We start from the raw sequence: 57671 nt of genomic DNA, 5'->3' as shown, positions 1-57671 counted from the left end.
GCGATAACCTCCATCCCGTCCTTCACGAACCTCTAGAATGTTCTCCTGAGCGAGTTTCGCCAATATTCGGCGAATCAATGTTGCTTCTGAGCATAATTGATCGGCGATATTGTTACTTGGATAGCGGTTAGAACTATTAGACATGAACACAAGGGCCTGCAATGCCAAGCCGAATGCCTTGCTATTGGAGGGACAGGTATGTTTGGCCTTTTTCATCGTACAGGGCTCCCTTCTTCGTTGCGTCCTGTGTGAATTATAGCAAACCGCCAACTACCATTCAACACGCCATCGAGGTTTGCAGACAGCAGCTTGCTACTTTAAACAGAAGGTACACGCCCAAGAAATAAAATAAGGGAAGCTTCCAAAACAATCAAATCCTCTACTCCTGACACAGTAGGCTAGCAATATAACTATTTTGTTCAAATAAACTTCAAAACATCATATAATAACCACTTAACAAACCATCAGAACTGGTATATTATACAATTGTAGCAAAATTTTATTATATTTCGAGAGGAGATTTTAAACTTGAAAAAGACGCTTTCTATGGTTGTCGTCATGAATCTATTTCTCAGTTTTGCCTTCGGTTTTCAAGCGTTTGCAGACGATGACATGGCCGAATCGGGAGTTCACCCCGATGCCCATGTCGCAGAACAGGTAATGCAGCCAAGTGAGGAAATGATATCCACACTTACCAAGGATGCTTCTGAGTTGGATTCGTCCAAACTGAAGAATCACCGGGTAAAAGTACCTGTAAACTTGGAATCGGCTACCGCGTCTTCAGAATTACAAAAGGGACTCATTTCGGCTCCGCAATCGGTTATCGCTACAGCCACAGCAGAGACTAATACATACACGGGCTACATCCAACAAGAAGGTACGTCCAGCTTTTTATACCCTATTTATGTACAACCGGGAAGCATACTGCAAGTACAAATGGATAATCCGGCATCGGCGCAGCTAGATTACGATCTATATCTCTACGAATTTGACATGTCCACTGGTGATTTGAACCCAACTCCAATTGATTATTCAATTTATGGCACGTATCTGAATAACTACGGAAATGGATCAAGAACCTTGTCTGAAAATGTCGGCACGAAAAATAGTACAGCCAGTTCCAAAGCCTACTTAATTGAAGCCTACGGCGCAGTTGGAGGCAGCATCAATGAACCATTCACTCTAACCGTCTCAACTAGCTCAACCTATGATTCGTACGAGACGGATGAAAATGCACTTCATGCTTATCCTTTCACGGTAGCAACTGGTGGCTCTACTCTTTCAAGCCGCTCCATTAATTCGGAGGTCGATCAGGATTGGTATAAGATCACGGTTCCCGAAAGCAGAAATTACGATGCCATGCATATCGATCTGGATCAAGCCTCTGTAGGTAATGGCTATAAGGCGGAATTGTATGGTGCATTAAGCAACAATCGTATGGCACTAATGCCCTCCACCAACGGCAATGTGTCTCTAGGCACAGGCACATATTATTTGCGGGTGTATACAACAAGTAACTATTCGGATAACAACTATTCATTACACCTTCAACCCGTGTTAAGAGCCGATAAAGTTGTGATCACAGGTTATAATTCCAATGGTGGTCCGAATGACTACCCCACATATGCCTATGGACGCTACTACCGGATAACGGGAACCAGTTTTACGGTAACTGGCGTTGCCGCGACTTCAGATAACTATGCGGTAGCTAATGTGGAAGTAGAAGTCCTTTGGGAGAATGATTATTGGACCGAAGGCAGTAACAACAGATATCGGAGTGCAAAGGTTATGACAAACAGCAGCGGCCAATTCACTGCTACGTTATCCCTGCCTCCTTCAACAGGGAGCATAAGTCAATACTTGCCGGGAGCTATAAGCTTCACTCACTACTATGATATTTGTGGTGTGCTGGCGAAGGTAACGAGTCGTCCGAGTGCAAATGATACAGATATTGTGTATCACTTTGCCTACAGTATTTACGGAGGTTAAACAGATCAAGAAAAAGCAATGGGCGATTCGTCAACATGCCTGTTGCTTTTTTTGTCCAATCATATTAAAAATATGGAATATTATTCCGATACTATGATGAGAAGAGAATATTTGGAATATATCAAAACGAACAGGAGAGTGTTCATGATGAAAATTCAAAGCTCGCCCCAGCTTGACTTCAATGCCAAGATCAACTCGAGACAGCAGGCGGATAAGCCATCTTTGGTCACAGGCACGATACCCGAACTGTCGCATAACAACGACACAGTGGAGATTAGTCCGGCTTCCAGGCAGTTGGCAGCATCCGATATTGTAAATCATTCCGCTACATATTTTGGAACCGTTCAAATCAATGATTCCTTAAATCGCCTACTCACAGATCAACCCTCGGAGGTGAAGGAGGCTGTCTATGGCATCATTCAAGCTAACCTCATTACTAACATAACCGAGGAAGAGGACAGATCAGCATTGCTGGAATTGGGTCTCACACAAGCAAAGTATATCGCGGATAATTATATGAAAGGGGATAAAGCGACGGAATTCATGGATACGATTCGTCAAATCGCCGCCATCTCCACAACCAGAACGGTAGATCCTGAGACGAAAGAAATCCATTATGAGACTCCTCCTCAGAGACCTGTTGGCGCTCCAGATGATTATATCGATCTAACCTATATGATGAAGAAATTTGAACCCAAAACGCTGGATAAGCTCCAGGATGCAATTGTGAACGGAAAAGACTGGAACAGCATTCTTCAAAGCTTCGCCAAAAATGTATCGACTAATCAGGACTGGTTGAAGGAATACAAAGAGGACGTAGCCAAATCTACGGGGAATATCGCTGGGGAGAACAGATTCGAAAAAGCCTCTACTTCCAGCTTGTCTGAGTTTGCCCAAGATATCAAGAACATGATCGCTCATGCTGGATTAGTAAATAGCGATTTTCTGACAGACAATATAGAAGCATTTATACGAACCTTGGCAATCCCGAAATCCAATGGATAATGGAGAAGATTCACCAACATGAGTGACAAGCATGCCACTGAGAATCAAGATAAGAATGTTATACATACCTACAATTGATTCTCAGTGATGCCATGCTCTAGACCACTTTTCTCCTAATTGAATTTAATGTCAGCCACTTGACCACTTTTAACAAAACCTATGTTTTGATAAACCTTATTCGCATCAGGGTTCTTCAAATCAGCATATAGCATCGGATCTAAACCCTCTGATATGAGGATAGAACATAATTCTGCTACAACTGCACTTGCATATCCTTTCTTACGAAAGGCAGATGGTGTATATACTGCATTAATTCTCGCATGTCTTGGAGAGCGATGTGCAATATTAGCCATGGACACAGGGTAACCATCTACCAGCCATAGATACAGATTACCTGTTTCTATAGCCGACTCTGCTGCTGAGAGTTGACTAGATGGTTCAACTTTAACTCCATAAGCCCCTTCTGAGAAACCAGCTAAAAATTCCGCCACGGTCTCCAAATGCTGTCTTGTAGCTAGGTGCAGTGTCCCTTCTACATGAACTGGTTTCCTTACCTCTGAACAAACGTAGGATTCCATCATCATATAAGGAACACATTGAACCTCGTTAGCCTCTGAGAATACCTCAGAAAAGTGTCCAACAGTCGCCTGATCTCCTGATATCCCCGGAAGCTCATTTCCCTTGAGAAATTCTAAAAGTTCTTGCAAGAGCTTGTTCTTTGGTTCAGCTGCAAGTTCTTTGGAAATCCACAACCAAGCGTTGTGCCCTTCGGTCTGGGCAAAGATCATTGTTTCATTAGATGCTTTTAGACAGGTTGAACGCTCTGACTCGCATATACGATGAATAAGATTGTACTGGACTTCATCGGCCATAAACATATTCTGATGCAGCACTTGATCGTTTACACCAAACTTCTGCAACATACCCATTCCTCCTCTATTCATGTAGAAGACACAAAAGCCCCATCCGTAGCCAAGAAGCGTACCGTAACGGTCGTTCCAACACCTTTTATACTTTCATAATTAATTTCCCCGTCATATTTTTCTACAATATTAAAACAGATCATTAATCCTAGTCCGGTGCCATTACTTTTTAATGAATAAAACGGCGTCCCGAGCGACTTCACCTCATCCTCTGACATTCCGCTCCCTTCATCCATAATTTTGATCTCAATATAATGTTGATTCCTCTTGGCAATCACAGTGACGGGTTTCCCCATATTCGATGCTTCCAATGCGTTTTTAATTAAATTCATCATCAACTGCTTAAACTCAATGGGATTAATAAAAATGAAGCAATCCTCTTCTGCCTCGATATGCATCTGATTATCAGATAACATCGCATAGGAACGAACCAGACCTGTTACACTCTGAAGAGCATCGTTCACATTCAATTTTTCTGGCTTCTGATCTTTATTAGGCTTGGAAAGGGTTAGAAACTGAGAGGTAATCTGTTCAACGGTATTTAACTCATCAATCATCAATTTGAACTTGTTTTTGACTGGATCATCAAATGCAGGATCTTCTCTGTATAACTGCAAAAATCCTCGAACAACGGTGACTGGATTTCTAATCTCATGCGCAACAGCAGCCGTCAAATGGGCTATCATCTTCAGTCGTTCCGATTGTTGTAATTGTTCATGATAGAGCTGTTGCTTTTTCATACGACTAAAGGACAGATGGAAAATGAGAAATAATAATATCTGACTCGCTATAATATTAATGAGGTTCCCTAGGATGTCATGATGTAAATACGAATATATATTACCTTGATCGATCAGGATGATGTAGCCAAACGTGATCAAAATTAAAAATCCATTCAGAATGATGGAGAAATAAAACAATTTTAAATCAAAAAACAAAATGGCAAGTGAGGGAATCAGACAAATGAGAATGTACGTAGTCCAGGTCTCTGGATATAAGAAGAACAGGGTATAGAAATAAGCAAAACCAAACAGGATGATGATCTTTCTGAAAACATAGGTTTCATGCTTCGGGTAGATCAACAAACAAACCGCTAGAATGGCCACACACAAAAAATGGATAACATACCCCACTGTAATTCCGCTTAATTCTGTCGTCGATAGGATTAATCCAGATAACATAAGAGCAATGAGAGTTAACATGGAAATATAATATGTTTTTCGGTTCACCTGACTGTACAATTCTTTCATCCACTCACCACTTTAAATTAATGTCGACACCTCGGTATGTATGTAGCTCTTTTCATTCCTATATTTAAAGGCATCCCACTGGATGCCCTTATCTATAATAGCATTGTATCTCATTTAACTAGCTATACAATATGAAAATTTGAAATAAATGATTCCCAACAACATAAACCCAACATTAGTCAAACTAATGCAAGGCCTAGAATGCCAAGTAGCCGTACGGATCACTGTCCGTACGGCTAATCTTGGCTAAAAATATGCTTTTAGCTTATGAACTATTTCCAGAGCTCTTCAGCAATTTCTTTGATAAAAGCAAGCTTCTGCCATTGCTGCTCTTCTGTCAGATGATTGCCTTCTTCCGTGGAAGCGAATCCGCATTGCGGGCTCAGGCAAATCCGGTCCAGATCCACATATTGCTTCGCTTCCTCGATACGCTTCAGAATATCTTCCTTGTTTTCAAGCTCACCAAATTTGGAAGAGAACAGCCCAAGCACGACCTGTTGGTTGTCTTTCAGGAAACGAAGTGGCTTGAAATCGCCTGCCCGCTCGGTATCAAACTCCAGATAGTAGCCGGAGTAGTTATCAATGTTCAGGAGCGTTTGCGCAATCGGCTCATAACCTCCACCGACACCAGCATATGTTGATACGTAATTCCCACGGCATACATGTGTCGTTACGACGAGGTCCTCCGGCAAACCGGCTACAACTTCCTCGTTCAACTTCGCAAGTTCGTTCGCATAGTCGGCTACATTTACGCCAATCTGCTCCATGAATGCCATGAACTGCTGATCGCACAATGCGCCCCACGTGCAATCGTCAATTTGAACGCTTCGGCAGCCCGCTTCATACAAGGCCAAGATCGCCTCTTTGTACGATTTGGCAATATCCGAAAGAAGCTCTTCCCGGTTCGGATAAATGGCTAGCGTACTTTCTTTATTTTCTGCCCGGTCCAATTCAAACAGGAACTGTGCAGCAGCAGGAATGGATTGACGCGCAACGACGTCATCGCCAGCAACACCTTTTAAGAATGCATAATGCGAAACGAACGGATGGCTGCTGAAACTTACTTTGCCCGTCAGACGTGCTGTTTCGGGTCTGGATTTGGCACCGTTAAACTCATAGCCTTGATCAATGATGGTCCGGTCAACACCGTCAAGTCCCCAGAAGAAGTCCAGATGCCACCAAGAGCGACGGAATTCCCCGTCCGTTACAGCTTGAAGGCCAACTTCTTTTTGTTTTTGCACGAGCTTCACAATTTCAGCGTTTTCTACTTCCTCTAGTTGCCCAGAAGTAATTTCACCGTTTTGGTATTTCGCTCTCGCCTCTTTCAACGCGCTTGGGCGCAAGAAACTGCCTACAATATCATATCGAAATGGAGTGACGGTCCGCTGTTTAGGTTCTGTTTGAATGCTCATCGTTTAATCTCCCCGTAAATTAATTATAAGATTAAATATAACATATCCGATCGGATTTACTATTCTATGAAAGAGCTATAGCAGGTTATAGTTATAAGCTATAGCTGAGTCCAACTTTCCTTTACCCGTGAGGTATATCCCCTCCAAAAGATAAATTTATTTACCTTATTGACTTAAACCATGGTTTAAGTCGTATGCTATTCCTGTCGACAGAGTTAACACCTATTTGGAGGTCTCCAACATGAAGTACTTTTCCATTAGCGAAGCTTCAGCTCAATTGAATATTCCAGATTCAACGTTACGTTTTTATGAGAAAAAAGGACTTCTACCCATGATGGAGCGTGACGATGCTGGCAGGAGATTATTTTCAGAAGTTCAAATGGCCTTATTGGAAACCCTTGTTTGTTTAAAAAACACGCATATGCCCATTAGTCAGATTAAGCAATATATGGACTGGATCATAGAAGGGAACTGTACACTCGAGGCAAGACTTGAAATGATGCAAAATCACAAGCAGGCAGTGCTGGATGAAATTTCGTTGATGCAGGAATCCCTAAAGGGAATTGATTTTAAAATTACACGTTACACCCGTCAAATACAGGAAAGAAACGAAGAAAAAGATACCTAAGAGGAGAGATACTATAATGAAACTTTCGGGAAATACAGTACTCATCACCGGTGGAAGCTCTGGGATCGGATTAGCATTTGCAGAACGTTTCTTAAGAGCTGGAAATACTGTCATTGTTACGGGACGACGTGAAGCAGTACTTCAACATGCAAAAGAAACACACCCGGACCTTATTACGTATGTGAATGATCTGAATATTGAATCAGAGCGTGTAGCGTTGTTAGATTGGGTAACCGTAAACTATCCAGAAGTGAATGTGTTAGTAAACAATGCCGGTATCCAACAACGGTTTAATATGCTGACAGCGGATGCGAAGAACGATTGGAGTTATTTTGCCAAAGAAATTACAACGAATATTGAGGCTCCTTTTCATCTGTCCATGCTGTTCGCTCCTTACCTTGCAACCAAAGAAGAAGCCACAATTATTAACGTTACCTCTGGATTAGCCTTCACACCGTTTGCCATTGCTCCGATATATTCAGCAACCAAAGCCGCACTTCACTCCTTTACAATCAGCCTGAGACACCAGCTTTCGGATACGTCTGTAGAGGTCATTGAAGTTGCTCCTCCGGCAGTAAGTACAGATCTGGGTGGAGCGGGCCTGCACACACATGGAGAACCATTGGATGCCTTTGCAGATGGAATCTTCAAAGGTCTGGAAGAAGGCCACCAGGAAATTGGATATGGTACTTCTGTCGCTCGCTTACGTATGTCCCGAGATGAAGTCGACGAGTACGCCGAACAGATGTATAACGCAACGAAAAGTCTAATTGAATAACTCGCCTACGAGCCATGTGTGACTCACCCGTTTCGCTGTATATTAACAAAGAGGCCACTCCAACTACGGAACGGCCTCTTTGAATATATTCTTTATATAAAACTCATGTATCCCTTTCTTATGCCGGGGGGGAACATCAAATCAATCTGATACTAACCTTGAATACATATGGAGATCGTTAAACGTTCCCTCAACTCGTTCATATTCTCTAAATGTTCCTTCTAATGTGAAACGGAGCTTTTGTAAGAGCTTTATCGAATTCACATTTTCGGGATCAACCTTTGCTTCGACTCGGTTCAGTTTTAAAGATGAGAATGCATGATCTACCAAAGTAGAGACCGCCTCTGAAGCATATCCTCTTCCCCACGATGATTTAGCAATATCATATCCAATTTCTGCTTTTAAATTGTCAAAATCCAAAGAATTATAACCGCATGAACCTATAATTTCGTTGGACTCTTTTTTAATTATGGAGAAACGAATAGCCTTACGATCTTGAGAGAGATCATCCAGAAGTTTGATCATTTCTTTCGCTTGCTCTAAGTCAGTAAAACAACTAACATTCATAAATTTAGTAACCTCGGGATCAGACCAAACGGTGAACAAGCTCGAAGAATCCGACACCTTCATTTTTCTCAATTGTAAACGTTCTGTGTGTAACTCTGTAATCAATACTTTTACCTCCATTAGGATTTAATAGTTAGGTTTAAGATATTGATATCTGCGCATAGTTCAGTCCCTTCATTTCCAGGCTATTTACATTATACCAGGAATTTTGACCGAATCAGAATCCACTCTAATGATCTCAAGTCAGCGTAAGAATGATCTGTTCTCCGGAACGGGTAATCTTGTAGATACCTTCCTTCATGTCAATGCCATAGTGCTTTTTCAGCAGCCACTTTGCGTTACGATCCGTCTCCACGACGACCAGATAATCGTAACCGCTCAGGAGATTGTCCATATTATCCTCATAGAACAACACGATCCCATCCACATGCGGGGCATACAAGAAATACTTCCCGACATACTGCATGTAATAATTCGTGACCTGCTGGTCCTTATCCGAGGCATAGAACAGATATCTGTTGTTGTCCTCCTGACCACCTTTATACCAGCGATCGCCGGTAACCGCATGGATTTTATAAGGGAGCGTTGTATCGTACGTTTTGGCAATCGAGACAATCCCGTTGTATTCCGATAAAAGAATGGTCGCTGCAATCGCCATACAGCCGATGATTCCTTTTTGATAGTGCCCCTTTGTCTCGACCGTCTTGAAGGCTTGATAATCAGGCACTTCACCAATCCGATAGTGGAATGAACGCTCCAGGTCAATTGCAGCGCACAGCACCAATCCACCGGCGAACAGTACCACAATACTCGAGGCATAACGCTCAAAACCAGCCAGCACGATCGCCTCATCCATCGGCATGGAGAAGAGATATAACGCCAGAATACCTGCATAATACAGCAACAATACAACATCCAGTGCAATCAGTGCTTTCCACAAATTCCACTTCTTCTTGAGCACCACATAGGCAAATACCGAAGCCGCAATCGCTACAAGTTGGAAAATGACAATACCGATGACCGGCCGTGTCGTAATATCCGTACTCGATTTTAAGAACAGCCACAGAATCTCATGCATCTGCTCCGCCGTTTTGCCGGATTGAATCCCGGAAGTGGCCACATCGAATTTGTTATCGACGCCCTGAAACACCGTTGCCATTCGCCAGCTCCAGCCGAAGTATGGAATCAGTGAACCGCAGATGGTGCCAATAACAGCCAGCGCAGTTTTCCAACTGAACTTTTGTTTGTGTTTTAGCCATGTATACACCAGGAAGATCAGACCGATGGCTGCGAAAATAATGCCTGTGCTTTTGATGACTGTCAGCACACCTGCAAGCGGGAGCATGATAATGCATGCTCGTTTGATATCATGACGATATTGGTATACGACCGCCAGGATAGCGAGCGCATAGATGGGAAGCAAGAAATCCACGAGCAGGTTGGTAATCCGAATCGTAAGGTTGAAGAAAGACAGTGTAGATAACCCGAGTCCGAGAAACGCATACAGCAGAAAACGTTTCTTCTCGGAGACGATACCAAACATGGCGTAAAAACAGGAAAAGATCAGCAAACCTTGTGCCAGGAGCATCACAGACTGGGAATGTCCCATGAAGCGACAGACGTAATAAATAAATGACGAAGTCCCTAGCGGATAATTTTTAAAATCAATTAGGTTCGAATCCGGTGTCGGAAAAGCATTTGTGCTAAGCATCTGCTTCAAAACAATCGCCCAGTGGGAAAAATTATCGTAGTGCGTCAATTGATTTTGGAAGAGTACCAGTAAGAAAATGAATGTCCCTGCCAGGAATGAAAACTGGAATAAGGAAAAAGAAATGCGAAAGGATGCCCCTCGGCGCATTCCGAGAAACACCATTCCTCCATACAATAGTAATCCGACGAGTAGAAGGACAAGGCTGCCAATGTATAGCTGCCCTGCCAAACCGCTAAGAAAGACAATACATGCTATGGAGGAAAACACAAATACAGGGATGAACTCCCAACGTATAGATAGTGCCTTTCGAACAAACTGCATGTAACCAATAAAGGAGAATATCAATAAAACTCCCATCACAAGTTGAAGCATATACAGCATCTCTATCTCTCCTAACCCTCTCTGGTGAAACGCTCGGCATGTGGATGGGTCAAATCACTCAGCAATTGATCAATCAAACCGCGCTCCACGATATCATCAATATTCTCCACCGAGAGAAGCACTTCGCGACGATTGGCTGTTGTTTTCCCTGTATGCTGCAAAATGACTTCAATGTTACTCTTCGTATAAAAAGTAACACTCGCTCCTGCCGCAATATCACCATGAAGACCCGTGGCGGAAAAGAAACGATAATTGAAGCTGCGCAGCGTACATCCAGCATGATTGGTGAAATGAACTGGAAGCTGAAGGGAAAGCCTCGGCATTTTTCGTTGATCCGATCTAGGTTGAACAATACGTTTTTTTACATTGCGAAGCATATCGTCGTAAGCCGTATCCCACAGATTCATCTGCTCTGGCAACGAGTGTTTACGGTCATAGATGATTTGCATGTATTGACGGTTATCCGTCTCATCAATCGGCTGAACCGTAGCGGAATAACGCCAGCCTTCTCCATCCTGTTTCACATAAACGATGACCGCCTTAAGATTGGCCTCATACCGCTCGGATTTTACGACCAGAGAGATCGTCTTCTGTTCAGGTAGATAAATGGGATAAGGGACATAAAAGGCAATACCTTGTTCAGATACATCTACTGTCTTGGCCTCATAGCGCACATTCGTGTCCTGATCGTGGATCATGACATCCTCCTGCGCCCGAATCCGCTCTGTCTCCCGATATGCACGACGGCCGATCATGAAGAACAGGGCATAACACAGCGCAATCATATTATGAATGAGCCAGAAAATAATGATACTACTGAAGAACAGTGCGATGCCATATTTACCGTTAACATACCGAATCACAGCCGCAATCGAAAGCAAAAGCAGGAAGATATGCGGAAGTGCATATAACAGAGCAGACATCCATTTCCGACCGATCGCTCTGCTTTTATTCGTAACCTTGAATTTTTTCTCGCGGATGCCCAGCGTTTCAAGGAGAACCGGCCATATCAGATAAGGCATAAATATCGTATCAATAACCTGACTCCAGCGCTGATTCCGAATATTACTCGACAGATAACGCATCGATACACTGTAGAAGAAATAGGAAGGAAGCCAGAATATTAAGATTTGCCAGAAGGTTGTGTTTACAATCTTGAAATCGAATAGTGCAAATAAAATAGGTGCCAAAATGAAAATCAAACGGTTAAAGAAGGACCACCAGTATAAGAAACTGCTTAAATAGGTTACCCTCGTCCAGAAAGGAAGCTTCTCGGATATAGGAGCACGCGTATTCTGCAGGCTCTGAATAATACCCCTTGCCCAGCGGATTCGCTGCTTAATCATGCTCGGGACTGTTGTTGTCGTCTGCCCGGCAGCTTGAACCTCTTGAGTCGCATAGGTAATATAGCCTTCCTGCTGTAAGCGGATGCTTGTCTCAAAGTCCTCGGTGATCGTGTTCAGCGGGAAACCGCCGATCTCTTCCATACCTTTCCGGGAAATGATCGTATTACTTCCGGTATAAGCTACCGCATTGGAGGCATTACGCAGGATATTCACTTCTCTGGAGAAGAAATCCTGTTCATTCGGAATTCCTTGCTCTGCATACAAGTTAAACTGGAACAGATCCGGATTATAGAAGCTCTGAGGGGTCTGTACCAGCCCCAGCTTGAACTTTTTATCTATTTCATCCTCACGGCGAAGCCGCCATCTCCCGTTCTCTTCTATAAACGTGGAGAGCAGGAAATATGGGACGGTTTTCATCAAAAAGGTGTGTTGCGGGATCATATCTGCATCGAAGGTTGCAATGAGTGGAGAAGAGGTTTTGCTCAGGGCATTATTCAGGTTACCTGATTTGGCATGCTTGTTGCCGGGAAAACCCAGATATCCTACGCCAAACTGCTTCGCAAGCTCCTCCACCTCAGGTCGTGCTCCATCATCACACAGATAGATGTGAACCTTCTGCTTGTCAGGGTAATCCATGAACGTACAAGCATTGACGGTTTTATACAAAAGATCAACCGGCTCGTTATGGGTGGCAATGAACACATCCACATGAGGATAAAAATCGGGAGGAACGATGGGGAAGTCGAGCTGCGTGCGTTCCTTTTGCATCTTTTGAAAAAACAATTCAAAGGTGGTCAGTACGGTTACCGTCTCAGCCACAATTAAGAGCATGCCGAAGATGACGTTCAGAACGCCTTCTCCCCATGGCAGTGTAAAGAACATCCGCCATAGCAAATAAATCGACATCAGGATCATGGTGATGACAAAGAAAATATGTTGTCTTTTTTCGTTTTGCACTACAGCTGCTTCCTCCTTGCTGCAAATACCCATCTTCGCTGCAATTGAAAACTGAGCAGGAACAGCAAGGCATCACAGACAAATTTCGCGATTTTCTCATCCACGAAGAAAACCGTATGGAACAAATATACCCCCGTACTGGAAAGCACAATCACGAATCCGCACAACGTCAAATAGCGCCATAGACTGCCCTGACTATCCTCTTTACGGAATACAAAGTGCCTATTCAGTACATAGTTGACGACAATAGAAATAATTCTCGCAATCACGGTGGCGAGCAGAATTCTTAGATAATCCTGCTGACCCAATATAGGCCGCAAAAAGTCGATCAAAAACCATGCAATTCCCAAATCAACGACAGAACTCGCAACGGAAGAGGAAATAAACCGCAGGAAGTTGGAGAACAGCACACCCATCACCCGAGCGCTGTCCTGAATCGCTTTAAAATGTGTCCCTGCATTTCCATTCTCATAGATGACTTGAATCGGCATGGTATGAATCGGGATACCGGACTGAATACACGAGATGAGCATCTGCAGCTCATATTCAAACCGGATACCGCGAACATCTTGCATGAAAGCAAGTAGTCCGGGGCCAAAAGCTCGAAGTCCGGTCTGGGTATCTGATAGCTTTTTACCGTAAAGCATAGCAAAAATAAAGGACGTCATCCGATTACCCAGCAAAGATTTCGGCGGTATGCCTCCCTCGCTGAAGTTCCTTACCCCGAGAACCAATGCATCAGGATGCTGCCTGGCTTCTTTCGCAAGTCTGTATACATCCTCAGCTGCGTGCTGCCCATCTGAATCCGCAGTGACGACGAACGAAGATGCATCGAACTGCTGTCCGATATACTTAAATCCGGTTTTAAGTGCAGCACCCTTTCCCAGATTTTCCGCATGCCGAAGCAAGACACACCCGTTCTCACTCAGCTCTTCGAAAATCGATTGATACGCCTCACCAGATCCGTCGTCTACAATGACAATATGGGTCAAGCCATATTCTCGCAATTGCCGTACATAGGCTAGAAGTCTCTCATCTGGCTCAAGCGATGGAATAAGGATGATCGTTTTGCCGTCTTCACTTTTATCTATAATCATCCTAGTTAAGCCTCAATTCGACATATTTTCACAAATTCTTTTTGAATACTGTGAGTATAACATCGAAAGAGTATACAGTAAACGAACAACTTGTATATATTTTGGTAAAAAAGTTGTATTCGCATTTGTGCTAGTGTATAGGTGAAAAATACTAGGAATAGGTCTGTGGTATACACAAAGAAAAACTCGCCACGATTATGGCGAGTGAATGTTCAGATATCATGTAACAATGCTATTCTATTCGAATTGCTTCAATATATAGCTCGATACTTATTTCATTTCCGACGACAATTCCATCCTTTTCCAGAGGCGAGTTGAAGCTCAAGCCAAATTCATTACGATCGATACTGGCAGTCGAATGAAATCCCACACGTTCCCGGCCTCGAGGGTCTTTATTAATCCCTTCAAAAACGGTATGAAAAGTGATAGGTTTTGTTACGCCATGCAGCGTTAGATTGCCTGCAAGTTCATATTGCCGTTCGCCAGTAAGAACGCATTTGGTGCTTTGAAACGTAATCGCTGGATACTTGGCAGTATGAAAGAATTCATCACTCTTCAGGTGTTCATCTCGTTGCCGCTGGCGAGTTGTGATACTATTTGCTTCGATGGAAGCCTGAATACCCAGGGTTGTTACATCGTTGGGGTCAAAACTTAAAACCGCTTCGAACTGCTCGAATACACCTTTGATTTTATTAATCATTAAATGCGTCACCGAAAACTCAACAGAGCTGTGATCCGGATCCACTTCCCATTTGACATTGCTCATAAATATATTCCACCTCTATAATCATATGATGAGAAAGGTCACCCTATCTCCAAAGCACTGCGCTATTCGCATGCTCTTAATATACAAAAAGGCTACTGACAACGTGATGTCAGTAGCCTTTTTGCGTTCTAGCTTTTCTCATAAATATAGACGAATGGCCTCTTATGCTGATCACTGATTTGAATTAGAATTACCGTAGAAGTCTGGAAAAAGGCTGTGATTCCAATGTTAATCAAAAGAGATAAATGGTTGCAGTATCGCATTCTCCGCAATGCGTCCTCTCTCGCCGGACGTTTACCAGAAACACAGTTACTTAAAAAGGACACTTTAACGAAGATGTTGCTTCAATATCAAAGCATCGTACTGAAACCTCGTAACGGAAGTTATGGAAGAGATATCATTTTTATCAAACGGAACGGTGTAAAAACCTATCGTATTCAAAATGAAAATAATGTGGTCATCATGAGAGACACCGACAAGGTACTCCAATGGCTCCACAAAAGAAACAAAAGTCATAGATACATTGTCCAAAAACGTCTGTATCTTGCCCAAATTGGGCACAAGCCGTTCGACATTCGAATCATTGTTCAGCGCAAAAAAGGCTCTTCAGTTAATTGGAACGTTACCGGCTCCTACGCTAAAGTTGCGGAGCAGGGATATCTAGTCACGAATGTGACTAGCCGCACCATTCCAGTGTTGGAGGCATTCAAATTATCTCGAATTGAAGATCCGAGGAGCCTGCTTATCAAAGCGGAACACATTGCACTATCTTCTGCCAAACGACTGGGAGAGCATTACCCTACGCTTAGACAAGTCGGGTTCGATATAGGTATCGACAGGAAACATCGAATCTGGATCATCGAAGGTAATTATAAACCGGACCTACGGCCTTTCCGGCTTTTGAAAGATTCCTCAATGCATCGCAAAATATTATGGTACAAGAAACATTAAAGCAAAAAAGAGACGACCAGCCTTTTTCTACGGCCAGTCGTCTCTTTAGGTTAAATTTTGATGCTTATGATGATCATGATCGCTTCAGTTATTACTTGAGGCGTCTCGTGGCACTTGTAACACGTGTCACTTGGAATTTATTTACTCCTACCTGTATAATGGCAAACTGGTTGTAAGAGGTACCGGAAGAAGTATACGGCTCGGCTTCAATATTTCCACTTGGCGTTCTAACCGTTGCGGTGATTCTAGTTACCAAGCAGACTCCACGGCTGGAAGCTCTCCAAGTCTCGTCACGCAAAACACTATAATTGTCGTCACTACAAAAGATGGATGCATATTCAACTTTTCCAGACGCATTAAACGAAGTAGAGTTATAGATCTGAACAGGGTCATAACCACCTCTTGGTCCTCCAGGTCTTCTATTTCCCATTATCAAAACCTCCTTATTATTGATAGTTTTATTAAATGCATTTCAAATGTTTTGGTAAGGTATAAATGTGGACAAGGAACAAAAAGTGCGTTTGTCCGGTGGCCTGAGGGGCCTTATAAGGTTGTCATCAAAACAAAAAGAACCACCTGTGTTGTTACACAGGTGGTTCGAGAATGATAGATTCTTTTTAAATTATGAAGCTTTTGCTGCAACAGCTTTTTGAATTAAAGCTTTTGCATCGTTAGTAGAAAGACCTTGTTTAGGTTGAAGCAGATTTTTCTCTGCTCCACTAAGAATACCTTTGTCAATCAGTTTTGCCATAGATTTCACCGCATAGGTAGAAACGGTTTTGCCATCTTCAAAACCTGCAATGATCTTAGCCGCATTTTTATCAGAAGCTTGATCTTTTACCAATTTAGCAAGAATGGTAGCTGCTTCTTCACGAGTGATATCACGATCAGGATTGAAGTTACCACCGTAGCCTTGAATGAATCCAGCGTGAGTTGCTTCAGCGATTGCATCTGCATATGAAGCGTTAGCAGCTACATCCTTGAATGCAGGTGCTGCAGCTACTTCGTTCAGTTTCATCAGGTCTACTAAAGTACTAACAAATTCAGCACGGGAAATAAATTCTGTTGTTGCAGGTGTTTCTGTTTCTTCTTTAGATGCAGCTAGATTCGTGATACGTCCTTCCGTTTTAGCCACAATGTCAGCGCCTTTATACGTATCTACAATGTACTGGTAGAATACATCCAGATCGATAGGACCAGCCAAGGATGATTTAGCATCTACCAGCACTTTATAGTTATCTCCACCTGCAGCCATAAAGTTGTTAACTACAGCCGTATATGTTTTTGCAGGATCAATAGGTGTGCCATCTTCAAGAGTGAGACCAGTAACACGTTCCGCCACTGGTTTATTGAAATCTGCAGTATATTTCAGACCAGAGATCTGTAGAGTTTTGGTGTTTGGTGTACCATCAGCGTTGGTACCCCATTGTTGCTGCAACAAAGTTTTAATTTGTTCGCCAGTCAACTCCAGTTTCACTAGAGTATTACCAAAAGGTTGGATTTTAGCAAGATCAGCAAAGGTCACATCGCCTTTTGGCAGATCCGCACGAATACCACCTGGATTCATAAATGCAAAGTCAGCAGCACTTGCCTTATCCCCAAAATCTGCTTCACGCATTGAATCTGCAATGAGGTTGCCCAGAGCGGCTTCGTTATTATAAGCATCTGTACGAGTAACAGAACCATCCGTTGTACCTACTGGCTTAGTAAGCTCAGGATGCTTGTCTAATGATTTTTTAATAATAGCTAAAGATTCAGGGTCTTCTTTTACACCCTCTTGGAAAGTCGATGTAACTGTAGCTGATTTCTCAGTTACATCCCCAGTTGCAGGGTCAATCATCAATTTAATATCTTCAAATGCCGTACCATAAGAATACGCTTGAACGATCAATTTCCCATTCACTTCTCCATTAGCCAAGGCATGATTGTCACCTGCAACGATAACGTCAACAGGGGAATCTGCTGGCAAAGCTTTTGCTAAATCAGCCGCTTCTCCAGTGGTTACGCCTTCTTTGGTTGTTGCTGGATCATGCGCCAAAACGATGATCGTTTCTACACCTTTATCTTGCAATTCTTTTGCATATTTATTAACGGCTTCAACTTCTTCTTCTGCGCTTAAGAAACGCACACCAGCTGTCCCAGATGGGGATACTTTGGCAGGTGTGGATTTCGTCACTAATCCGATGAATCCGATTTTGACTCCGCCTACTTCTTTAATAACATACGGCTTAATCAATGTTTTGCCAGTGGCAGTTTCAATGACGTTTGCATTGACGTAATCAAATTTTGCACCAGCATGAGTTACTTTTCCTTCTTTTGGATCAAGGCCACCAAAGATTTGTGCCTTCAAAGCAGCGACACCTTGGTCGAATTCATGATTGCCTAGAGAAGCTACATCAAAGCCCATCATATTCATCCATTCCATGGTAGGCTCGTCACGATCGAGAGATGAGACTGGAGCAGATGCACCCACAGAGTCTCCATTATGGAAGAGTAGGGAATGCTCATATTTTGCTTGAGCTTCTTTTAAGTAGGTTGCTAGAATTGGAGCCGTTCCTGCCTTTTTATCACTAACGATCGATGTGGTATCTAACTGACCGTGGAAGTCATTGATACCAATCAAGTGTACTTCTACATCTTTGCCTGCGGCAGAGACAGAACCTGCTGCGCCCAATAGTTGGGTGAGTAGTAGTGCAGCAGTTGCCACACGAATTGTGCTTTGGCCCAGAACTTTTTTCCAATACATGAATTAACAAAACCCCTCTCCAATTATAGATCCTGAAATATTTTACCATAGTTCAATTCATAAAAGTCGTAGAATATATCAAATGGATGTAAAAAATTTAAAGATTGATAGAGAAAGGAACGTAGTTTTATCTGTTACTACTTCGTAAGAAGCGGATTAAACAAAATTTCAGACCTAAGATTCGCCCAAACTCAACGATTACAGGTGTGCTATAATATGCTCTAACTGATGAATTAAGAGAATAGGTGTGTGAACCGATGGAAATAAAGCCGGGACATCTACCCAAAGAAAAAAAACCGCTATACCTCACCGTATACGATGAACTATTCAAAAAGATCATGAGTGGTGTGTTCCCCTCCAATAGTCAATTGCCTGCTGAACCTGAACTTGCCAAAATGTTCGACGTAAGCAGAATGACGTTGAGACAAGCATTAGCTCTATTGCAAGATGACGGACTGGTGACGAGTATTCATGGTAAAGGGAACTTTGTTACCCGAACTCGAATGGTGCAGAGGAATGTTGGGCTGGAGAAAATCGGAAATCCTATTTATAAGTGCCATACAGAGGACATTGATCATGTCGACATCCAGTTCAGACTGGACCTTGAGAGTGACTACACGAAAGAGGTTCTGAAAAGAAAAGCCACAGCTGTAGTAGCCATTGAACGTTGGTATATGAGTAAAGGACAAGCGGTGGCTTACGGATTTACCTTTATGGCCATTGAGGCCGTAACAGAATTGAACCTGGATCTCCAGAATGAAGAACAATTGCTGGACATGCTTGAGAACAAGGTATATGAGCTGGCTAACTCTGCAACGGTAGAGGTCAGACATTCCACCGTGATGAATGCCTCATCTCAAAAATATAAACTGGATGCCGGCGAGGGGTGCGATTTGCTGCTGGAAAGTCTATATGTAAATGAACAGTACCCTATTGTATACAATAAATATTATATTCCTAAAGAATTTAGCCAGATTGTAATTAATGCTTCGAAACCATAGGACTTATTATCATTGCAGGGCAGTGACTTCTCCATATAGGAGAGGTCACTGCCCTTTTGCATACAAGATCGACTACCAGGAAAGAATGCGGGAATTTATTCCATAAAAAATTAGTTGATAGAGAATGCGATGTGTGGTACTTTATTCTCATACCAATTAGACAACTTTTTATACAACTATACCAATTCATAAAGAAGAGGAGATTTGAAATGAGCACATCCCCTAAAGAAACGCCGCATATTCAACCTGGAGGAGTAGAAATCGCAGAGACGATTCTATTGCCAGGCGATCCCTTAAGAGCAAAGTTTATTGCAGAGAACTATTTGGAAAATGTCGTCCAGTTCAATAATGTTCGCGGTATGCTGGGCTATACGGGAACTTTCAAGGATAGAAAAATATCAGTGATGGGTACTGGAATGGGAACACCAAGCATGAGTCTGTACTCATGGGAGCTGATTCATGTATTCGGTGTGAAGAATCTCATTCGTATTGGTTCCGCAGGGGCGATTCAAGATCATTTGAACCTGTATGACATTGTTTTCGCGATGGGTTCTGCAACCGATTCCAATTATGGACACCAGTACAACCTTCCGGGTCACTATTCGATTACGGCATCATTCGAACTGTTGGAAAAAGCCAAGAAAATAGCCGATGCGCAGGGGCAGAAGGTTCATGTAGGCAATGTGCTCTCCAGTGACATCTTCTATAATGCGGACCCAACGGCGCTGAAGAGATGGAGTGAGATGGGAATTCTATGCGCCGAGATGGAATCTGCTGGCCTGTATATGAACGCAGCACATGCGGGCGTTAACGCCCTGTGTATTTTGACGATCAGCGATCATATTTTCAGACATGAATCCACGACCTCGGAAGAGAGACAGACCGCTTTTACTAAAATGATGGAAATTGCACTGGAACTTGCTTGATCATCTGATTCCGGAAAGGAATGTGGCGAATGGCTACAATAACTGAACATACACCGCAAAATACCCCGCCCTTTCAAGCGAAAAGGGCAGTCCCTGTCATTCTGCTCTTTTTCGTCTTTGCCTTAATCATCGATAACTCATTCAAGTTGGTTTCAGTAGCAATAGGCGATGATCTGGGAATCTCTGCAACTATGGTTAGCTTGCAAGCTTCATTAGCGGGACTTGTGATTGGGATTGGCGCCGTCATCTATGCCTCTTTGGCCGACTCCATCAGTATCAGAAAGCTGTTGGTTGCAGGGATTATATTAATCTGCATAGGTTCGATTATTGGGTATATTTTTCAAGACTCTTATCTAATCATTGTTATTGCTCGTATGATCCAGACTGCAGGTCTGGCCGCAGCTGAAACTTTATATGTTATTTATGTAATGAAACACCTGCCCAAAGATGAACAGAAGAAGTTCCTGGGTCTCAGCACAAGCAGCTATTCACTTTCTCTTGTTATCGGTTCCATTACCGGGGGGTACGTGTCCACCTATTTAAGTTGGTCAACATTATTCTTAATTCCGCTGCTGTCCTTAATCCTAATTCCCTTCATTCTTAAATATTTGCCGAAGGAACGATCTCGGAAGAGCCATGTTGATCTCATCGGTTTGATTCTCATATCGGCCATTACTACGTCTGTGTTGATGTATTTAACGGATTTCAACTGGATCTTTATTATGAGTTTCGTAGCCACTGCAGCACTTTTTCTTGGCTATATCAGTAAAAGTAAGAAGGCGTTCATTGGGATTTCCTTTTTTCAAAATAAACGGTTTGCATCCGTACTTGCCATAGCCTTTGTGATTTATTCCGTTCAACTGGGCTACATCTTTATTTTCCCATTCCTGCTTCAAAAGCTGTATGATCTTCAGCTCGACACGATCTCACTGCTGCTGATACCAGGCTATGTAACGGCGATAATAGTCGGTTCGCTGTCTGGAAAAATAGCAAAAGTATTGACCAATAAGCAAGCCGTTTCCATTGCTATGGGCATAATCGTATTCAGCTTGGCTTTACCCGGCCTTATTGGAGGCTCGATTCCTGTATATGTTCTCTCCATGCTGCTGTTCTCGGGGTCATTCGCATTCATGTACGCGCCTTTGCTTGAATCCTGTGTACGCTCCATCCCTGCAGAAAAGTCAGGAACAGCAATTGGATTCTACAACTTGGTGTTAAATGTATCCGCTTCCATAGGCATCACCTATACCGCATCTCTTATGGATGTAGTATCTTTTGGAACGGTATTATGGATCCTTTCAATCATTACCTTGTTCGCACTAGTGATGTACGGATTGCTTGTGGGCCGACTCACTGAGTCGAAGTAATTAAAGGTATCCATAGATTAAAACGCTCAAAATCACCATAAACACTCTCAGCCTTCCTGAAACAAAGTAAATTTTATTGCCGCATAGATACAGGATTGGTACAATATAATGAAATATTAGGGCACTGCTTCGCTAGCATTGCTAGAGACAACCCCGCTACTTGTAGCCGGGTTGTTTTTTGTTTTTTTATTAAAATGACAAGGTGGAGATTCCAATGATGATCATGAAGGAAACAAGAGTGATCCTAACCAAAGAAGACCTCATTCACAAGTTCAAAAGCTGCGGACTCATGGAGGGACAAACCATCATGGTTCATACTTCGTTAAGCAAGCTCGGTTTTGTTGTAGGCGGAGCAGAGACGTTCATTCGATCCCTTCTTGAAATCATTGGAGCAAAAGGAACTCTGATCATGCCATCCCAAACGTGGAAAAATCTCGACCCTTCTACAGGTGTGCATTGGGAGGAGCCCGTAGAGTGGTGGCCTACCATTAGAGAACACTGGCCCGCTTATGATAAGGAGGTTACCCCCGCAATCGGTATGGGTGTCGTAGCCGAGATGTTTCGCAAGTGGCCGGGAGCCCATAGGTCACACCACCCTGCGCGTTCCATAGCGGCGGTGGGCAATCATGCGTCATATATAACGGAAAATCATGATTTAAGCAACATTTTTGGAGATGGCTCCCCGTTGGATAAGCTGTACCAGTTAAACGGCCATGTGCTTTTGGTTGGCGTGGGCTACGAAAAAAACACGTCGCTGCATTTGGCAGAAACAAAGGCAAATTTTCCTGGCAAGAAGTACTCCGAGGAAAGTAGCGCCATGATGATTAACGGCAAGCGCGAATGGGTCACTTACAATACCCAAGCCGTAAACGACGAAGATTTTATTGAATTAGGGCAGCACTACGATACCGAAAAAAACGTGAAGATTCATAAAGTTGGAGACGCTGATGTCCGGTTCTTGGAACAACGACCGTTGATCGACTGGGCAACAGCATGGATGGAGCGCACTAGGGTGTGACGATTGCATTTATTACTAACTATTCCCCCTTATCTACTTCTATATTTGGAACAGCATCAAGGTTGTATGCTGACATAGAAAATAGTGGATACTAATGTTTTGGCAAAAAGTGATCTAATTCTGGGCTAAGCTGGATGGAATACAAAAACTTTTGTTCTGTTACCCTTGCAAAAACATGAATTGGTGAATGTGATGTATAGGCTGTCAATCGGCTTCATAGGAGTAGTTTAGTCAGGTTCGTGCTATAATAGTGTTCACATAAATAACATTCATCATTCTGCCGAGATGGCGATGATTAAGGAGATTGAATTTTGACGAACAACCATGATATTGGAGCAGTTAACGAACTACCGGAAAACCTTGAAGAGCTCAAACGGGCAAGCAAAGGGACAGCAAACTGGAGAGAAAGACTAAATGCGGTGAATGAATTGGGGAACTGGGATACAGCCCCTACCATTAAATTGCTGCAAAATGTTTTGACAAATGACCAAGTGTTCCAAGTGCGCGAAGCCGCATATCTCAAGCTCAAGCAATTGGATGAAGATGTACAAATGCCTGCTAAAAATAAGGGCGAGCTGTTTAAGGGCCTTAACAAAATTTTACTACGGATTAAAAAAAGCCTTCCTGAAGGTCACACATTTGAGCAATTTAAGGAAAAACTGCAAAAGACACGTCTGGATATCTATGATACTTACGAGGGCGACAAAGATGCTGAGTTCGATTCCTGGCTCCATGAAATTTGGGAGACACTAGGTAGAAAATAGCCGCCGAAGCCGATTAGAGTTCAGTGGAACAATGAAAAAAACCGTGTTTTGGCTAACAAGCCAAACATGGTTTTTCTTCGATTTATTTCTTTTCTCGGGGGTCATCAAATAATATGTTCCTTTATGACTGGCACAGTGAAAAATAATAAGCTGAAAAATGAGTATTGGGAACGAGTGGTTGCTTAGAATTTTTCGTCCTACTTATGATACGGTTCATTCCGATTGATCTTCACTGCGCGATAAATCTGCTCCACCAGCACCAGCCGCATGAGCTGATGCGGCAGGGTCATGCGCCCGAAGCTCAAGCGCTGCTTCGCGCGGCGCAGCACCTCATCGGAGAGCCCATGGCTTCCTCCGATGACAAACACGACATGGCTCGTCCCATACGTGCCGAGCTTGTCGATCTCTGTTGCCAGCTCCTCGGAACTCCAGAGCTGGCCGTCCAATGCGAGCGCAACCACATGCGCCTCGCTCTTCACATGCGCGAGGATGCGTTCACCCTCGCGTTCCTTCACCGCCCGCACCTCAGCTTCGCTCAGGGTGTCGGGCGCCTTTTCGTCTGCGAGCTCGATCATCTGAAACTTGATGTACGGGGCGAGCCGCTTGGCATATTCCTGAATGCCCAGCGTCAAATATTTTTCCTTCAGTTTGCCTACGCCAATAATCTGAATCAACATGAAGATTCATTCCTCCTAATCGTCCTGCGAGATAATCTATAAGTAAGATGCTTCAACACATCGTTTGTTCCAATATTTAAAGCTAACGAACTCCACACACCTTATCCAGCCCCATTATGGCTACCGTAGTATCTAAATAAATGAGACACCCTATTTCAGGCAAAACACGCCAAAAACACAAAAAGAGCGCTCCGACACGCTCTCTTTGCTTCTTGCCTGTGATGTTCATACCGGATGGCAGGCGAGCGAGTGCATCCATGACAGACGCACCAACTGCGGATGCCTACACAGTACGCTAGACGACTAGATACTCGGCCTTTTGTTCGCACTCGGCGCACTTCGCAGGCGGGTCCCAATCGGCAAATTCCGTCTCCTTCAGATCAACGATATCTGGAGCGTCCTCATACTCATCAACAAACATGTCGATGGCGATGTCCACGTGTTCTTTGCATACAACGTACATCCGTTCAAGCATCCTTTCTGTATCCAGCTATGCTCCCGATTCACAACCGCTTATCCATACAGGATAGCCACTTCTCTGTTCTATCACACCTGCAGCGGAAAAGAAACCCCTAGCCCCCATTTATCGTGTCCAACTTCCACCAATCCTCTCATTTCAGCACAAATAAAACCAAAAAAGCGTCACTTCTCGACACCCCGTTGGCATCCCAAAGTAACACTTCTCCAAATTCCTAATCTATCCCACTCATTCGTTACTATTCAGATTACCGCACATATGAAAGCCATCGTCCTATTGTATTCGAATCCATATTCAATGGATATTGTATCTTACTCCAGCCCCGACTGCGCCTTCGTCAGCAGCTTGCCACCTTGAAACGCAATAACCGCATTGGCACCAGAACCGCCGGTACCCTTATAATTGTAGACCACCATATTTTCTGCTTCGCTCAATGCCTCGCCTTCACCACCAAGGATATCGATAACTTCCTCTACCGCCATGCCAACCTCTAGCTTTTCATACTGGGCAAACGTAATCAGCACCCCATCTCCCTTTCCAGCCGATCCGTTGTTTCCCGAGCCAACAGGTGCTTTACCTCCAGGCTCATTCACCGCAATCACGGTGGTGCTCAGCTCCTCCAGCTTTTTCTCCAGATCCGCGATCTTCTTGTTCTGTTGACTATTCTTCTCGCTCTGGTCCGCAAGCTTCTTCTCCAGACTTGTAATCTGCTCCTGTAAACCACTAACATCAGCAGTCCCTGACGGGGACACCTCAGAAGTACATGCGGACAAAACAAACAGTGCAGATACCAGACTTGTTCCCCCCACCATGGTTTTCGTCAACCGTTTCATTGAATTAACCCCTTCCACTCCAGATTGAGAATACAGATCGACAAACAGATGTTACTCGCACAGCCGCCCATCACCAACACATTCCCAACAGTTTACCATAACTGGAACCCTTTATAACAGAGACTTTGGCTCTGGTCCTAACCTATCATTGGGAAACGACAAAATCCCCACTGTAACCTCATGAATGTGGTTTATATGTAAATCAAGATTAGTGCAATAAAAAAGAGCGGATCAACAAGTTGATCGACTCTCCTTTATTACCCTATTTCTGTGTGCCATGTACATGAAAGCAATTCTCTTACTCCGGTTTATCCGTCAGCTTCACCGACACCTTCTCGGCGTTGCCATCCCGGTAAAAGGTGATTTCAATCGTATCGCCGATCTTCTTCTTATCGTACAGATATTTCCGCAGATCAAGCGTAGAGGTAATTTTTTGCCCATCAAATTCCGTAATGACATCATTCAGCTTCATGCCCGCTTCGGACGCCGGACCGGACGCTTCCAGTACAACCACACCGCTGTCCACGTGGGATGGCAGCTTGAGGTCTTTACGCTGCTCGTCATCCAGCGGAGCATATGGATTGCTCAGATCGACAGTATATACGCCCAGATATGGACGAGATACTTTGCCGTTCAGCAGCAAGGAATCCACCGTTTTCATCACTTCGTTCATCGGAATCGCAAAGCCGAGGCCTTCAACGCCTGTATCCGAGATCTTCATCGTGTTGATGCCGACCAGTTTGCCGTTCAGATCGGCCAGTGCCCCGCCACTGTTGCCTTCGTTAATCGCCGCATCCGTCTGGATCACGTTTTGTTCCCAGTCATACACACCGTCCTGATTAATGGATACCGGCAGAATCCGATCTGTGTAACTGACAATACCGGATGTCAGCGTACCGCCCAGACCGAGCGGATTCCCGATCGCCAGCACCGTTTGACCGCGCTGAAGTTTGCTGGAATCACCAAGCTCTGCGGCTGGACCGATGCCCTTATCATCTTGCACAGACAATACCGCAATGTCACTCACCCGGTCTTTGCCCACCAGCTTCGCTTTATGCGTTTCCCCGTCCACCGTAACAATCTCCAGATCACTCGCACCTTCCACGACGTGATGGTTGGTCATGATGTAGGCTTTGCCATCTTCCTTTTTGAAAATGACCCCTGATCCCAGCGCAGAATCTTCCATCGACAGGCTGCTGCCCGTTTTATGGTTCACGATGCTCACCACGGAAGGGCGAACCTTCGCAGCTGCCTGGATAATCCGGTCGTACGGATCAGCCGCCTGCGCTGTCTGTGTACCGCCTCCGCCGTTCCCTGCAGCGTTCGCTAGAGGTAATGATGCAGGCTGCATAATAAAGCTGAACAGCGTAACGGTCACGATGGAGCTGATTACCGAACTGATCACGGCTACCTTGACCGTGGAGCTAAAACCCGAGCGTGACTTGCGTGGATTCTGCCAGCGGTCCCGTCCCCTGCCCCTGCCTCCAGGGCGAATGATCTGAAGTTTACCTTTCTGTTCAGGTTCGGCGCGTCTTGATACTTTGGTTGAATAAAAATCGTCTCCAAACAATCCCATCGTGATCCTCTCCCCTTCGTTGTCACGCATCAAGACCCTGACTGCCGCCCGATCGTTGTCGCATGGCCAACGACTGTGTCCTTACGTTACCCCACTCCGGCCACAGCCGAGCTTCCGATCGCTGTTACTCACAAATTTTATTGATTACCCTCTAAATAAGGTGAAAATTTGTTCATAAAGGCGAACGCTTCGCTTCTCCAGCTTCGTTCTGTGTCCTCCGTTACGCGTGTACCGTAAATACCAACTCATTCTTCCATGCGTTCCTGCATAAAAACTCGTTTTGCATATCGCTGCCACTCCCATTAACTCGGAATGAAGCGTCTATGTACAACAGAACGGACATCCCATTCTGCTTGTGACTCTATCAGAAATGCTCTCGCATTCTACGACATGCCTTTTTGCGCGCAAAACAGCTTCTACTATAAAAGCTCCTTATATACTAAACACGCCAAATCTTAAAAAGTTGCATATTTACGAAGATTAACGGAAATTTCCGCTATAACGCGCTTAACAATAAAGGTCCCTAGTATCTATCACCACAAAATCCAGTTGGCTAAGCGCAATTTTGCCTATTCCCGTGAACTTTTTCATCTTCTTAAGCAAAATGCAGCCCCTGGTTCAGCATACACGTCCCTTACGTGTAATTATAGCGGCAAAAAGAGGAATGTTTTCCATCAAGCCTGACTACAATAATAGTAAAAGACAATTCGAAGCTTCATAGAAGGAGGATTCACATTATGGATCGCACGCGTACACTCACAGCCATGGATGAAGTTCATATGGCGGCCAAGCTGGCCGATCTCAAAGAAGAGCATTACCGCAATACCCTTGCCCTAAGCACCATTATTGAACTACTCGTCGACAAAGGCATTCTGACCCGCGAGGAAGTGGAGCGCAAAGCTACCGAACTCGACAGCTTTATGGCTCACCCACCCTATCCCATGGCGTAGGCCGATCATAATACGTATCACAGAGTTTGAACTCATGATCCCGATAAAAGCAACCACGGCTCTCCATCGCATCACGCACGGTCATTTTCGCCAAGTCCATCATATTATGATCCCGGCTCAAATGTGCCAGATACGTGCGCTTGATGCGTCCGTTCATCAGTTCACTAAGCGCAGCTCCCGCCGCTTCGTTCGACAAATGCCCAATGTCGCTCAGAATGCGGCGCTTGGTGTTCCATGGATACCGCCCCATGCGCAGCAATTCGACATCATGATTCGCCTCCAGCACAAGTACATCCGAATCCGAGATCGCATCGCGAACCTTGTCGCTCATATATCCGAGATCCGTCGCGACGGACAGCTTCTCACTACCATCATCGAACGTGTACCCTACCGGTTCCGCCGCATCATGGGAGATGCCGAAAGATTCCACGCGCAGGGAGCCAAAATCATGCTTTTCTCCCGTCTCAAATACCCTTCGGTTTTCCTCTGGAATCGCCCCAACGGACTTCTCCAGTGCCGCCCACGTATTCGTATTTGCATAGATTGGTAAATTATATTTCCGAGACATCGCGCCTAGTCCTTTAATGTGATCGGAATGTTCATGTGTAACCAGAATCCCGTCCAGCTCCGTTCCCGAAATCTCCCGTTCCAGAAACAATGCCTCCAGCCGCTTCGCACTGAGACCTGCATCAATCATGAGGGATGTGCCCCCATGCTGTATAACCGTGGCATTCCCTGTCGAACCGCTGGATAACACGGTAAAATAAATCCCCATAACGCATTACTCCCCTGGTTTGTCTGTCTTGGGACTGAATACATCCCCACTGATGCCCTGCACGTACAACACTTCGCCACTTTCCAGCACGAACCGCCATGCCGGCATCGCCACCTGCATATCTGAATTGAACAACTGGCCGTAATAGCCCAACTGAATATCTTTAACAATCGCATCATTTGGCAAAAAGTTCTCGATCAGCGTACCCAGCGCCTTCGACGCCGGAAGCACCTGCTGATCGCTTTCCTCCGCTGTCGTAATCCGCACCGGAGTCTGACGGTAACCCGTAATTTTCTGATCGCTGTAGAATAGCTCCAGACTAACATTGAAGAGCGGCCATTTGCCATCCACCAACGGATGAAGCACAAATGCCCCATCCTCCGCCATCAGCTGATCCCATCGATACGTACCAATCTGGGGAATCTCGTCCTGTAGTGCATCCTCCAGCTCGCTTTGCGAGAAGATCAGCTTGCTGTCCACTTTATTTTCCAGTTCAACCTCAATGCCTGTCTTGTTATCTTCAATGAACTCATACGACAGCTTCGGCAGCTTCGGCGTCTCATTCGGAATAGGAGCCAGCACTTGAATGCCCTTCTCCTCCATTGCCTGTTGTGTATTATCCGCCAGCGAGGTGAAGTCCAGATTGGCTCCGGCCGTCTCCCGCGCATCCATCCAGATCTGGTATCCCAGCACCAGATTGAGCAGCAGGAAGGCATAGATCAATACATTTTTCGCCCGTCCCCAATCCAAAACATCCACCTCCTTCATTAGACTTCTTGAATTACTTTCTAAAGTTGTCCAACCTGCCACCGCTACTTTAGTCTTTTATAAACTTTGAACATAAAGCTTCACGCTAACGAAGAGGGCAGAAAAAACCTGAAGAAACGTAGTGCTCGCCTTTATCCGATCGGAAGGTTGTTCTGACCGCGGAGTGGATAGTGCAGCCCACCTTATGTTTAATGACTATAACCCATCAAGAAACGGTGGTTTCCTCCCCGTTTCCAAATCGAATTACCCACACCGGTATCAGCTTCAGTCCATCCTCAATGCTGGATGGACGGTACGCCGGATACACGTCTACGACCTTACGGTTGGTACCCGCCACCTTCTGGATGAGCGCCTTCAGCTTGTCCCCACCGGGCAGGGTGACCGATTTCTTCGTCTCCGCGCCTTCGTTCAGATATTCGAGCGAACGTTCATAGCTGGATACCGTCTCCTGCTGCATCTCCATGCTGATCGTGCCGAACCTGAACTGCATCGAGTCCATAATCGGGAAGCTGCTGTAATATTGCTGGAACTGAAGCTTCGTCTTCGTATCGGTTGTATCCAGCATCATGCGGGAACGACCTTTCCAGCCGCCATGCTGATTCACAAAATCAACCGCAGACAGCGCATCCTTCGCTGCATCAATCTGTCCCGCAGGCGGTGCCGCCGGATCGGTGTAGCTAATCCAGCGCTGCTCTTGCTTCACTTGCAGACTGCGTTTGCTGTCTGTATAGATCTCCGATCCATCCTTTTCCCGAATGTTTCGAGTCATGCTTGGATCAAAGAATAGGCTGCGCTGCATTTGTTCGACAGTGAACTGGCCTGTAGGCACGTCAGCCTCAATCGTTTCCAGTGCTTCAGCCGGGATATAATATCCACCGTCCATCAGCGTATAAGGTGTCCAGCTGCTGCCGAAGTCGACGTGCTGCTGCACGTCTTGTACTGTCAGATCCGCCTGCGTCGCCTCGTAGACCACATCGCCTTTGGCGCTGAAGAACAGTGCGTGTGCCTTTGTTTCATTTTTGGCCGTATAGATCGAGATCCGGTTAATCGTTTCCCCCTGGAAGAGGGAGTCTGTCCCGAGTCGCATCACGCGCTGTAACAACGCTACAGGGATGCCTTCCTTGAACGACAGCTCAAAGCCAGGATTCTCCTTACGAATCTGATTCCAGTTGACCGACTGCACACTCCGACGCTGGAAATCATCAAACGTACGTCCCTGCAACCGTGAATAGATCAACTGATAGAACGTATTGCCTGGATAAAACACCGTATGTTTGTCCTCTCCCAGATGAATAACCATCTGATCAGGGAAAATTAAATCTTCAATATTACGCTCCTGGCCCATATTCTCGGTTTTCACATAGTTCGTCTCTGACGTCACAATCGAATCGCCCCCACCGGGCAAACGATAGATCAAGAAGTAACTTTGTACCAAACTGGCAACGACGAGGGAAGCAAGCACCAGAGATTTAATCCGCTCTTTCAAGGTGCTCACCTCCTTCCTCACGCATGGGCAGTGTGAACGTTACCGTCGTCCCCACGTCCACCTCGGACTCCAGTGAGATATTGCCATCATGGGCCTTCACAATTTCCCGGGCAATGGACAATCCGAGCCCCGTACCGCCCATACTGCGGGAGCGAGCCTTGTCTACCCGATAAAACCGTTCAAAAATACGATCCAGATCCCGCTGTGGAATCCCCATCCCCGTATCGGTCACTGATATGGCGAGAGTATGATCATCATTGCGTCTGGCTGCGATTGTAATCGTGCCACCTTCAAGCGTGTATTTCAGCGCATTGGACACAACATTATCAAGCACCTGATCAATTTGGTCGCGATCCAGCGGAACCGCTGGAATCCCGTTCTCTACAGAAAGCACAGATTGAATATCCTTCTGATGCATCTGGAACGAAAAACGATCCGACACTTCTTCCAACATCTCCATGATGTCGGTTGGCTGTTTGCGCAGCATCGCTTCCTTGGAATCGAGCCTGGACAGATGCAGCAAATCCGTAACTAATCGAATCATACGCTCCGTCTCATTCTGGATTACCCCAACGAATCGTCCAGCGAGCTGCGGATCTTCCAGAGCTCCATCATCCAGCGCTTCTGCGTAGCTTTTAATGGTAGTCAGCGGTGTACGCAGCTCATGAGAGACATTCGCCACGAATTCACGCCGTGAAGCTTCCAGTTCTTCCTGCTCCGTAACGTCCTGAAGCACAGCGATCGTGCCGGTAATGCCTAGCTCACGACGATGAACCGGTGTAAACGTCATACGGATGACAACCGGATCTTCTTGTCCCGCAGGCGCAATCTGGAGCAGCGTCGAACCTGTAAAACCACTGGCTAACGCTTCAGCATCTTCCGGATCAATGCCCAGCAATACGGCAAAGTGCCTTCCTTCAATGTCCGCCGGACGCATGCCCAGAATGCTGCTGGCACGGCGGTTCACCAGAATGACTTTGCCATATTCATCCGTTGCGACCACGCCATCGCTCATATTAGTGAGAATGGACGTCAGCTTCTCCTTCTCCTCTTCATTCTGGGAGAGTGCATCCCGGAGCCTGCTGGTCATATAGTTGAACGCCCGACTGAGCTGTCCAATCTCATCCGTTCCGAATACAGGGGTCTGCTGGTCGAAGTTGCCTTCGGCAACCGCCGTCGCCCTTCGGGTGACTTCCTTAATCGGCTGCGTAATCGTATGTGACAGAATGACACCGAGCACTGCGGTTAATACCAAGGCAATCAAAATGCCGGAGATAAAAATCTTGTTAATGCCCTCCATTGTGGCATATAACTCGTTCATGGAGGCGGCGATGTAGACCGCGCCGATAATCTTGCCGCCGGACAGTACCGGCTTGGCAACGACCTTTTTGCGAACATTATCCTCGTCCACGATATATTCCTCATTGTCCCGAATGCCTTGCAGCGCACGGCTGACAACGGTCTGGGTGTTTTTGCGTCCAACATAGTCTGAATGGGAACTTAGCGAGGTGGTCAGCACTTTGCCGCTGGCATCCAGCACCTGAATCTCCGCGCCGTTAATGTTGAACAGGTTGTTTACCAACACACGCAGGTTTTCCGTTTTATCCTCGCCAGCCTCGGCTTCTCCACCAGCCATCGTCTCTCCCACAAGCACAGACAGCATCTCAGCCCGTGCCTGCAAATCCTCAGTGAAGTTGCTGGTCAGCGAGTTCTTCATCGCACTCACAAAATAAACGCCGATCAATTGCATCGCAATTAGAATCAGCAGTACATAGATAATAATCAGTTTCGCCTGAATCGTTCGAAAGAACGAAAATCGCGAGAAACGCCCCATTATATCCCCACGCTTTTGGGACTGCGCACGAGATAACCCAGCCCGCGGCGAGTCAGAATCGTTTCCGGTTTGCTCGGGTTCTCCTCAATCTTCTCACGCAGACGACGAATCGTAACATCAACGGTACGTACATCCCCGAAATATTCATATCCCCATACAGCTTGCAGCAGATGTTCACGTGTCATTACCTTGCCGGAATGCTTCGCCATATAATAGAGAAGTTCGTACTCACGGTGGGTCAGATCCAGTGGTTCGCCGCCTTTGTAAGCTGTATACATGTCCATATCAAACGCCAAATCAAATAAACGCATGACCTGTTTCTCTTCGTCTTCCGGCGCTTCTGCCGTAATGGCAGGCTTCTGCCGTCTGCGCATCTGTGCTTTCACCCGGGCGAGCAGCTCGCGCGTACTGAAAGGCTTCGTCACGTAATCATCCGCGCCCAGTTCCAGACCGAGCACCTTATCGATCTCGCCATCCTTTGCGGTCAGCATAATGATCGGCATCTCCAGATGGGCACGCACCTCGCGGCACACATCCATACCATCCTTACCTGGCAGCATCAGGTCCAGCAGCATCAGATCCGGCTTCTCGGATAACGCCAATTCAACCGCACGAATGCCATCAAAAGCGCAGATGACCTCGTACCCCTCTTTTTCCAAATTAAACTTCAGAATGTCCGCAATGGGCTGTTCATCGTCCACCACCAAAATCTTCCCCTGCATCGGCTGTCTTCACCCCTATATCCTGCTTGATCCGCCTGAGCGGTCTATCTCTCTTAATCATCTTATATGAATTGTGTTCCTACGTTTTCATTGAATATAGTCTATATCAAATGACTTGTTGCCTATAGTCTATAGTTTAACATACCTGAAGCACCGTCACATCCCGATCAGCGCCAATGTGCAGCCCAAACTGAAAAATTTTTACAGCAGCAAAAAACAAGGCCAGCATCTTGTGCCAACCTTGCCCTGGATTGCGATATAACTAGTTCAAGTATGTCAACGGATTTTCCACCGTTCCGTTCTTGATAATCTCGAAATGCAGATGCGTCCCGGTCGAACGGCCCGTATTGCCCATGACGCCGATGCTCTCACCTTTTTCGACGACTTGACCAACCTTAACACCAATGCTGTTCAAGTGCCCATAAAGTGTTTCGTATCCATTACGATGGTTAATAATAATAACATTGCCATAACCACTCTTCTGTCCTGCAAAAGTAATCACGCCCTCATCAGACGCTTTCACGTCCCGGTTACCGACAAGATCGACACCTTTGTGCTGGCGACCCCAGCGTTGTCCAAAGCTGCTGCTCATCGTAGCGTTCGATACCGGCCAAGCAAATTCGCCTGTACCTTCACCGACCACTTTGGTTCCACTAAGGACCACTTCAGTAACCGCTGCTTTGATGACTTCCTGGCCAAGCCATTCCTCCTGAACGACTTCACCATTTTCCTTCGTTATCCTATATTGCATGCTTTTCAGACCGCTTTGACCTGGACGCACCACTTTGGTTGTGCCTGCTTTGAGCTCAGCACTTTTGCGTACTTCCACCTGCGGTTTAATCTCAATCTGTTCAACCACCTGCTCTACCGATTTAACAGTAACGGCTGGTTTTGGCACCGTCAGTGTAAGCTCGTCCCCAATTTGCAGCGACGTTTCTTTGATGCCCGGGTTATGTTTGCGAATTTCGCTTTGCGTAATTTCGTATTTGGCGGCAATGGAAGAGATCGTATCTCCTTCACGCACGACATAAGTTACAGGCGCGTCTTTACCAACGGTTAAAGCTTCAACCGCCTCGGATACATCCCATATTTTGTTTGGGTCAGCCTTCACCACATCTGTCGCTACATCTTCCTTGATGCCCACCGACTTCAGCGTAGTACTCGGCCCCTCGGCTTTCTTCGATGAGTTTGCCGATACCGACTTCGTCTTGAGCGAACTGCGCACAGCCGATGCCGATATGTACTTGTTCTGCACTTGTTCCAGAATCGCATCTGCTGTTGCCTGATCCTTCACAATGCCGATTACTTCACCGTCTACCTTGAGCTCTACACCCTTGGCATAGGCGGTAAGCATGTCGCCGAGCTTGCCCAGCGTTTCATCGCTGTTCACTACGGGTTTGTATGCTTTAATGGTTTCGGTCGTGATGCCGTCTGTGTTCAGCACCATTTCCGCATCTGGATATTTATTTTGGAATTCCTCGGTTTTGTCTGCAAATAATTTCTGTAATTGCGTCTCATCCGTGATGGTGCCAATCTCATTTCCTTTAACCATCACTTTATAATATGGGACGGTGTTTGCAGCAACGTATTGTTTGCCTGCGAATCCGATCGATGCAGCGATAAATAAACCACATGCTGCTGTAATGATCCATTTGCGCGAGGCCAGAACGCGCTTTTTATTACTACTGAAGTTGGACATGCTCATGTTGTTTTTGTCTTCGGCCGTCCGGTGTTCCCCGGATTGTTCGTGTTCCCGGTTCTTGCCCGGTTGGCGTATGCCTCTGAAACCTTTCATGATTCTCTCCTTTTCAGCACTTCTCAGTTCGCATTTCTGTCAAGACATCACCCACTGTGTCTGTCCCATGCTTGTCGATATTTGTATTCGGGTGTCCGCAAATCAGGACTTTAGCTGCGCTCGTAAAAGTGTCAAAATTTTAACCTTTTATCACACCCGTATACTTTAACACAGGTTTTACACTCATTTCAACTGTACACGTCATAGCGCAAAGCCGCGCCACGCTTGGTTTTCCTGTATTATCCATAAGATGGCAGATCAATATTCTTCACCATATCGCCTCTACTTCAGGTATACTATGTACTTTTGATCATTTTTTAAGACTAGGTTCTAAGACCCACCGAAATGTGTTTTCTTTTTCATAAAAATACAAATAGAATATCCCTCGCCAGATCATCTCTGGTGAGGGATTTCGTTGACTCTTGCTATAGAGTGCCTCATATTGGCTGGATTGTATGCTAACCAATTTCTGCTTTTATTTCATTTCTAGAATGGCCTAATGAATTAAATTTCTCTGATTTACCGCTCAGGATTCGATCTTTCGATTCCTTTATGAATATTCAGCAAAGGGTCGCAGATTTACGGATTTCCCTATATGAACTTAGTTTATTCCGCCTGAAGGACTTCCATTAGATTATCGTATTCTTCGCTCGTCAGATACTTGGAGATCACCTGCTCAATATCGCGCAGCTCCTGCTCAGTCAGGCCGCCTTCCATAGCGCCTGAGATTTGCTGCATCTCTTTCTGGGGCAGCTTGTTCATCAGCAGACTGAAAATTTTTTCTTTTTCCTCCAACGGCAGCTTGTCCTTCTTGCCTGTGATGTCATCCGGAGATACTACAATCTCATCATTCCCTGAAGAAGACGTGCCATTGGAATTCGTACCTGATCCGTTGCCCGATGCTGTACTGTTGCCAGGCGTTGTCCCAGATTCGGTACCCGCATTTGTGCCAGCATCTGCGTCTGTTCCCGCAGCTGAGCTGCCCCCTGGGCTTGATCCCGTAGCAGAAGAGTCCGTTCCTGAGCCTGCTCCTTGACCATCGTCTGTTCCCATACCCTGTTCAGAGCTGTTGCCTGTGTTCGCGCCTGTTTCTCCACTTTCTGTTCCATTGCCCATGACAGATATCGCATCTTCTGGAACGTGTTCCTCTTCCGCTCCTGCCGGCTGATCTGTCGTGCCCGTTCCCGGCTTCTTCTCTTCACCGGACTTACCACCTAATGCACCCTGAAACATAGCCGTTAACCCCATGGGCTGGCCTTCCCACTGAATATTAAAACTCGCCAGCAGCGATTTTACATATGACTGAACGATTAATCCGGTTGTCAGCAGGGTCAGTGAACTGACCAGCATCACGGTAAGCAATATTTTAATGAACCATTGAAGCAACTTCATTCCCGTTCTCTCCCTCCGTTATTCCGACCCCATATCACATTCGATGTTTCAGGATCTATGAGTCTACTGTTAACCAGTATTGACGAAAATCCGGGGATTATATCAGGAAGACGTGCGAAAAACCCCAGCCATCGCTATTTAAGCGATAACTGGGGCTCTATGATGCCTATATAGGCATATCATTTGGATGAACGTTTACTTCGTATTGCAGAGTTAATATAGCTGCTTATTCGTAGATAGGAAGAACCTGATTCGTTTGCTCACGGTTACGGCCTACAGAGAATATGGCAATTGGAATGCCTGTCAGTTCGGAAACACGTTTCACATAGTTCTGTGTGTTCACAGGCAGGTCTTCCAGCTTCTTCGCTGCTGTGATATCTTCGCTCCAGCCCGGAAGCTCTTCGTATACCGCTTCACATTCTGCCAGCATTTTCAGGCTTGCCGGATAGTGAGTGATAACCTCGCCACGGAATTTGTATCCTGTGCAGATTTTTACCGTTTCCAGACCTGTCATTACATCCAGGGAGTTCAGGGATAGACCCGTGATTCCGCTAACACGACGAGCGTGGCGAACAACAACACTGTCGAACCAGCCGACACGACGCGGACGTCCAGTTACAGTACCGTACTCATGTCCGGTCTCACGAATTTGGTCACCAATTGCATCATGCAATTCTGTCGGGAAAGGACCATCTCCTACACGTGTTGTATAGGCTTTAGCCACACCGATAACCTGCTGAATACGAGCTGGGCCAACGCCAGAACCGATACATACGCCGCCTGCAGACGGATTGGATGAAGTAACAAATGGATAAGTACCTTGGTCAAGATCCAACATAACGCCTTGTGCGCCTTCGAACAATACTTTTTTGTCCTCGTCGATGTATTCATTGAGTACAACTGATGTATCACGCACATAAGGACGCAGAATTTCTGCATATCCCAGGTAATCTTTCAGAATTTCTTCTACATCTACAGACTCGCCGCCATAGACTTGCTCGATTACACGGTTTTTTTCTTTTACCAAATGACGCAGTTTCAGTTCGAACTCTTCCGCATCAAGCAGATCAACCATACGAATACCGATACGAGCTGATTTGTCCATGTAACATGGGCCAATTCCCTTACCTGTTGTACCAATTTTGTTCGGGCCTTTGCTCTCTTCTTCCAATGCATCCAATACCATGTGATATGGCAGGATGATGTGTGCGCGTTCGCTGATGGACAGGTTTTTGGTCGTAAAGTCATTGTCATGAATATAGTTAATTTCTTCGATGAGTGCCTTCGGGTTGATAACCATACCGTTACCAATTACACATGCTTTGTCTGTGTAGAAGATACCCGATGGAATCATCGTCAATTTATATTTTTTGTTATCGATCAGAATCGTGTGTCCTGCATTGTTACCGCCTTGGTAACGAGCAACCACGTCTGCGGATTCCGCCAAATAATCCGTAATCTTGCCTTTACCTTCGTCTCCCCATTGCGTTCCCACTACAACTACCGTTGACATAGTACATACCTCCGTGGGTGCCTTGCGCACCTTTGTATTGGTCTGTCCGTCCTCTATCTCGGCAGGAATTTGAAGTGAAATTACCAGCGGAGAAGCGTGCTAACGGACAGTGAAAATCTCCCTCGATTTACATCCAAGGGAAGGTTTTCGCTGCTTTAACGCAGCAGTACTAGTGTACCAGTCCCTTTTTTCAAAGTCAAATCAAATGGCGAACAATTAGATATAGTCAAACTCTAATGTTCGGAATTGACTCCATATTGCGACGCAAAAAACCGGCGTAGCCAGTCAAATCTTGCTTGACGGCTAACCCCGGTTATACGCTACGCGTCTAAATCCAACGCTATATGTCGTATTCACAACGTATTTATGATTTCATATGATCTAATGGTTGATGTCGGGGACAGACGATTTCACTTCCCAATCGAAGCAGTCTGTGCCTGTCCCCTACATGGCAAAGGCATCATTATGTGCCCGCTCGTAGTTAACGAATTTATTAAAGTTTTTCAAGAAGACCAGTTCCACCGTGCCTACCGGACCATTACGCTGTTTGGCGATAATAATCTCGATAATATTTTTCTTCTCGGTCTCCTGGTTATAGTAGTCATCCCGGTAAAGGAACGCAACGATGTCGGCATCTTGCTCGATCGAGCCCGATTCCCGCAAGTCACTCATCATCGGACGTTTATCCTGACGTTGCTCTACACCCCGGCTCAGCTGAGACAAGGCAATAACCGGAACTTCCAGTTCCCGGCCAATCTGTTTCAGTGTACGCGAAATCTCGGATACCTCTTGTTGACGGTTCTCGCCGGCTTTACCACGTCCACTAATCAGTTGAAGGTAGTCGATCAGAATCATGCCAAGGCCTTTCTCTTTCTTGAGACGACGGCATTTAGCACGAATGTCAGCTACGGTGATCCCTGGCGTATCATCAATGTAAATATTAGCTTCGTTCAAGGCTGCAATGCCCATCGTCAGCTTCTGCCAATCTTCATCACCTTTAAAGTCTCCCATACGCATGACACTCGCATCCAGATTGGCCTCTGCACAGATCATACGCTGTACAAGCTGTGCGGCTGACATCTCCAGACTGAATATTGCAACCGTCTCCTGCGCACGAATGGCTACATTCTGAGCGATATTCAGGGCGAAGGCGGTCTTACCTACAGATGGACGTGCCGCTACAATAATCAAGTCACTCCGCTGGAATCCGGCGGTCATCTTGTCCAGATCGATGAACCCGGACGGAATGCCCGTTGTGGTGCCCTTGTTCTGATGCAACGTCTCCACACGGTCGAATACTTCCATCAGAACATCCTGAATGGCTATAAACCCACTACTGGAACGTCGGTTGGAAATCTCCAGAATGCGCCGCTCTGCTTCTCCAAGCATAGCCGCGACATCCTCACCGCCCGTGTATCCTTCACTCACAATTTGCGTAGCTGTACGAATCAGGCGACGCAGCATGGATTTCTCTTCGATAATCTGAGCGTAATAATCTACGTTCGCGGCAGTCGGAACACCATGAGCCAGCTTCGCCAGATAACTGACGCCGCCGATGTCCTCAAGCTCGCCTTTATCCTTCAGCAGCGAAGTCAGTGTCACGAGGTCAATCGGTTGATTTCCCTCGCCAAGCTGGATCATCGCTTCAAAAATTAATTGATGGGGTTTATCATAGAAATCCTCGGTTTGCACCCGTTCCATCGCTGTAATCAGGGCTTCGCCCTGCAACAGGATTGCACCCAGCACTGCCTGTTCGGCTTCCAGGTTCTGTGGGGGAATCCGGTCGAATAACATTTCGCCGCCCATCTTACTCCTCCGTTACCTGTACCTTCAAGGTAGCCTTCACTTCAGGGTGAACCTTGACGGTGACTTGCGTTACGCCGAGTGTGCGAATAGGCTCGTCCAGTTCAATTTTGCGTTTGTCGACTTTCAGACCTTTCGCTGCCAGAGCTTCTGCGATTTGTTTGCTCGTGATTGCACCGAACAGACGGCCGCCTTCGCCGGATTTTGCTTTCAGTTCAGTCACTTCAGCTTCCAGCTTTTTAGCCAGAGCTTCCGCTTCTGCTTTCTCTTCCTGCTTTCGTCTGTCTTCCGCTGCCTTCTGGTTGTCCAGTGTTTTCATGTTTCCGTCTGTTGCTGGACGTGCGATTCCCCGTGGCAGGAGAAAGTTCTGTGCGTATCCCTCGGACACTTCCTTCACTTGTCCTTTTTTGCCTTGACCCTTCATATCTTTTATAAAAATGACTTTCATTCGAACAAACCCTCTTCCTTTTCGATTTCAGCCAGTACGTTCGTCAGCCGTTTTTCCGCCTCTCCAAGCGTTCCTTCAAGCTGCACGGCAGCATTCGTCAAATGTCCGCCACCGCCCAGTCGTTCCATGACCACCTGAACATTCATGCGCCCCAGCGATCTCGCGCTGATGCCAATCAGTCCATCCGGGCGTTCACTAATGACAAATGAAGCGACCACGTCGGTCATATTAAGCAATGTGTCCGCCACTTGGGCGATCATCATCTGTGGAATCTTGTTGCCAGGGTCTGTGACCGCCAGCGCAATGTTCCCGTATACCATTTTAGCATGCTTTATGATTTCTGCCTTAGCAATATATTCTGACAAATCTTCTTTCATCAGCCGCTGGATCATAATGGTGTCTGCACCACTACGACGCAGGAAGCCTGCCGCTTCAAACGTTCTCGATCCCGTATGGAGTGCAAAATGCTTCGTATCCACCGTAATCCCGGCTAATAACGCCGTCGCTTCCAGTGGAGTGAATTGTACCTTGTCATGAATATATTGGAGAAGCTCAGTCACCAATTCTGCTGCCGAAGAAGCATATGGTTCCAGATAGATCAGAACTGCATCGTTAATGAATTCTTCACCCCGACGGTGGTGATCCACAACCACGACACGCGTAGCGGATTGAACCAGCTTCGGCTCCATTGTCATGGATGCCTTATGTGTATCGACAACAACGAGCAGCGTATGCTCCGTCATCATCTGGGTTGCCTGTTCCGGCGACACAAAGGCTTTGGACAGCTTTTCATCCTTATTCACCTGTTCCATCATGCGTTCAATGGAAGGGTTGGGGCCATCCAGTACAATTCGTGCCTCCACATTGTACAGACTCGCCGCTTTCCATACCCCAATAGACGCGCCAATCGCATCCATATCAGGCATTTTGTGACCCATGATAATCACCCGGTCGCTCTCCTGCATCAAGTCACGCAATGCATGTGCGATAACCCGAGCTCTTACCCGTGTACGTTTCTCCACCGCGTTGGACTTCCCACCGTAAAAGGACAACCGCTGTCCAGATTTTACGGCAGCCTGATCGCCACCACGGCCAAGTGCCATATCCAAACTGGACTGAGCCAGTTCTCCCATCTCACTGATGGTATCCGAACCAAATGCCAGTCCAACACTTAGTGTCATCGGCACCTTTAGATCAGCCGTCATCTCCCTGACTTCATCCAGAATGACAAACCGGCTCTGCTCCAGTTCCTGCAAAGACTTATAGTTCAACATCATGAGATAACGATCAGAAGAGAGGCGGCGCAGGTATACCTCATACCGTTTCGCCCAAGACGTAATCTCGCTTGTTACACGGGCAATCAGCGCAGTCCGCTGCTGGTCGTCCATGCCCTGGGCTGCTTCGTCCAGGTTATCGAGAACCAGAATGCCCAGTGCCATGCGTTCATTCTCATATTTATCACGAAGAATGGCTAGCTCTGTAATCTCGTAAACATATACATACCGCTCCTGCGGGTTATGGATAACTCCATAAAATCGATCATCCAGTTGGAATTCGTCGTGAAGCTCCTTAGACGGCTCCTTGGTCCCATCCTTTTTTTCCTTCGGTTGAGGAAGTTTGGGAAATAAATTTTGCAGCGGATTACCTACCATCGTCTTCTCTTGGAACATGTCCGCGACGAAGCGATTATGCCACTCTACGGTACGATCTTCGCTGTACAGCACAATACCGAATGGGAGCATGCTGACCGCTTCCCCCTCCATTCGTTTGATCCGAATGGAAAGGCCATTAATGTAGTCGTTAAGCTCACGACGGAACGCGAGCTCCGCCTTAATCATGACGATTCCCAGCGCCGAAGCCAGTATCAGACTAATCAAACCAAGCGTCCAGTTGTAGATGGTCACGAACATAACAAGCAGAAGCAGCAGTATGAACGCCCATACGGTATAGTAGCCGTGCCAGCGTTTCTTCAGAAATTTAGGCATGACTCATCACCCTATCGTTTTGGTTTCGATATTGCCTCGCGAAGCGGGAACGCCAGATCGATAATCCCGATAATCCGCAGCGGTCCAATGAAGAAGACTGCTGCCGCCAGCAAATACGGTACAACCGGATTCCATTTCTTTGCATGTGAGAGAAAGAAGAAGAATCCGATGGCTTGAATCATGAAGCCCAAATTGATTAGAGGCGACAAGTTCATGGCGATCATGGTCCAGTACGTTCCGTCACTCTGCCTGGATATCACTTCGAACAACAATGCCAGGAAGTAATACCAGATCAGGGCACGCGGCATACGCCATTCTCGCGCAGGTGGAAATTTCGGAACAACCACGCCCATTACGTTTAGAATCGGACGTGCAATGAGATGTGTAATTAGAGCCATGACCAGAGACGTGACCACCAAGGCGAATGGAATCATAAGCTGCGTCTGTCTTGCGACATCCTGAGTCATTTCAGGTGTCCATACAAACCCATTTACCATCTGACTGGATGTATTCGTCAGGGGTTCAATCGTCAATCTGACCACATCATCAATATAACTCGACAAATCAAATTGGAAGATTACACTTCCAATCAACAGGAGCAACAGATACTCGGCCAGCATGGCTCCACTTCCTGCCATTAGGGCGAACAGGGCCGACTTCTTTTTCTTGTAAGCATTGCCCATAACAATGGCGGGCAGGGTGAACAAAAGCAGTAATAACAAATAAATCGGACTAAATATGACCAAAATAATCGCCACTGGGACGAGATGCCATATAAATGATTTTACCGGTAATGAAGCAAACAAAATAACTCCAGGTATCATCATGAAAAATATGGCCAAAACCGATAAAGGAGTTAACAGCGAAAGTAGCAGGAGCAGATAAACTACGCTCCAGACAGCTGATTTAAAGCTAAATTTCAACAAATTCACCTCTTACGCATGTGATCTTCTAGCGCGGAAATATCCTGGTACCAATCTTCCAACTGGTGACCTTCCTGTTTATGCTTTTTCAATTTCTCAACAAGCAGTGCATCCAGATCCTTGAAAGGAATACCGAGCCTGCGGCCCAATATGTAACTACTCATCATCAAACTGGCGAGACTGTCCCCGATTCGGGTTGTACTGCCTTCCCATAACGCTTTGAATAATCGGGATACCTGATCAAGCACTTCGGTTTTAAGCCATTCAATCACTTTAGCGCGTTTGGCTACATCCAGTTCTTTAGGCATATTGGCGAAAGTCACTCTCCCCCGAAAAAGCTTTATTCTCCATTATAGCATAAAAAGGGGGGCCGCAAAATTACCCCAAAAAGCGGAGAAGTCCTCCGAAACTTATCTCAGGTACTTTGCGGGGACCCCGTAAAACGAATTCGTATTTATCTTGTAGAAAATTCATTTAAGTTCGCTCTTCTTCAGCTCTTCTTAAGTTTAACATGATACCGGACGACTGTGATTATCCACGTTGTTGCAACAATATCGAAATTTGTTTCGACTTACTTCACTTTCATGGATTCCTTGGCTACAATACCCTCGCAATACTCAATAATCTGACTCCGTCTTACGATCCCAATGAAGCGCTCCATATCATCGACAACCGGCACAAAGTTCTGCACTTTCGCCAGATTAATCAAATCCTCCATGTTGGCTTCAATGGATACCGGTTTGATATCCAGCCGAAGTGGAACGTCCTTAAGCAGGAATTTTGAAGCGTTTTCAAATGTAATCTTTCCCTCAGCGTTCTTCATATACCACAGCAGATCACCTTCGGTAACCGTACCGATATATTTGCCTTCCTTATTCAAAATGGGCACTGCCGTGAACCGATGATATTCCATCCGTTCCAACGTTTGCCGCAGAGTAGAATCCGACGTTACGCACGTAACTTCTTGTTTGGGCAGCAAAAAAAATGCGATGTTCATACCCTTAAGTATCCTCCTTGTGAAATTTCATCAGTCAGCTTATTACATTCAACTTACATAGTACGCATTAGAACGCAAGATGTTCCAAAAGGACAAGATTTCTTCTACAAAGTAAAAAAAACAGCAGCCCGCCAATAAACGCACTGCTGATCGTTGTCTAAAACATAACGTCTGTATGGAATTGGTTACTCGATCTTCTGCCGGTCAGGAATCATCACTTCACCGGCTGGGGTCGACTCATCCATCCAGTTGTTAATCAGCTCTTTGGCATATTGGACGTCTTTCTCATCTGCCTTGCCATAATAAATTCCGTTTTTCCGCATTCCTTCGCCCAAAATAGTGAAGCTTGAGATTTGCGGTTTTTCCTGAGTCAGTACCTGCTTGGCCAGATCAATAATGAAGGAAGGCTGCATATCCGTCTGGAAGCTGTCTCCCATAATCTGGATCAATTCTGGAATTTTGCTGATAGCGTTCAGATTAAGCATCTCATTCGCCATGGCATTCAGGAAAATCTGCTGCCGCTTGGTGCGATTAAAATCGCTATCCTCACGGTATCTTACATAGTAAAGTGCTTCCTGCCCGTCATAGATCGGCTTACCGCCTTCTATTGTGAACTGCACATGTTCCGGATTCTTGTTCACTATGTCCTCATCAATCGGCAGCTTCACGCCACCAAGCGCATCAACGACTTTTTTGATCCCGTCAAAGTTAATCGTTGCATAATAACCTACATCCGCATCGAGAAATTTCTCCACCGTATTGATAGACATATTCTCCCCACCGAAGGCGTAGGCATGCGCGAGCTTGTCATAATCATCCTCACCATCCTTGTTGGCATCACGTCCAACAATCTGCACATAGGTGTCACGAGGAATGGATACCAGGAGTACGCGGGATTCTTTCGGACGAACAACGGCATAGATAACCGTGTCTGAGCGCCCACGTGTTTTCTCATAGGCACGTTTGTCTGAGCCTAGCAGCAATACCGAGAACGGTTCTTTGCGATATACTGTTGGGTCAGGCGTATTGTTGCCCTCCTGAGGGACATAGGAACGAGACAATTGGTCTTCAACTGAACCAGCGAGAAACAGATCGAAGGCCGCTACAGCAAGCTGCTGACGAAACAAATAGCCCCCGATTAACAAAACAACGAGCGATACGAGCGTTATATATAGACCTTTTCTTCTTTTCTTCTTCTTATCTTTAGTTCTGCTTGTCATCCATCGATTCCTTCTTCACTGTCAAAATGAAATTCGATACTACTACTATATAAGTTGAATTTAACTTGTCCTGACCCCGCAACGGTACAGTGTTAATGATCCATTCAACTTATATACTTACCATTAAACGTGCGGAATGGCTTGTGACACGGTGTTCTCTGAAGTTTTCTCTATCTCAAAAGAAAACGCCGCTCACGCTCGTTCTATTGTAATCATTGCTGGATGATGAAAAGTTACAATACGGTTAAATTGAAAAGAACAGTGCTCCTTTTTTACTGGCAAAAGGTGCACTGTTCTCTTCATGTGGAATGTCCATCCATTCAGTTTGTTGATGCTGTCTCTACCCGATTCCTCTTCTCTTTATGACGCTGTCGCCCTGTAATAAACGCAGCGACCAGCGTGAGTACACTGAAAATAACCGCAGACCAGAACAGTCCACTATAACCCTCGCCGATTGTCTGATGCAGAGCCTGTAGCAACACATCTCGAATGCCCGGATCAGGAATTTGGGATAGTCCTTCGGTTAAGCTGGAGATATCGCTTCCTGAAGCTGCACCGCCGCCAGACGCATATTGTTGAAGCGCTTCGGGCGGCACCTGAATGCCCTGATCTGCGAGACCCTGCTGAATATTGGAACCCAGATTGGAGAAGGAGCGCGCCAGAAAACCGGCAAAAATGGTTGGCGCGATCGCCATTGCCATCTGGCGGAACAAGGAACTGGTCGCTACAGCAATGCCCTTGTTGTTCTCACCCGCTTGCTCAGTAACGAGCACGTTCACTGGAGCTCCCAGCATCATACCGAAGCCGATCCCCACAAGTACACTCGCAATCACGAATTGCCAGATATGCTCTACCCACAGCGGGAAGAGCAGGAAGCCGATAGCCGACAGCAATCCGGCTACAGATAACGTCCAGATTGGCCCTTTGCGGTCAACCAGATAACCGCCACCACCCGCACCAATGCCTGAAGCCAGGGCAAGCGGTGTAAACCAGTAGCCGGAGGCTGTGTTGGATACCCCGAGGTACTGCTCAACAAAGCCTGGAATGAAGATCACGGATGCCAGAATCGCTCCTGAGAAAAAGGCAATCAGCAGCGTCCAACGAAAGGACGCAATGCCCAGAAGCTGTGTAGATACAACAGGTTCACGTTGTGATCCCTCCAGCCTTTTTTCAAGAAAGTAGAAGAGGACCAGAATGACCACACCTGCCAGGAAGAAGCCATAGAAGGTCGGTGAGCCAAGACTTTGCAGCATATTTACGCCGTCCAGATTGCTGAAGCTGTACATTAGACTGAGCACACCCAGCGTTAAGACCGCGATACCACTCCAGTCCACCGCCTTACGGCTCAGCTCCTGTTCTTCATGAATATAACGGATGCCTGCAATAAACAGCAAAATGGCGATCGGTACATTGATTAAGAACAACCAATGCCAATTCCCCGTAATGTCGAGGATAAAAGCACCGATATTCGGCCCTAGAATCGCCGCAACCCCGTTCATACCTCCCAGAAGACCCAAGGCTGTGCCCTGACGCTCCGCTGGGAACTTGCTTAATACATAAGAGCTCGCAATGATAAAGATCCCGCCACCACCCAACGCCTGGACGACACGAGCAATCAGGAAAAACGTAAACGATGTGCTTAGTGCAACGAGTAAAGACCCAATTCCGAACAAAGCCACTTCAATCAGAAACAGCTTCTTGCGTCCATAACGGTCGGAGAGCTTACCCGCAATCGGCACACTCACCGCAAGTCCGAGCGTATAAAGCGTGATTGTCCATGCTCCCCACGTCGGCGACACGCCAAATGACGCATTTAAAGTCGTCAGGGACGACGTAATAATCCCGTTATCCAGCGCAGCCATAAACACCCCGATAGCAAATAGGATAAGCGGCCATTTCATTTGTTTTTGCATTACATGTTTCCTCCCCGATCAGATTGCAATCCAGTAGCGTAAGGCTGTAATGAAACATATATATTAAACCGAACCGAACAATAATGACTCACTGGTCATTTTAAAACAGAATGATTACATATGTCAATTTGTTTATATGCTTGGATACCTCATTCAATTCCCTGCTCCACCAAATAAAACCGTCCCTCAGGTTCGATGGAACCCGTGGGACGGTTTTATTGTTGAACTTAACTACTATTGCTGCATCAAGTGGCGATTCAGGAATTTCTCAATTGCACGATACAAATCCAATTGATTTTCAACATTGCCGAAGCCATGTCCCTCATTGGCTTTTAACATATATGGCACATCTACTCCACGTTTGCGCAGAGCCTCCACGATCTGATCAGACTCAGCCTGTTTCACACGCGGATCATTTGCGCCCTGGACCACGAACAATGGGGCTTTCATCTGGTCGATATGGAACAGTGGTGAGACAGCTTTCAGCAGCTCCTTGTCTTTCTCCGGATCACCCATACGTTCATAGAACATGTTGCGCTCCGACTCCCAGTAAGGTGGCAGTGAATCCAGCAGCGTGAACAGATTGGATGGTCCAACATAGCTAATTCCTGCTGCATAGACTTCTGGTGTGAATGCCAGTCCTGCCAGAGCTGCATATCCACCATAAGATCCACCGTAGATAGCTACACGCTTCGCATCAACCGTTCCCTCTTCAACCAGCCAATTTACGCCGTCTGTGAGATCGTCCTGCATCGCTTTACCCCACTCTTTGTTGCCCGCATCCAGGAATTCCTTACCGTATCCAGTAGAGCCACGGAAATTCACCTGTAGTACGGCATAACCACGGCTTGCGAGAAATTGAATTTCGGGATTGAAGCCCCATGAGTCTCGGGCCCATGGTCCACCATGCGGAACAACAACCAGTGGCAATTGGGAAGCCTCGGCTCCTTGCGGGAGCGTCAGATAACCATGAAGGGTTAAACCATCACGTGACTTGTACGTAATGGGTTTTACATCCGACATTTTACTCTCATCAATCCAAGGTGCGGCGTCAGCTAATTTATCCAGCTTACCTGTCTTGGAATCGTAGAAGTAATACGTACCCATGGATTTATCGCTATACGCAACGAACAGAACCTGACCTTCTTCACTTATGTTTGAAATGCTTACTTCTTTACCCGGAACTTTCGCCTGGATATCCTGCATCAACTTTTTGAAATCATTGTCGAAGTATTCATAGTTAACCTTGTCCGTCTCATAGACAGCTGCAAGGATTGTGCCTTTTTCTTTAGAAGGAACGAAACTGGATACATCCACATCCTTGTTTTCATAGATGGTTTTTGTTACTTTTTTGCTGCTTGGGCTATATTCGACAATCGCTGTTTTATCCCGCTCTAAATTGGATACAGCATAGATGTTTTTGTTATCATACGTGAACATCACCGGCGCAAAACTTTCTCCGAGCTTGGTGGTCATCAAATTCTCAAATGGTTTATCTTCTGATTCACGATACATTAACGAAGAGACATTACCATCACTCGATATGGCCACACGAATTTTACCCTCATGGTCCGTAAGCCATCCAGTAATATTGCCCGGGTTCTCTGCAGCAAGCACAGCCTCACCAGTCTTGATGTTAATCCGGTACACGTCAAAGATTCGCGGATCACGTTTGTTCATACCTACTAGAATTTCATCCGGAATATTCTCCAGAGAGTCTACCAGGATCGCTCTTGTATTCGGATATGGCGTCAGATCCTTGCTGTTCTTACCATCAATATCCGTTACATAAATATGATAGTTCTCATCCCCTGCTTCATCCTTTACATACAACAGCTTATCCTTTGTCGCCCATACAAATCCCGCTATACTGCGTTCAGTCTCACTCGTGATACGTACCGACTTGTCCTGACCATTCTGTTTCACTACGATATTCATTCGGTTGTTCCAAGGCTCCATGTAAGCCAGATGTTTACCATCCGGAGACATCTGGAATCCTGCTTGAGCCGGCTGTTTGAAGAAGTCTTCCAGAGGTGTTATACCTTCTGACTGCACATCAAGTCCAAGAGCGAGGTACAGCGCATCAGCAAACTCACCATGGGTCACTGAATTTTTGGCGTTAAACGCACTGCCTTCAATAATAAAATGCTGCTTCAGACGAATCGCATCCTCCGTATGTACCTTTGGAATCTGCGCCATATCACTGTATACAACCTGAATGCCATTATCCTTTAGTTCAAATGCCCGAGTAAACAACGATGCCATCTGTGCTCTTGTGAGAGGTGCATCTGGTGCATATCCTTTGGCTTGCCCTTGAATAAGACCACTTTGCTTCAGTGCGTAAATGGCAGGAGCAGCTTCATCCTTAGTCAATACATCTGCAAAACCTGTAAGAGACGCTGGAGCATCCAGTTTAAGTACACGCTGCAGGATGATTGCGGCCTGAGCACGAGTAATTGGCGTTTGTGACTCTTTCATTCCATCTGTTGTGCCATCTATGTATCCCATTTGCTGTAGTGTCTGTGTTGCTTTCGAAGCAATGGATTCAGCGACTGTCGCCGTAGGTTTCACCGATTCTGCTGCCTGGACCGCTGGTTGAATCAGAGCGATTGACATCGCCATGGTAAGCGTGAGAGCATATACTTTTTTACTCATTACGTTCAAGTTATTTCCCCCTTTAAAGTGAATTACACGATAATTTGGAATTATACGTAAATCATTTTACCATGATCCACCATAGGTTAACAGCGTAGAACACCCCTCGAATTTCCCTCTCAGAGCATTGATTGTGTAACATGTCATGTAAATTTCGAATAGCCCTTACTTTGAACCGGAAAATCCATAATTGAATAGCTTTCGTGTCTCGATAAAACGTCCCTCACGACTATCGGAACCCAGTACAACGGAGATCAGTCGCTTGCCATTTCGCTCAGCCGTTCCAACGAAGTGATAGCCGGAATCCTCATCATATCCGGTCTTCAATCCATCGTTTCCATCGTAAGCATAGGGTCCGCCAATAGAGGACAGCATCCAGTTGGTGTTGCTCATGTACATTCCTTTTTGGTGCATCGACACCTGCATTTGGCTGGAAACTCTCAATATTTCGGGGTAGTTATTCAGCAGATAACGTGCAAGCTTGCATGCATCTACGGCAGTCATTACGGTCTGCCCTTGTATTTCCTTCGGATGACTCGGACCAAGTAGTTTTTCACTTAAACCTGTTGCATTCGTAAACACCGTCTTGTCAGACAGTCCGATCTCGGTTGCCTTCTCATTCATCTTTTGTGCAAAAGTCTGCTCTGTCCCACTGATATGTTCAGCCAGAGCAATAGCGGCATCATTCGCGGAATAGACGGCTACAATCTGGAATAGCTCCTGCACAGTGAATTGCTCCCCTTGTTTCAAACCCAGGTGGCTGCCACCTACTGAGCTTGCATACAAGCTGATATTAACAGGGTCGTCCCAACGCAACTCTCCGTTGATCACAGCCTCCATTACAAGTAGTTCTGTCATCAATTTGCTAATCCCTGCCGTTGCAATTTCTTCGGAACCGTTAAAGTTGATTAAAATCTGCTCAGAGTTCATATCCATTAATACAGCCGATTCAGCTTTAATCCCCGGTTTGCCCACCAGCATGTCCGGTTTTACACCCAAATATATAATAACCAGTAGAGCCAGCAGCATTCCTGCCCGTATCCACCATTTTTTCATCGGAAAATCACCTCTTACAGATATAGACGAAGTGAAGAGGCATTTTGTCTGCAATTTTTATAAAAAAAGTTAAATTTTTTTTATTTTTTTGTTACCAAAAAAAACATGGACCCCATACCCCCATGCCAGAGTGTACGGAATCCATGTTTTACAAGACTTTTTCTATTCATACCTAGAAGAATCTTTCAATTAGATCTAGCAACCGAATTCTTAAAAGGACCCCAATCCTTATTGTTGCTAATGCTTTTTTATTACTCTGCTACAACCGCTTTATCTGCATTAACTTGAATGTCATTCAGATATAAACCTGTTCCGTCACCAATCGCATAGTTCATTACACGTTTGTTAACCGGTGCTACAACAGCACGGTACAATGTCGGGAATACAGGAACTTCATCAACCATGTACTGCTGCCATTGGTTGTAGATCTCTTTACGCTTGTCTACATCAAACGCTTCAGCAGATACACCTTGTGCGAGCAATTTGTCATTTTCTTCGCTAGAGAATCTCGAGAAGTTATACAGTGCATCACGGCCATACAGACCTGCTGGATCTACGTCAATACCTACGCCCCAAGCAGCTTGATATACATCAATATTTGGATCATCTTTACCTGTGTTACCTACACGGTCATAGAAATTGTTGAACTCAACCATTTCCAGGTTTACTTTCAGACCGATTGCTGCCCACGATTGAACATAGTAACGTGCCAGTGGTTCAGCTGTGTCGCCACCTGTCATCGATACAAAGTTAATTTCAAGTGGGGAACCGTCCGGTTTCGTACGGAATTCACCATCCAGTTTGTAACCTGCTTCATCCAGCAATTTTTTCGCTGCTTCTGGGTCATATGCAACACCCGGATTGTTAGAATCATGGAATTCTGGGTGAGACGGCGGAATCAATGTTGTTGCATTCCAACGCAGACCGTTATAGAAACGTTTGCCCACTTGATCGTTATCTACAGCCATCCACATGGCTTTACGCAGATTCTTATCTCCCATTTTTGCTTCAGCATTTGTTACAACTTTGCCGTTGTCAGCATCCCATGTGCCCAGTTTGAAACCGATATAGGTGTAAGCACGATCGATTGCACCCAGGAATTCAACGTTGGACATATTGGCATTGTCTTTATATTGATCTGTCGGGAATGAATCCACGAGGTCTACCCCGCCAGATTTCAATTCTTGAACAACCGTTGTTGGGTTGATTACTTTCAAAGTCACTTTGTCCAGTTTTGGAGCTCCACGCCAGTAGTCATCGTTTTTAACGAAAGTTACAGACTCACCTGGAGTGATTGTTTCCACTTTAAATGCACCAAAACCGATTGGTTTTTCACGTACTTCTTTGGAAGAAGACATTTTCGCTACATCCATATCACCGAAGATATGTTTAGCCAGTGGATATGTCCATACGCCACCTGTCAGCAAGGAAGGTGTAGATTCCTTGTACGTAATGCTGATTTGTTTTTCGCTAAGAACCTTGATCCCAGAGATCGTTTTTGCTTTTCCAGCGTGATAATCATCCATACCTACTACACTTGTAAAGTTGGAATCATAACGTGGACCATCATAAGCCTTGTTACCGATAACTTCATAAGCAAACTGCAAATCTTCAGCCGTTACAGGCTTGCCGTCATGCCAGTTTACATTATCACGAATGGTCAGTGTGAACGTTTTGCCATCTTCCGATGTTTCATACGTTGCTGCACCATCGTTGGTATATACATAGTCTTTGTCCCAAGTCAGCAAACCTTCGTCAAACCATTGCAGAACCATTGCATCCGGATTACCGGAGTAGAAGTTAAAATTCAACGTTCCTTCAAACGCAGTATCGGATACCAGTCCATATGTGATGGACCCACCCTCAATTGCAGTGCCTTCATTCGTTTTGACATTGTTGAAATCTTCGATAGAGTAAACGCCCTCTTCTTTAGTAGGCTTCTCCTCTGTTTTCTTTTCCCCTGTGTTCGTAGAAGGCGTTGGTGTTGCCGCCTCTTTCTCCGAGCAAGCCGCAAGCGCAAGTACGAAGACCAACATCATCGTGAAAAATAGTCCCCGTGAAAATAATCCCTTTTTCATGAACCTTTCCTCCCTTTTTTTAACCTCTTCTTTGTCTTGCATCAGTCGCACGCTTCAGGGCCTGTCCGACATTATTTATACTCAACATCAATACCAGAATAAGTACTGATGCAGGTAGCCATATCCACCATCTGTATTCCAGTGTTTGCGGATTACGAGCATAGCTTACGAGTGTTCCAAGACTGGGTGTACTTTCCGGGAATCCAAATCCCAAGAAAGACAGACCCGATTCGAGGCCAATGTTGGCAGCGAGATTCAATGTCATCGTTACGATGATTATCGAGCTAAGATTAGGAAGTACCTGTGAGAGCATAATCTTCAGATGGGACGAACCTAATGTTTTTGAAGCTTTTACATAGTCCAGTTCCCGTTCCTGTAATGCTTTGGAGCGGATCAACCTGGCAATCCCCATCCAGAGAAAAGCTGTCATGATTAATGAGAAAGATACAATATTATATTTGGGTACTGCAGTAACAAACGCGATAACAATCATCAGCATCGGAAGAATCATGAAGAAATCAACAACGCGCATAAACAGGTTATCGATCATTCCACCGAAGTAACCGGATAACAGACCAACCAGGATACCTATACAACCAGTCATTAACGTGACGATAATACCAATGGTTAGAGAGTTACGTGTACCGATGATCAATTGTCCGAACACATCACGACCGCCGTAATCAGTTCCCAACCAATACTGTGCAGAAGGTGGTTCATACAGAGCGAACAAATCTACCTTAACAATTTCAGCTTGATCCAGGATCAAAGAAGTACCATAGACCAGCAGTATGACCAGTCCCAAAAATATGAGCGAGATTAGTGCCACCTTATCTCTGACAAGCTCCCGCCACAAGATACTCAAGCTGGAGGGGCTCTTATCAATTTTCTGTGAAGTTATAACGACATCATTGGCCTTGCTCATCTTATTTTCACCCCGAAATCTTCAAGTTCTTACTTGATCCGTATACGCGGATCAACAATACCCAGAATAATGTCAGACAGCAACGATCCTAGGATTGTAGCTATGCCATATAACAAGACGAGTGCAGTTACTACACTGAAATCCCGAAGAGAAATAGAATTCAGGAACAACTGACCCATACCTGGATAACTGAATATGCTCTCAATGAAGATGGTACCTCCGATAAGTCCCGTAATCTCATAACCGAAAAATGCGGCGATCGGCAACAGGGAGTTTCTTAAAATATGTCTGTTGTAGATCCGAGATTCCGAGGCGCCCTTGGCTCTAGCAGTAAGAACGAATTCCTTATGCTTGATATCGATAATTTCACTACGCAAGTATTGGACGGTAGATACCGTTGCAATTAATGCCATGGATAGTGACGGTAATAACAAATGATAGAATTTGCTTGTTATATAGCTGAATGTACCTGGTGTAAGTCCAGGTTCCACGCTTCCCCCGGTTGGGAACCAGCCAAAATGGAATCCAAAAATCCATAACATCACCAGTGCGAAGATAAACAACGGGGCTGCAAAGCCCAAGTAGGTGTAACCTGTGATCAACCGATCAGACCAGGTATCGTTGTAACGACCACTGATAATGCCAAGTGGAATGGCAATCAGATAAGTAAACACGAGTGTCGCCAGTGCAAGCCAGAACGTATTGGCTACACGCTGACCAATCAAATCAGATACTGGCATTTTGAACCGGAAAGATTGTCCGAAATCGCCTTGTACAGCATTTTTGATCCAATCCCAATACTGTACATACCATGGATTGTTTAATCCCAGTCGTTCCCGCTGTTCATCCAGCGCTTTTGGATCAATACTCGGATCGAGTAATCCGGTAAGTGCATCCCCAGGCATCGCCTTGGCCATCAGAAAGACCAACAGGCTAAGCAAAAAGATCTGAGGGATCATAATGATAATTCTGCGTACTATCGTTTTCCACATATGGTCTTCAACCTTTCTGAGGTAGAGCTACTCGGTGAGTATCGGAAATGGATTGGAGCGAGTATGCCAGCCCTTCCTCATCAAAGAAATTTCGGTATGAATTTTCATACTCGGATTTGACCTGCTGACGGAAGGCTACCATTTCTTCACGTTTGGTTGGGTCCATATCCGGAATGGCTGCAATTAAACGCTTGGTATAGATATGTTGTGGATTCTCAAAAATATCATCCGTTGTGCCTTGCTCCACATATCGACCTTTATACATAATTCCGATCTGATCACACATATGACGGATAATGCCGAGATCGTGACTGATGAACAGGTAGGTCAGATTCAGCTCTTTTTGAATTTCCTGCATGAAGTTGAGCACCTGGGCTTGTACAGATACATCGAGCGCAGATACTGGCTCATCTGCGATGATTAGCTTCGGCTTCAATGCAATCGCACGAGCGATGCCAATCCGTTGCCGCTGCCCCCCGGAAAACTCATGAGGATACTTATAGATCGATTCGGGACTCAATCCAACCTTCTCCAGAAGGTCTCGGACCTGGCGTTTCTCTTCCGTAGCTGTCAGCCGTTCATAATTACGGAGTGGCTCAGCAATGATGTCGATAACACGCTTCTTGGGATTTAACGAAGAGTACGGATCTTGAAAGATCATCTGCACATCACGCTGCAGTTGTCTATCTTTCCGCCGCTCTGTAGCCAGATCTCTTCCATTGAAAAGAATTTTCCCGGCCGTCACATGGTTTAAGCCAATAACGGCTCTACCCGTAGTCGTTTTGCCTGATCCTGACTCACCTACAAGGCCGTACGTTTGACCCTGCTCAATGGAGAAGCTCACATCATCAACCGCTTTGATGTTACCAATTTCACGCTTGATCAACCCTCCACGAATCGGAAAGTGAATTTTTAGTCCTTCTACTTCGAGTAATGCCATTATGTTATTCCTCCTCAGCTTGATCAGGGAAATGAAAGTGCTGATAACAGGTACACCGTACAAAGTGACCTGGCGCAATTTCATGCATCTGTGGGTTTTCTTCATGAGCCGAATCACTTATCCATGGGATTCGGGCCTTGAATCGGCACCCTTGGCGAGGAAGGTTTTTCAGTGAAGGAACAATGCCTTGAATGACATGAAGCTTCGATTTTTCTTCAGAAATGGTAGGAATAGAGTTTAGTAGAGACCGTGTATATGGATGCTTGGCATCCGTCATTAGAGTATAGATATCGGCAATCTCAACAATTTCACCTGCATACATAACTGCCACGCGATCAGCCATCTCGGCAACGACTCCCAGATCATGCGTGATCAGGATGATTCCTGCGTTAATCTCGTTCTTCAATTCGCGGATAAGCTCCAGAATTTGTAGTTGGATTGTAACGTCAAGCGCTGTCGTTGGTTCATCGGCAATCAGCAATTCAGGTTTATTGGCAATCGCAATTGCGATAACAACTCTCTGTCTCATACCACCCGATAGTTCGTGAGGATATTGCTTGTATAATTGTTCGGGACGCGGAATCCCTACTTGATTGAGTAAATCAATTACTTTGTCTTTCTTTTCTTTCGAAGATAGCTTGGGTTGATGCAGTGTCAGAATCTCTTCGATCTGTTCACCGATCAGCATCAGAGGATTTAATGCGGAAAGTGGGTCCTGAAAGATCATCCCCATCTCTTTACCGCGGAGTTTGTTTAACTTGTTGGGAGATATATTCGCTATGTCCTGCCCTTTGTACAGAATTTCACCATCAATTTTGGCTTTGTTATGCAGGCCCATAATTGAAAAAGCAAAGGCACTTTTGCCTGATCCTGATTCTCCCACAATAGCCAATACTTCATTCTTTTTAACCGTAAGGTTAACGTGATCAACTGCTGCATAATAGTCATCTTCAATTCTGAATGATGTAGTTAGATTTCTGACTTCCAATAGCTCTGTATTCAAATCAATCACCCTAACCCCATAATTTCTGCGGACTGTATTCATGTGTAGAAGAATGCATCCACTGTATATTTCCATGTTCTTGAAGATAACGAACGAAAGTGTATACAAAATACCAAATCATTAGGAGAATCCATTTTTCACACTGCTATTTAGACCGTTGGTCAATTAATGCTGACAATTCCTAGCGGGATAATAAAGCAAAATAATTAATGTAATCATACGTGTAAATTTAGGTGACGTCAATGCTTATTTTGAGATTTATGGTATAAATGTTTTTTATAGCACAGTTCTGGGTATTAGTTATACTTTAAAGGGAATAGATCAAGGATTTTCAGAGCCAGTCGGATACTT

Annotated in this window: 49 protein-coding genes (1 of these 49 cut by a window edge); 11 read left to right on the top strand and 38 right to left on the bottom strand. The window is 45.5% G+C overall.

Annotation, left to right across the window (positions count from 1 at the left end; translation table 11 throughout):
• Positions 1-216, bottom strand: the 5' portion of a protein-coding gene (locus gpAD87_RS24780; protein ID WP_064641496.1) for an RrF2 family transcriptional regulator. Its footprint begins 234 nt before the window's first position; 216 of the gene's 450 nt are visible here — the first part of the coding sequence; it begins with the start codon at positions 214-216; its stop codon lies beyond the left edge, outside the window.
• A gap of 303 nt (positions 217-519) precedes the next feature.
• On the opposite strand from gpAD87_RS24780, the gene gpAD87_RS24775 reads away from it, so the two are divergent.
• Together gpAD87_RS24775 and gpAD87_RS24770 are read left to right on the top strand one after the other, a co-directional pair.
• Complete coding sequence (locus gpAD87_RS24775) at positions 520-1989, top strand: hypothetical protein (RefSeq protein ID WP_157258563.1); 1470 nt, start codon at positions 520-522, stop codon at positions 1987-1989.
• Positions 1990-2133: 144 nt separating this feature from the next.
• Positions 2134-2994, top strand: coding sequence for a hypothetical protein (locus gpAD87_RS24770; RefSeq protein WP_231952831.1), 861 nt, complete (start codon positions 2134-2136; stop codon positions 2992-2994).
• 113 nt (positions 2995-3107) lie between these two features.
• Here the strand turns inward: gpAD87_RS24770 and gpAD87_RS24765 are convergent, their stop codons facing one another.
• From gpAD87_RS24765 to gpAD87_RS24755, 3 genes are all read right to left on the bottom strand, one after another.
• A complete protein-coding gene (locus tag gpAD87_RS24765) occupies positions 3108-3917 on the bottom strand; it encodes a GNAT family N-acetyltransferase (RefSeq protein ID WP_064641495.1) in 810 nt (269 codons plus the stop codon).
• Positions 3918-3934: 17 nt separating this feature from the next.
• The gene (locus gpAD87_RS24760) at positions 3935-5167 is read right to left on the bottom strand and encodes a sensor histidine kinase (RefSeq protein ID WP_064641493.1); all 1233 of its coding nucleotides are present in this window, start codon (positions 5165-5167) and stop codon (positions 3935-3937) included.
• A gap of 272 nt (positions 5168-5439) precedes the next feature.
• Positions 5440-6579: a 5-methyltetrahydropteroyltriglutamate--homocysteine S-methyltransferase gene (locus gpAD87_RS24755; RefSeq protein ID WP_064641491.1), complete on the bottom strand. Its 1140-nt coding sequence runs from the start codon at positions 6577-6579 to the stop codon at positions 5440-5442.
• A gap of 241 nt (positions 6580-6820) precedes the next feature.
• On the opposite strand from gpAD87_RS24755, the gene gpAD87_RS24750 reads away from it, so the two are divergent.
• Together gpAD87_RS24750 and gpAD87_RS24745 are read left to right on the top strand one after the other, a co-directional pair.
• Positions 6821-7207: a MerR family transcriptional regulator gene (locus gpAD87_RS24750; protein ID WP_064641490.1), complete on the top strand. Its 387-nt coding sequence runs from the start codon at positions 6821-6823 to the stop codon at positions 7205-7207.
• Positions 7208-7223: 16 nt separating this feature from the next.
• Positions 7224-7985, top strand: coding sequence for an SDR family oxidoreductase (locus tag gpAD87_RS24745; protein ID WP_064641488.1), 762 nt, complete (start codon positions 7224-7226; stop codon positions 7983-7985).
• Between the two features lie 141 nt (positions 7986-8126).
• Here gpAD87_RS24745 and gpAD87_RS24740 read toward each other — a convergent pair whose 3' ends face one another.
• The 5 genes from gpAD87_RS24740 to gpAD87_RS24720 form a co-directional block, all read right to left on the bottom strand.
• A complete protein-coding gene (locus gpAD87_RS24740; RefSeq protein ID WP_064641486.1) occupies positions 8127-8657 on the bottom strand; it encodes a GNAT family N-acetyltransferase in 531 nt (176 codons plus the stop codon).
• Positions 8658-8790: 133 nt separating this feature from the next.
• On the bottom strand, positions 8791-10644 hold the full coding sequence (locus tag gpAD87_RS24735) for a hypothetical protein (RefSeq protein ID WP_064641484.1): 1854 nt from the start codon (positions 10642-10644) through the stop codon (positions 8791-8793).
• An 11-nt stretch (positions 10645-10655) separates the two neighbouring features.
• Complete coding sequence (locus tag gpAD87_RS24730; RefSeq protein ID WP_064641483.1) at positions 10656-12947, bottom strand: glycosyltransferase family 2 protein; 2292 nt, start codon at positions 12945-12947, stop codon at positions 10656-10658.
• Complete coding sequence (locus gpAD87_RS24725; RefSeq protein ID WP_064641481.1) at positions 12947-14044, bottom strand: bifunctional glycosyltransferase family 2/GtrA family protein; 1098 nt, start codon at positions 14042-14044, stop codon at positions 12947-12949. The genes gpAD87_RS24730 and gpAD87_RS24725 overlap by 1 nt, the downstream gene beginning before the upstream one ends.
• A 232-nt stretch (positions 14045-14276) precedes the next feature.
• Complete coding sequence (locus gpAD87_RS24720; RefSeq protein WP_064641479.1) at positions 14277-14810, bottom strand: YceI family protein; 534 nt, start codon at positions 14808-14810, stop codon at positions 14277-14279.
• 225 nt (positions 14811-15035) lie between these two features.
• Here gpAD87_RS24720 and gpAD87_RS24715 point away from each other — a divergent pair, with 225 nt between their 5' ends.
• On the top strand, positions 15036-15761 hold the full coding sequence (locus gpAD87_RS24715) for a YheC/YheD family protein (protein WP_064641478.1): 726 nt from the start codon (positions 15036-15038) through the stop codon (positions 15759-15761).
• Between the two features lie 91 nt (positions 15762-15852).
• On the opposite strand, the gene gpAD87_RS24710 is transcribed toward gpAD87_RS24715, so the two are convergent.
• Positions 15853-16191, bottom strand: coding sequence for a hypothetical protein (locus tag gpAD87_RS24710; protein WP_064641475.1), 339 nt, complete (start codon positions 16189-16191; stop codon positions 15853-15855).
• A gap of 192 nt (positions 16192-16383) precedes the next feature.
• Positions 16384-18507, bottom strand: a complete 2124-nt coding sequence (locus gpAD87_RS24705) for a 5'-nucleotidase C-terminal domain-containing protein (protein WP_064641474.1) — start codon at positions 18505-18507, stop codon at positions 16384-16386.
• A 257-nt stretch (positions 18508-18764) separates the two neighbouring features.
• On the opposite strand from gpAD87_RS24705, the gene gpAD87_RS24700 reads away from it, so the two are divergent.
• The 5 genes from gpAD87_RS24700 to gpAD87_RS24680 all read left to right on the top strand — a co-directional run bounded on the left by gpAD87_RS24700 (position 18765) and on the right by gpAD87_RS24680 (position 23583).
• Positions 18765-19508: a GntR family transcriptional regulator gene (locus gpAD87_RS24700; RefSeq protein WP_063565776.1), complete on the top strand. Its 744-nt coding sequence runs from the start codon at positions 18765-18767 to the stop codon at positions 19506-19508.
• Between the two features lie 209 nt (positions 19509-19717).
• Positions 19718-20434, top strand: a complete 717-nt coding sequence (gene deoD, locus gpAD87_RS24695) for a purine-nucleoside phosphorylase (protein ID WP_063565775.1) — start codon at positions 19718-19720, stop codon at positions 20432-20434.
• A 29-nt stretch (positions 20435-20463) separates the two neighbouring features.
• Complete coding sequence (locus gpAD87_RS24690) at positions 20464-21801, top strand: MFS transporter (protein WP_064641472.1); 1338 nt, start codon at positions 20464-20466, stop codon at positions 21799-21801.
• Positions 21802-22024: 223 nt separating this feature from the next.
• Positions 22025-22819, top strand: a complete 795-nt coding sequence (locus gpAD87_RS24685) for an aminoglycoside N(3)-acetyltransferase (protein ID WP_231952828.1) — start codon at positions 22025-22027, stop codon at positions 22817-22819.
• A gap of 311 nt (positions 22820-23130) precedes the next feature.
• Positions 23131-23583, top strand: a complete 453-nt coding sequence (locus gpAD87_RS24680) for a HEAT repeat domain-containing protein (RefSeq protein WP_064641469.1) — start codon at positions 23131-23133, stop codon at positions 23581-23583.
• Positions 23584-23780: 197 nt separating this feature from the next.
• On the opposite strand, the gene rlmH is transcribed toward gpAD87_RS24680, so the two are convergent.
• The 4 genes from rlmH to gpAD87_RS24660 form a co-directional block, all read right to left on the bottom strand.
• Positions 23781-24260 (bottom strand): 23S rRNA (pseudouridine(1915)-N(3))-methyltransferase RlmH, encoded by a 480-nt coding sequence (gene rlmH / locus gpAD87_RS24675; RefSeq protein WP_064641467.1) that lies wholly within the window; start codon positions 24258-24260, stop codon positions 23781-23783.
• 295 nt (positions 24261-24555) lie between these two features.
• Entirely contained in the window at positions 24556-24723 is a 168-nt protein-coding gene (locus gpAD87_RS24670; RefSeq protein ID WP_063870633.1) for a CxxH/CxxC protein, read from the bottom strand.
• A gap of 326 nt (positions 24724-25049) precedes the next feature.
• A complete protein-coding gene (locus tag gpAD87_RS32650) occupies positions 25050-25571 on the bottom strand; it encodes a hypothetical protein (protein WP_231952826.1) in 522 nt (173 codons plus the stop codon).
• A gap of 298 nt (positions 25572-25869) precedes the next feature.
• Positions 25870-27147 (bottom strand): S1C family serine protease, encoded by a 1278-nt coding sequence (locus tag gpAD87_RS24660; RefSeq protein WP_063567361.1) that lies wholly within the window; start codon positions 27145-27147, stop codon positions 25870-25872.
• A 737-nt stretch (positions 27148-27884) separates the two neighbouring features.
• Here gpAD87_RS24660 and gpAD87_RS24655 point away from each other — a divergent pair.
• On the top strand, positions 27885-28097 hold the full coding sequence (locus gpAD87_RS24655) for a hypothetical protein (protein WP_053781978.1): 213 nt from the start codon (positions 27885-27887) through the stop codon (positions 28095-28097).
• Here the strand turns inward: gpAD87_RS24655 and gpAD87_RS24650 are convergent.
• The 23 genes from gpAD87_RS24650 to gpAD87_RS24540 form a co-directional block, all read right to left on the bottom strand.
• A complete protein-coding gene (locus gpAD87_RS24650; protein ID WP_062327768.1) occupies positions 28066-28872 on the bottom strand; it encodes an MBL fold metallo-hydrolase in 807 nt (268 codons plus the stop codon). The genes gpAD87_RS24655 and gpAD87_RS24650 overlap by 32 nt on opposite strands.
• A gap of 6 nt (positions 28873-28878) precedes the next feature.
• A complete protein-coding gene (gene yycI, locus gpAD87_RS24645) occupies positions 28879-29622 on the bottom strand; it encodes a two-component system regulatory protein YycI (protein WP_063567362.1) in 744 nt (247 codons plus the stop codon).
• A 223-nt stretch (positions 29623-29845) separates the two neighbouring features.
• Complete coding sequence (locus gpAD87_RS24640; protein WP_063567363.1) at positions 29846-31126, bottom strand: YycH family regulatory protein; 1281 nt, start codon at positions 31124-31126, stop codon at positions 29846-29848.
• Positions 31110-32960, bottom strand: coding sequence for a cell wall metabolism sensor histidine kinase WalK (gene walK / locus gpAD87_RS24635; protein ID WP_063567364.1), 1851 nt, complete (start codon positions 32958-32960; stop codon positions 31110-31112). The genes gpAD87_RS24640 and walK overlap by 17 nt, the downstream gene beginning before the upstream one ends.
• Positions 32960-33682, bottom strand: a complete 723-nt coding sequence (yycF, locus tag gpAD87_RS24630) for a response regulator YycF (protein WP_062327757.1) — start codon at positions 33680-33682, stop codon at positions 32960-32962. The genes walK and yycF overlap by 1 nt, the downstream gene beginning before the upstream one ends.
• 262 nt (positions 33683-33944) lie before the next feature.
• Entirely contained in the window at positions 33945-35477 is a 1533-nt protein-coding gene (locus gpAD87_RS24625; protein WP_064641465.1) for a peptidoglycan DD-metalloendopeptidase family protein, read from the bottom strand.
• A gap of 606 nt (positions 35478-36083) precedes the next feature.
• The gene (locus gpAD87_RS24620) at positions 36084-36869 is read right to left on the bottom strand and encodes a hypothetical protein (protein ID WP_064641464.1); all 786 of its coding nucleotides are present in this window, start codon (positions 36867-36869) and stop codon (positions 36084-36086) included.
• A 226-nt stretch (positions 36870-37095) separates the two neighbouring features.
• Positions 37096-38382 carry an adenylosuccinate synthase gene (locus tag gpAD87_RS24615; RefSeq protein WP_064641462.1) on the bottom strand — a complete coding sequence of 429 codons (1287 nt, stop codon included), beginning with the start codon at positions 38380-38382 and terminating at the stop codon, positions 37096-37098.
• A 444-nt stretch (positions 38383-38826) separates the two neighbouring features.
• Positions 38827-40188 (bottom strand): replicative DNA helicase, encoded by a 1362-nt coding sequence (gene dnaB, locus gpAD87_RS24610; RefSeq protein ID WP_053781970.1) that lies wholly within the window; start codon positions 40186-40188, stop codon positions 38827-38829.
• A 1-nt stretch (position 40189) separates the two neighbouring features.
• Positions 40190-40633 carry a 50S ribosomal protein L9 gene (gene rplI, locus gpAD87_RS24605; protein WP_024629550.1) on the bottom strand — a complete coding sequence of 148 codons (444 nt, stop codon included), beginning with the start codon at positions 40631-40633 and terminating at the stop codon, positions 40190-40192.
• Entirely contained in the window at positions 40630-42618 is a 1989-nt protein-coding gene (locus tag gpAD87_RS24600) for a DHH family phosphoesterase (RefSeq protein WP_064641460.1), read from the bottom strand. The genes rplI and gpAD87_RS24600 overlap by 4 nt, the downstream gene beginning before the upstream one ends.
• 11 nt (positions 42619-42629) lie before the next feature.
• Positions 42630-43550: a DUF2232 domain-containing protein gene (locus gpAD87_RS24595; protein WP_231952824.1), complete on the bottom strand. Its 921-nt coding sequence runs from the start codon at positions 43548-43550 to the stop codon at positions 42630-42632.
• Positions 43547-43849 carry a MazG-like family protein gene (locus gpAD87_RS24590; protein WP_024629547.1) on the bottom strand — a complete coding sequence of 101 codons (303 nt, stop codon included), beginning with the start codon at positions 43847-43849 and terminating at the stop codon, positions 43547-43549. Before gpAD87_RS24590 ends, gpAD87_RS24595 begins: the two co-directional genes overlap by 4 nt.
• Positions 43850-44112: 263 nt before the next feature.
• Positions 44113-44538 (bottom strand): CBS domain-containing protein, encoded by a 426-nt coding sequence (locus gpAD87_RS24585; RefSeq protein ID WP_063567369.1) that lies wholly within the window; start codon positions 44536-44538, stop codon positions 44113-44115.
• 185 nt (positions 44539-44723) lie between these two features.
• Positions 44724-45758 carry an LCP family protein gene (locus gpAD87_RS24580; protein WP_063567370.1) on the bottom strand — a complete coding sequence of 345 codons (1035 nt, stop codon included), beginning with the start codon at positions 45756-45758 and terminating at the stop codon, positions 44724-44726.
• 320 nt (positions 45759-46078) lie between these two features.
• A complete protein-coding gene (locus gpAD87_RS24575) occupies positions 46079-47671 on the bottom strand; it encodes an MFS transporter (protein ID WP_064641458.1) in 1593 nt (530 codons plus the stop codon).
• Between the two features lie 234 nt (positions 47672-47905).
• On the bottom strand, positions 47906-50326 hold the full coding sequence (locus gpAD87_RS24570) for a S9 family peptidase (RefSeq protein ID WP_231952888.1): 2421 nt from the start codon (positions 50324-50326) through the stop codon (positions 47906-47908).
• A 165-nt stretch (positions 50327-50491) separates the two neighbouring features.
• Positions 50492-51382, bottom strand: a complete 891-nt coding sequence (locus gpAD87_RS24565) for a D-alanyl-D-alanine carboxypeptidase family protein (RefSeq protein ID WP_064641454.1) — start codon at positions 51380-51382, stop codon at positions 50492-50494.
• 251 nt (positions 51383-51633) lie between these two features.
• On the bottom strand, positions 51634-53460 hold the full coding sequence (locus tag gpAD87_RS24560; protein ID WP_063567374.1) for an oligopeptide ABC transporter substrate-binding protein: 1827 nt from the start codon (positions 53458-53460) through the stop codon (positions 51634-51636).
• 19 nt (positions 53461-53479) lie between these two features.
• The gene (locus gpAD87_RS24555; RefSeq protein ID WP_063567375.1) at positions 53480-54385 is read right to left on the bottom strand and encodes an ABC transporter permease; all 906 of its coding nucleotides are present in this window, start codon (positions 54383-54385) and stop codon (positions 53480-53482) included.
• Between the two features lie 29 nt (positions 54386-54414).
• On the bottom strand, positions 54415-55377 hold the full coding sequence (gene opp4B / locus gpAD87_RS24550) for an oligopeptide ABC transporter permease (protein ID WP_063567376.1): 963 nt from the start codon (positions 55375-55377) through the stop codon (positions 54415-54417).
• A 7-nt stretch (positions 55378-55384) separates the two neighbouring features.
• The gene (locus tag gpAD87_RS24545; RefSeq protein WP_064641453.1) at positions 55385-56317 is read right to left on the bottom strand and encodes an ABC transporter ATP-binding protein; all 933 of its coding nucleotides are present in this window, start codon (positions 56315-56317) and stop codon (positions 55385-55387) included.
• Between the two features lie 4 nt (positions 56318-56321).
• Positions 56322-57320 (bottom strand): ABC transporter ATP-binding protein, encoded by a 999-nt coding sequence (locus gpAD87_RS24540; RefSeq protein WP_064641983.1) that lies wholly within the window; start codon positions 57318-57320, stop codon positions 56322-56324.
• Positions 57321-57671 lie beyond the last annotated feature (351 nt).

It is taken from the genome of Paenibacillus sp. AD87, from assembly GCF_001659845.1.
In the GTDB taxonomy this organism is placed as follows: domain Bacteria; phylum Bacillota; class Bacilli; order Paenibacillales; family Paenibacillaceae; genus Paenibacillus; species Paenibacillus marchantiae.
Note: the sequence above shows the minus strand (reverse complement) of the source record. Positions and strands in the feature narration are given on the sequence as shown.

What these genes read in the sequence shown, in the direction of transcription:
- gpAD87_RS24655 (WP_053781978.1), top strand. Translation starts at nt 27,885, where the DNA reads ATGGATCGCACGCGTACACTCACAGCCATGGATGAAGTTCATATGGCG.
- gpAD87_RS24720 (WP_064641479.1), bottom strand. Translation starts at nt 14,810, where the DNA reads ATGAGCAATGTCAAATGGGAAGTGGATCCGGATCACAGCTCTGTTGAG.
- gpAD87_RS24685 (WP_231952828.1), top strand. Translation starts at nt 22,025, where the DNA reads ATGAAGGAAACAAGAGTGATCCTAACCAAAGAAGACCTCATTCACAAG.
- gpAD87_RS24545 (WP_064641453.1), bottom strand. Translation starts at nt 56,317, where the DNA reads ATGGCATTACTCGAAGTAGAAGGACTAAAAATTCACTTTCCGATTCGT.
- gpAD87_RS24745 (WP_064641488.1), top strand. Translation starts at nt 7,224, where the DNA reads ATGAAACTTTCGGGAAATACAGTACTCATCACCGGTGGAAGCTCTGGG.
- gpAD87_RS24590 (WP_024629547.1), bottom strand. Translation starts at nt 43,849, where the DNA reads ATGCCTAAAGAACTGGATGTAGCCAAACGCGCTAAAGTGATTGAATGG.
- gpAD87_RS24565 (WP_064641454.1), bottom strand. Translation starts at nt 51,382, where the DNA reads ATGAAAAAATGGTGGATACGGGCAGGAATGCTGCTGGCTCTACTGGTT.
- rlmH (WP_064641467.1), bottom strand. Translation starts at nt 24,260, where the DNA reads ATGTTGATTCAGATTATTGGCGTAGGCAAACTGAAGGAAAAATATTTG.
- gpAD87_RS24555 (WP_063567375.1), bottom strand. Translation starts at nt 54,385, where the DNA reads ATGAGCAAGGCCAATGATGTCGTTATAACTTCACAGAAAATTGATAAG.
- dnaB (WP_053781970.1), bottom strand. Translation starts at nt 40,188, where the DNA reads ATGGGCGGCGAAATGTTATTCGACCGGATTCCCCCACAGAACCTGGAA.
- walK (WP_063567364.1), bottom strand. Translation starts at nt 32,960, where the DNA reads ATGGGGCGTTTCTCGCGATTTTCGTTCTTTCGAACGATTCAGGCGAAA.
- gpAD87_RS24575 (WP_064641458.1), bottom strand. Translation starts at nt 47,671, where the DNA reads ATGCAAAAACAAATGAAATGGCCGCTTATCCTATTTGCTATCGGGGTG.
- gpAD87_RS24660 (WP_063567361.1), bottom strand. Translation starts at nt 27,147, where the DNA reads ATGGGATTGTTTGGAGACGATTTTTATTCAACCAAAGTATCAAGACGC.
- gpAD87_RS24650 (WP_062327768.1), bottom strand. Translation starts at nt 28,872, where the DNA reads ATGGGGATTTATTTTACCGTGTTATCCAGCGGTTCGACAGGGAATGCC.
- gpAD87_RS24760 (WP_064641493.1), bottom strand. Translation starts at nt 5,167, where the DNA reads ATGAAAGAATTGTACAGTCAGGTGAACCGAAAAACATATTATATTTCC.
- gpAD87_RS24715 (WP_064641478.1), top strand. Translation starts at nt 15,036, where the DNA reads ATGTTAATCAAAAGAGATAAATGGTTGCAGTATCGCATTCTCCGCAAT.
- opp4B (WP_063567376.1), bottom strand. Translation starts at nt 55,377, where the DNA reads ATGTGGAAAACGATAGTACGCAGAATTATCATTATGATCCCTCAGATC.
- gpAD87_RS24765 (WP_064641495.1), bottom strand. Translation starts at nt 3,917, where the DNA reads ATGTTGCAGAAGTTTGGTGTAAACGATCAAGTGCTGCATCAGAATATG.
- deoD (WP_063565775.1), top strand. Translation starts at nt 19,718, where the DNA reads ATGAGCACATCCCCTAAAGAAACGCCGCATATTCAACCTGGAGGAGTA.
- gpAD87_RS24580 (WP_063567370.1), bottom strand. Translation starts at nt 45,758, where the DNA reads ATGACAAGCAGAACTAAAGATAAGAAGAAGAAAAGAAGAAAAGGTCTA.
- gpAD87_RS32650 (WP_231952826.1), bottom strand. Translation starts at nt 25,571, where the DNA reads ATGAAACGGTTGACGAAAACCATGGTGGGGGGAACAAGTCTGGTATCT.
- gpAD87_RS24710 (WP_064641475.1), bottom strand. Translation starts at nt 16,191, where the DNA reads ATGGGAAATAGAAGACCTGGAGGACCAAGAGGTGGTTATGACCCTGTT.
- gpAD87_RS24705 (WP_064641474.1), bottom strand. Translation starts at nt 18,507, where the DNA reads ATGTATTGGAAAAAAGTTCTGGGCCAAAGCACAATTCGTGTGGCAACT.
- gpAD87_RS24560 (WP_063567374.1), bottom strand. Translation starts at nt 53,460, where the DNA reads ATGAAAAAGGGATTATTTTCACGGGGACTATTTTTCACGATGATGTTG.
- gpAD87_RS24755 (WP_064641491.1), bottom strand. Translation starts at nt 6,579, where the DNA reads ATGAGCATTCAAACAGAACCTAAACAGCGGACCGTCACTCCATTTCGA.
- gpAD87_RS24750 (WP_064641490.1), top strand. Translation starts at nt 6,821, where the DNA reads ATGAAGTACTTTTCCATTAGCGAAGCTTCAGCTCAATTGAATATTCCA.
- gpAD87_RS24735 (WP_064641484.1), bottom strand. Translation starts at nt 10,644, where the DNA reads ATGCTGTATATGCTTCAACTTGTGATGGGAGTTTTATTGATATTCTCC.
- gpAD87_RS24620 (WP_064641464.1), bottom strand. Translation starts at nt 36,869, where the DNA reads ATGAAGTTGCTTCAATGGTTCATTAAAATATTGCTTACCGTGATGCTG.
- gpAD87_RS24700 (WP_063565776.1), top strand. Translation starts at nt 18,765, where the DNA reads ATGGAAATAAAGCCGGGACATCTACCCAAAGAAAAAAAACCGCTATAC.
- gpAD87_RS24600 (WP_064641460.1), bottom strand. Translation starts at nt 42,618, where the DNA reads ATGCCTAAATTTCTGAAGAAACGCTGGCACGGCTACTATACCGTATGG.
- gpAD87_RS24670 (WP_063870633.1), bottom strand. Translation starts at nt 24,723, where the DNA reads ATGTACGTTGTATGCAAAGAACACGTGGACATCGCCATCGACATGTTT.
- gpAD87_RS24690 (WP_064641472.1), top strand. Translation starts at nt 20,464, where the DNA reads ATGGCTACAATAACTGAACATACACCGCAAAATACCCCGCCCTTTCAA.
- yycF (WP_062327757.1), bottom strand. Translation starts at nt 33,682, where the DNA reads ATGCAGGGGAAGATTTTGGTGGTGGACGATGAACAGCCCATTGCGGAC.
- rplI (WP_024629550.1), bottom strand. Translation starts at nt 40,633, where the DNA reads ATGAAAGTCATTTTTATAAAAGATATGAAGGGTCAAGGCAAAAAAGGA.
- gpAD87_RS24585 (WP_063567369.1), bottom strand. Translation starts at nt 44,538, where the DNA reads ATGAACATCGCATTTTTTTTGCTGCCCAAACAAGAAGTTACGTGCGTA.
- gpAD87_RS24615 (WP_064641462.1), bottom strand. Translation starts at nt 38,382, where the DNA reads ATGTCAACGGTAGTTGTAGTGGGAACGCAATGGGGAGACGAAGGTAAA.
- gpAD87_RS24625 (WP_064641465.1), bottom strand. Translation starts at nt 35,477, where the DNA reads ATGAAAGGTTTCAGAGGCATACGCCAACCGGGCAAGAACCGGGAACAC.
- gpAD87_RS24770 (WP_231952831.1), top strand. Translation starts at nt 2,134, where the DNA reads ATGATGAAAATTCAAAGCTCGCCCCAGCTTGACTTCAATGCCAAGATC.
- gpAD87_RS24725 (WP_064641481.1), bottom strand. Translation starts at nt 14,044, where the DNA reads ATGATTATAGATAAAAGTGAAGACGGCAAAACGATCATCCTTATTCCA.
- gpAD87_RS24570 (WP_231952888.1), bottom strand. Translation starts at nt 50,326, where the DNA reads ATGAGTAAAAAAGTATATGCTCTCACGCTTACCATGGCGATGTCAATC.